The 57,671-nt window shown below is 65.4% G+C and carries 51 protein-coding genes (2 of these 51 cut by a window edge); 27 read left to right on the top strand and 24 right to left on the bottom strand.

Going from position 1 to position 57,671, the window contains the following annotated elements; translation table 11 throughout:
- Both MRY80_RS08560 and MRY80_RS08555 read left to right on the top strand, forming a co-directional pair.
- On the top strand, window positions 1-548 hold the 3' portion of the coding sequence (locus MRY80_RS08560; RefSeq protein ID WP_293290024.1) for a trimethylamine methyltransferase family protein. It extends 1,009 nt beyond the left edge of the window; only the last 548 of its 1,557 coding nucleotides appear in the window; its start codon lies off the left edge, out of view; its stop codon occupies window positions 546-548.
- Window positions 549-556: 8 nt separating this feature from the next.
- On the top strand, window positions 557-1,903 hold the full coding sequence (locus tag MRY80_RS08555; protein WP_293290022.1) for an FAD-binding oxidoreductase: 1,347 nt from the start codon (window positions 557-559) through the stop codon (window positions 1,901-1,903).
- Between the two features lie 277 nt (window positions 1,904-2,180).
- Here MRY80_RS08555 and MRY80_RS08550 read toward each other — a convergent pair whose 3' ends face one another.
- From MRY80_RS08550 to MRY80_RS08480, 15 genes are all read right to left on the bottom strand, one after another.
- Window positions 2,181-3,689, bottom strand: a complete 1,509-nt coding sequence (locus MRY80_RS08550; RefSeq protein ID WP_293290020.1) for a tripartite tricarboxylate transporter permease — start codon at window positions 3,687-3,689, stop codon at window positions 2,181-2,183.
- A 3-nt stretch (window positions 3,690-3,692) separates the two neighbouring features.
- Window positions 3,693-4,133 carry a tripartite tricarboxylate transporter TctB family protein gene (locus tag MRY80_RS08545; protein WP_293290018.1) on the bottom strand — a complete coding sequence of 147 codons (441 nt, stop codon included), beginning with the start codon at window positions 4,131-4,133 and terminating at the stop codon, window positions 3,693-3,695.
- 80 nt (window positions 4,134-4,213) lie between these two features.
- Complete coding sequence (locus MRY80_RS08540; protein WP_293290016.1) at window positions 4,214-5,197, bottom strand: tripartite tricarboxylate transporter substrate-binding protein; 984 nt, start codon at window positions 5,195-5,197, stop codon at window positions 4,214-4,216.
- Between the two features lie 26 nt (window positions 5,198-5,223).
- Window positions 5,224-6,189 (bottom strand): D-2-hydroxyacid dehydrogenase, encoded by a 966-nt coding sequence (locus MRY80_RS08535; protein WP_293290014.1) that lies wholly within the window; start codon window positions 6,187-6,189, stop codon window positions 5,224-5,226.
- 11 nt (window positions 6,190-6,200) lie between these two features.
- A complete protein-coding gene (locus MRY80_RS08530; RefSeq protein WP_293290012.1) occupies window positions 6,201-7,394 on the bottom strand; it encodes a mandelate racemase/muconate lactonizing enzyme family protein in 1,194 nt (397 codons plus the stop codon).
- On the bottom strand, window positions 7,391-7,999 hold the full coding sequence (locus MRY80_RS08525) for a MarR family winged helix-turn-helix transcriptional regulator (protein WP_293290010.1): 609 nt from the start codon (window positions 7,997-7,999) through the stop codon (window positions 7,391-7,393). Before MRY80_RS08525 ends, MRY80_RS08530 begins: the two co-directional genes overlap by 4 nt.
- A gap of 322 nt (window positions 8,000-8,321) precedes the next feature.
- Complete coding sequence (locus MRY80_RS08520) at window positions 8,322-9,206, bottom strand: intradiol ring-cleavage dioxygenase (RefSeq protein ID WP_293290008.1); 885 nt, start codon at window positions 9,204-9,206, stop codon at window positions 8,322-8,324.
- A 10-nt stretch (window positions 9,207-9,216) separates the two neighbouring features.
- Window positions 9,217-10,971, bottom strand: coding sequence for an FAD-dependent monooxygenase (locus MRY80_RS08515; RefSeq protein WP_293290007.1), 1,755 nt, complete (start codon window positions 10,969-10,971; stop codon window positions 9,217-9,219).
- Window positions 10,964-12,049: a branched-chain amino acid ABC transporter permease gene (locus MRY80_RS08510; protein ID WP_293290005.1), complete on the bottom strand. Its 1,086-nt coding sequence runs from the start codon at window positions 12,047-12,049 to the stop codon at window positions 10,964-10,966. Before MRY80_RS08510 ends, MRY80_RS08515 begins: the two co-directional genes overlap by 8 nt.
- 5 nt (window positions 12,050-12,054) lie before the next feature.
- Entirely contained in the window at window positions 12,055-12,915 is an 861-nt protein-coding gene (locus tag MRY80_RS08505; protein ID WP_293290003.1) for a branched-chain amino acid ABC transporter permease, read from the bottom strand.
- Window position 12,916: 1 nt separating this feature from the next.
- Window positions 12,917-13,621 (bottom strand): ABC transporter ATP-binding protein, encoded by a 705-nt coding sequence (locus tag MRY80_RS08500; RefSeq protein WP_293290001.1) that lies wholly within the window; start codon window positions 13,619-13,621, stop codon window positions 12,917-12,919.
- Entirely contained in the window at window positions 13,621-14,340 is a 720-nt protein-coding gene (locus MRY80_RS08495; protein WP_293289999.1) for an ABC transporter ATP-binding protein, read from the bottom strand. Before MRY80_RS08495 ends, MRY80_RS08500 begins: the two co-directional genes overlap by 1 nt.
- Window positions 14,341-14,397: 57 nt before the next feature.
- Window positions 14,398-15,678 carry an ABC transporter substrate-binding protein gene (locus MRY80_RS08490; RefSeq protein ID WP_293289997.1) on the bottom strand — a complete coding sequence of 427 codons (1,281 nt, stop codon included), beginning with the start codon at window positions 15,676-15,678 and terminating at the stop codon, window positions 14,398-14,400.
- A 30-nt stretch (window positions 15,679-15,708) separates the two neighbouring features.
- Window positions 15,709-16,776: a maleylacetate reductase gene (locus tag MRY80_RS08485; RefSeq protein WP_293289995.1), complete on the bottom strand. Its 1,068-nt coding sequence runs from the start codon at window positions 16,774-16,776 to the stop codon at window positions 15,709-15,711.
- Entirely contained in the window at window positions 16,773-17,651 is an 879-nt protein-coding gene (locus MRY80_RS08480; RefSeq protein WP_293289993.1) for a dioxygenase, read from the bottom strand. The genes MRY80_RS08485 and MRY80_RS08480 overlap by 4 nt, the downstream gene beginning before the upstream one ends.
- A 99-nt stretch (window positions 17,652-17,750) precedes the next feature.
- On the opposite strand from MRY80_RS08480, the gene MRY80_RS08475 reads away from it, so the two are divergent.
- A complete protein-coding gene (locus MRY80_RS08475) occupies window positions 17,751-18,701 on the top strand; it encodes a LysR family transcriptional regulator (protein WP_293289991.1) in 951 nt (316 codons plus the stop codon).
- 9 nt (window positions 18,702-18,710) lie between these two features.
- Here MRY80_RS08475 and MRY80_RS08470 read toward each other — a convergent pair whose 3' ends face one another.
- The 7 genes from MRY80_RS08470 to MRY80_RS08440 form a co-directional block, all read right to left on the bottom strand.
- Entirely contained in the window at window positions 18,711-19,634 is a 924-nt protein-coding gene (locus MRY80_RS08470; RefSeq protein ID WP_293289989.1) for an ABC transporter permease, read from the bottom strand.
- Complete coding sequence (locus tag MRY80_RS08465) at window positions 19,624-20,658, bottom strand: ABC transporter permease (protein WP_293289988.1); 1,035 nt, start codon at window positions 20,656-20,658, stop codon at window positions 19,624-19,626. The genes MRY80_RS08470 and MRY80_RS08465 overlap by 11 nt, the downstream gene beginning before the upstream one ends.
- Window positions 20,655-22,151 (bottom strand): ATP-binding cassette domain-containing protein, encoded by a 1,497-nt coding sequence (locus tag MRY80_RS08460; RefSeq protein ID WP_293289986.1) that lies wholly within the window; start codon window positions 22,149-22,151, stop codon window positions 20,655-20,657. The genes MRY80_RS08465 and MRY80_RS08460 overlap by 4 nt, the downstream gene beginning before the upstream one ends.
- A gap of 2 nt (window positions 22,152-22,153) precedes the next feature.
- A complete protein-coding gene (locus MRY80_RS08455; RefSeq protein ID WP_293289984.1) occupies window positions 22,154-22,639 on the bottom strand; it encodes a RidA family protein in 486 nt (161 codons plus the stop codon).
- Window positions 22,636-23,448 carry an isochorismatase family cysteine hydrolase gene (locus MRY80_RS08450; protein WP_293289982.1) on the bottom strand — a complete coding sequence of 271 codons (813 nt, stop codon included), beginning with the start codon at window positions 23,446-23,448 and terminating at the stop codon, window positions 22,636-22,638. Before MRY80_RS08450 ends, MRY80_RS08455 begins: the two co-directional genes overlap by 4 nt.
- Window positions 23,449-23,503: 55 nt before the next feature.
- Window positions 23,504-24,577, bottom strand: a complete 1,074-nt coding sequence (locus tag MRY80_RS08445) for a BMP family ABC transporter substrate-binding protein (protein ID WP_293289981.1) — start codon at window positions 24,575-24,577, stop codon at window positions 23,504-23,506.
- A 242-nt stretch (window positions 24,578-24,819) separates the two neighbouring features.
- Window positions 24,820-25,488, bottom strand: coding sequence for a TetR family transcriptional regulator (locus MRY80_RS08440; protein WP_293289979.1), 669 nt, complete (start codon window positions 25,486-25,488; stop codon window positions 24,820-24,822).
- 375 nt (window positions 25,489-25,863) lie between these two features.
- Here MRY80_RS08440 and MRY80_RS08435 point away from each other — a divergent pair, with 375 nt between their 5' ends.
- The 21 genes from MRY80_RS08435 (at window position 25,864) to MRY80_RS08335 (ending at window position 53,140) form a co-directional block, all read left to right on the top strand.
- Window positions 25,864-26,871: an HEXXH motif-containing putative peptide modification protein gene (locus MRY80_RS08435; RefSeq protein WP_293289977.1), complete on the top strand. Its 1,008-nt coding sequence runs from the start codon at window positions 25,864-25,866 to the stop codon at window positions 26,869-26,871.
- A gap of 59 nt (window positions 26,872-26,930) precedes the next feature.
- Entirely contained in the window at window positions 26,931-27,854 is a 924-nt protein-coding gene (locus MRY80_RS08430; protein ID WP_293289975.1) for an ATP-grasp fold amidoligase family protein, read from the top strand.
- An 88-nt stretch (window positions 27,855-27,942) separates the two neighbouring features.
- Window positions 27,943-28,611, top strand: coding sequence for a trimeric intracellular cation channel family protein (locus MRY80_RS08425; protein WP_293289973.1), 669 nt, complete (start codon window positions 27,943-27,945; stop codon window positions 28,609-28,611).
- Between the two features lie 136 nt (window positions 28,612-28,747).
- Window positions 28,748-29,191 (top strand): DMT family transporter, encoded by a 444-nt coding sequence (locus MRY80_RS08420; RefSeq protein ID WP_293289971.1) that lies wholly within the window; start codon window positions 28,748-28,750, stop codon window positions 29,189-29,191.
- A gap of 98 nt (window positions 29,192-29,289) precedes the next feature.
- Entirely contained in the window at window positions 29,290-30,312 is a 1,023-nt protein-coding gene (locus MRY80_RS08415) for a BMP family protein (protein ID WP_293289969.1), read from the top strand.
- A complete protein-coding gene (locus tag MRY80_RS08410) occupies window positions 30,312-31,865 on the top strand; it encodes an ABC transporter ATP-binding protein (RefSeq protein ID WP_293289967.1) in 1,554 nt (517 codons plus the stop codon). Before MRY80_RS08415 ends, MRY80_RS08410 begins: the two co-directional genes overlap by 1 nt.
- Window positions 31,855-32,904, top strand: coding sequence for an ABC transporter permease (locus MRY80_RS08405; RefSeq protein ID WP_293289965.1), 1,050 nt, complete (start codon window positions 31,855-31,857; stop codon window positions 32,902-32,904). Before MRY80_RS08410 ends, MRY80_RS08405 begins: the two co-directional genes overlap by 11 nt.
- 2 nt (window positions 32,905-32,906) lie before the next feature.
- Window positions 32,907-33,848, top strand: a complete 942-nt coding sequence (locus MRY80_RS08400; protein WP_293289963.1) for an ABC transporter permease — start codon at window positions 32,907-32,909, stop codon at window positions 33,846-33,848.
- Window positions 33,845-35,137 (top strand): amidohydrolase family protein, encoded by a 1,293-nt coding sequence (locus tag MRY80_RS08395; protein ID WP_293289961.1) that lies wholly within the window; start codon window positions 33,845-33,847, stop codon window positions 35,135-35,137. Before MRY80_RS08400 ends, MRY80_RS08395 begins: the two co-directional genes overlap by 4 nt.
- Window positions 35,138-35,260: 123 nt before the next feature.
- Window positions 35,261-36,655, top strand: coding sequence for an SWIM zinc finger family protein (locus MRY80_RS08390; RefSeq protein WP_293289959.1), 1,395 nt, complete (start codon window positions 35,261-35,263; stop codon window positions 36,653-36,655).
- Entirely contained in the window at window positions 36,648-38,081 is a 1,434-nt protein-coding gene (locus tag MRY80_RS08385) for a DUF5691 domain-containing protein (protein WP_293289957.1), read from the top strand. Before MRY80_RS08390 ends, MRY80_RS08385 begins: the two co-directional genes overlap by 8 nt.
- Entirely contained in the window at window positions 38,078-39,157 is a 1,080-nt protein-coding gene (locus MRY80_RS08380; protein WP_293289956.1) for an AAA family ATPase, read from the top strand. Before MRY80_RS08385 ends, MRY80_RS08380 begins: the two co-directional genes overlap by 4 nt.
- Before the next feature lie 7 nt (window positions 39,158-39,164).
- Complete coding sequence (locus MRY80_RS08375) at window positions 39,165-41,438, top strand: DUF5682 family protein (protein WP_293289954.1); 2,274 nt, start codon at window positions 39,165-39,167, stop codon at window positions 41,436-41,438.
- Window positions 41,435-42,622, top strand: coding sequence for a VWA domain-containing protein (locus tag MRY80_RS08370; protein ID WP_293289953.1), 1,188 nt, complete (start codon window positions 41,435-41,437; stop codon window positions 42,620-42,622). The genes MRY80_RS08375 and MRY80_RS08370 overlap by 4 nt, the downstream gene beginning before the upstream one ends.
- Before the next feature lie 132 nt (window positions 42,623-42,754).
- A complete protein-coding gene (locus MRY80_RS08365; RefSeq protein WP_293289951.1) occupies window positions 42,755-43,477 on the top strand; it encodes a response regulator in 723 nt (240 codons plus the stop codon).
- Complete coding sequence (locus MRY80_RS08360; RefSeq protein ID WP_293289949.1) at window positions 43,474-44,775, top strand: ATP-binding protein; 1,302 nt, start codon at window positions 43,474-43,476, stop codon at window positions 44,773-44,775. Before MRY80_RS08365 ends, MRY80_RS08360 begins: the two co-directional genes overlap by 4 nt.
- Window positions 44,772-45,914: an efflux RND transporter periplasmic adaptor subunit gene (locus MRY80_RS08355; RefSeq protein WP_293289947.1), complete on the top strand. Its 1,143-nt coding sequence runs from the start codon at window positions 44,772-44,774 to the stop codon at window positions 45,912-45,914. The genes MRY80_RS08360 and MRY80_RS08355 overlap by 4 nt, the downstream gene beginning before the upstream one ends.
- Before the next feature lie 4 nt (window positions 45,915-45,918).
- Entirely contained in the window at window positions 45,919-49,050 is a 3,132-nt protein-coding gene (locus MRY80_RS08350; RefSeq protein ID WP_293289945.1) for an efflux RND transporter permease subunit, read from the top strand.
- 4 nt (window positions 49,051-49,054) lie between these two features.
- Window positions 49,055-50,434, top strand: coding sequence for an efflux transporter outer membrane subunit (locus tag MRY80_RS08345; RefSeq protein ID WP_293289943.1), 1,380 nt, complete (start codon window positions 49,055-49,057; stop codon window positions 50,432-50,434).
- A gap of 513 nt (window positions 50,435-50,947) precedes the next feature.
- A complete protein-coding gene (locus MRY80_RS08340; protein ID WP_293289941.1) occupies window positions 50,948-51,274 on the top strand; it encodes a hypothetical protein in 327 nt (108 codons plus the stop codon).
- Between the two features lie 282 nt (window positions 51,275-51,556).
- Window positions 51,557-53,140, top strand: coding sequence for an outer membrane beta-barrel protein (locus MRY80_RS08335; RefSeq protein WP_293289939.1), 1,584 nt, complete (start codon window positions 51,557-51,559; stop codon window positions 53,138-53,140).
- A 209-nt stretch (window positions 53,141-53,349) separates the two neighbouring features.
- Here MRY80_RS08335 and MRY80_RS08330 read toward each other — a convergent pair whose 3' ends face one another.
- Window positions 53,350-54,108, bottom strand: a complete 759-nt coding sequence (locus MRY80_RS08330) for a GGDEF domain-containing protein (protein WP_293289937.1) — start codon at window positions 54,106-54,108, stop codon at window positions 53,350-53,352.
- Window positions 54,109-54,374: 266 nt separating this feature from the next.
- On the opposite strand from MRY80_RS08330, the gene MRY80_RS08325 reads away from it, so the two are divergent.
- Window positions 54,375-54,668, top strand: coding sequence for a hypothetical protein (locus MRY80_RS08325; protein ID WP_293289935.1), 294 nt, complete (start codon window positions 54,375-54,377; stop codon window positions 54,666-54,668).
- A 77-nt stretch (window positions 54,669-54,745) separates the two neighbouring features.
- Window positions 54,746-55,963, top strand: coding sequence for an MFS transporter (locus tag MRY80_RS08320; protein WP_293289933.1), 1,218 nt, complete (start codon window positions 54,746-54,748; stop codon window positions 55,961-55,963).
- A 22-nt stretch (window positions 55,964-55,985) separates the two neighbouring features.
- Here MRY80_RS08320 and hppD read toward each other — a convergent pair whose 3' ends face one another.
- Entirely contained in the window at window positions 55,986-57,098 is a 1,113-nt protein-coding gene (gene hppD / locus MRY80_RS08315) for a 4-hydroxyphenylpyruvate dioxygenase (RefSeq protein WP_293289931.1), read from the bottom strand.
- A 118-nt stretch (window positions 57,099-57,216) separates the two neighbouring features.
- Between hppD and MRY80_RS08310 the strand changes: the two genes are divergently transcribed.
- Window positions 57,217-57,671, top strand: partial view of an Lrp/AsnC family transcriptional regulator gene (locus MRY80_RS08310; RefSeq protein WP_293289929.1) — the 5' portion only. 13 nt of this gene lie beyond the right edge of the window; 455 of the gene's 468 nt are visible here — the first part of the coding sequence; it begins with the start codon at window positions 57,217-57,219; the stop codon falls past the right edge of the window.

The following is a 57,671-nucleotide window of genomic DNA, read 5'->3' as shown; positions in this document are numbered from 1 at the left end:
ACTATCGCGTGCCTTGGCGCACCTCCAACACGCTCGGCGGCGCCAAGACGTTCGACGCGCAGGCCGGCTATGAAAGCGCATCGACCATGATGGCGGTGCTGATGGCCGGCGCCAACTACATCTGGCATTCGGCCGGCTGGAACGAGGCGGGCATGCACTGTTCCATGGCCAAGTTCGTGGTCGATGCCGAGCAATGCGCCATGGGCTATCGCATGGCCGAAGGCATCCACTGGGACGACTTTGACGAAGCACTCGCCGCCGTGCGCGATGTCGGGCCCGGCGGACACTATCTCGGCCACCCTCACACGCAAGCCCGGTTCCAAGAGGCATTCTTCATGCCCGACCGATTCGACAACAATTCGGTCGAGCAATGGATCGCGGAAGGGTCCCAGGAGATAACGGAGCGCGCGCTCAAACATGCCCGGCGGCTGCTTGAAGTCTATGAGGAGCCGAAGCTCGACGATGCGGTCGACGAAGCGCTCCGCGACTACATCGCCCGGCGCGAGCGCGAGATTCCAGCCGTCGATGCGCTGAACACGGAACATTAGGCCGGGCTATGCGGGCCATCACCGTCAGCCGCCTCCCGCGCGATCCCGGCCCTGCGGCGTGGAATGCAATTCTAACTGCGCGCGCGCCGCATCCTCCGCTCGATGGCGCGATCAAGGCCGATTGGCTGGTAATCGGTGCCGGCTTCGCCGGTCTTGCCGCAGCCCGGCGGCTGGCGCAACTGCATCCCGCAGATACGATCGTTGTTCTGGAGGCCCGCGCGGTCGCCGAAGGACCCGCCGGGCGCAATTCCGGCTTCATGATCGATCTTCCGCACGACCTGACATCACAGGATTACGGCGGCGATGTCAGCCGCGACCGAGAGCGGACCGCGCTGAACCGACTTGCCATCGCGTTTTCTGCCGATGCCGCTCGTGAATATGGCCTGACAGCCGAGGCGTTTATAAAGAGCGGCAAGATCAACGCAGCGGCGACCGACAAGGGCATGGCTCACAACGCCAGCTACGCTGCACATCTGTTGGCGATGGGCGAGCCGCATGAAATGCTGGATGCGACCCAGATGCGGGCGCTCACCGGCACCGACTATTATGCCGGCGGCCTGTTCACGCCCGGAGCGGCGATGATCCAGCCGGCGATGTTCGTGCGCGGCGTCGCAGACGGGCTGGCGCGCGGCAACAGAATACTGCTTTTCGAGAACGCGCCGGTGACAAACCTGCAGCGCGAAGGCACGGCGTGGCAGGCGAAAACGCCGTCAGGGTCGGTATCGGCCTCGAAAGTGATCCTCGCGGTCAACGGCCATGCGGAAAGCTTCGGCTTCTTCAAGCGCCGGCTGATGCATGTCTTCACCTATGCCTCGATGACGCGCGCCCTGACAGCGGATGAGACCCGGCGTCTCGGCGGCGAGCCGAATTGGGGGTTCACGCCTGCGGATCCGATGGGAACGACAGTCAGACGAATATCGGGAACCGGCGGTGACCGCATCATCATCAGAAACCGCTTCACCTACGACCCGTCGATGGAAGTGAGCGACGCGCGCATCGCAAGGGTTGGAGACGATCACGACAGCGCTTTCCGGGCGCGTTTTCCGATGTTGAACGGCGTCAACATGGAATACCGCTGGGGCGGCCGCCTCTGCCTCAGCCGCAACGACGTGCCCGCCTTCGGCGAAGTCGATGACGGGCTCTACGCCGCCTGCTGCCAGAACGGGCTTGGGACGGCCAAAGGCACACTTGCGGGAATGCTGGCAGCCGAACTGGCCTCGGGCGTCATCTCCGACGCGTTGAACGAGATGCTGCGCGAGGCCGCACCCGCCAAACTCCCGCCCGAGCCTTTGGCGTTTATCGGCGCCAACGCCATTATGCGCTGGGGCGAGTTCAAGGCCGGACGAGAATTCTAGCCGACACGTCTCGTCAGGTGCCGCACACTCCTGCTGAAACAGTTCTTCCCTGGCGCACCAATGCGACCCGCTCGCCATCTGTCACGAACCCCTGGCCGCTTCTCCGTGCCATTTCCGCGCAGAGCAGTTCAGGTTTTTCTGAACCACTCTAGTGAACATGCGGTGTGTTGACCTGGATGATCTCGGCAGTTGTCCTGCCGGTGATGCGATAGCTGTTGGGTAGATAGGCATTGAACAAGAAGGAATCGCCAGCCTTCATCCGGACCTCGCCCGGCTTTCAGCTTTCGGCTCTCGATCTCCGCGACAGCGCGCGCATGACGGCCGGTTTGACCGTGAAGGCGAACACAAGCAGCGTCGCGACGAGGAAGACCGCGCTGATCGGTCGGTCCACGAAGACCAGGAAGTCTCCCCGCGAGATCTGCAGCGCCCGCTTCAGGTGTTCCTCCATCAGCGGCCCGAGAATGAAGCCGAGCAACAGCGGCGCGGCCGGATACTGGAACCGCAGCATGAAATACCCGATCCCGCCGAACAGCATCGTCAGATAGACGTCGAAGGGATTGTTGCGCATGGCGTAGACACCGACGCAGACGAAGAACAGCATCGCCGGATAGAGCAGCCTGTAGGGGATCGTCAGGATGCGCACCCAGATCCCGATCATCGGGATGTTGAGGATCAGCAGCAGCACGTTGCCGATCCAGAAGCTGGCGATCAGGCCCCAGAACGTGTCCGGATGGCTGGTGATGAATTGCGGGCCGGGAACGATGCCGTGGATCAGCATCGCGCCCATCAGGATCGCGATCACCGCGTCACCCGGGATGCCGAGGCTCAGGGTCGGGATGAAGGCGGCCTGGACCGCGGCGTTGTTGGCGGCCTCCGGGCTGGCGATACCCTCGATCGCGCCATGACCGAAACGCGATGGATCCTTTGCGACGCGCTTTTCGACCGCATAGGCCATGAACGCGGCGATGCCGGGCCCGGTGCCGGGAAGCGTGCCGACGCCTGAACCGATGGCCGCGCCGCGCACGGTCGGCATGACGCTCGCCTTCCAGTCTTCTCTCGACGGCAGCAGCGACCGCAAGGTGACCGACCCTGCCTTGAGCTGCTGCGTCGGCTTGCCGAGATTGTTGAGGATTTCGGCCACCCCGAACAGGCCCATGCCGAGCGCCAGCAGGTTGACGCCGTCCATCAGGCGGATGACGCCGAACGTGTAGCGCGGATGACCGCTCGTCACGTCGATGCCCACGAGGCCAAGCGCGATGCCCATGACGACCATAGCGAGCCCCTTCAGCGGCGAGCCGACGGAAAGGGTCGATGCCGCGACGAGGCCGAGCAGCATGATCGAGAAATATTCAGCCGAGGAGAAGCTGAGGGCGAAGCGGGACAACGCCGGCGCGAAGCCGATCATCAGGACAATGCCGATGCATCCGCCGACGAAGGAGGTGATGGTCGTCATGAACAGCGCCACGCCCGCCCTGCCCTGTTTCGACATCGGATATCCGTCGAGGCAGGTGACCGCATTGGTGGCGGTTCCCGGCAGGTTGAGCAGGATCGCGGCGGTGGAGCCGCCATATTGCGCGCCGTAGAAAATGCCCGCGAGCATGATCAGCGCGGCGGTCGTGTCCATGTGATAGGTGATCGGCAGCGCGATCGAGATCGCGGCCATGGCGCCGATGCCCGGCAGCACGCCGACCAGCGTTCCGACGGTCACGCCGATCAGGCAGATCGCCAGCATGTAGGGGTCGAGCGCAACCTGGAACCCGGAGGCGAGATTTGACAGGGTTTCCATGCGTCACCAGGTGAAGGACTTGAGCGGAAGGCCAAGCGCGTAGACGAAGATGAGGACGCCCATCGCAGAGACGGCGAGGGCGAGAAGCAGGGTCCGCAACGGCCTGAAAGGCGTTTCGGCGAGCGCGCTCAAGACGACCAGACAGATGGTCGCCGGGACGAGGCCGATCCGCTCCATGAAGACCGCGAAAGAAGCCAGCGCCGCCATGACCAAGAGAAACGGACGCGCCTGGAATTCGATTGACCGGCGTTCGGCGCGCAGCGCCTCGAAGACAAGCCCGACGGACAACATGAGAAGCAGAGCCCCGATGGCCAGCGGGAAGAAACCCGGCCCGATCCGTCGGGGCGTTCCGACCGCGTAGTCGCTTCCGATCCAGACGATCGCCAACCCGATCGCCCCGACGACCAGGGCGGCAACGCATTCACCGCGGTTGATCGCGTTCACGCGCATCGCGCATCCTTCTCAAAACGGGTTGCCGACGAGACTTGCGGGAGCCCGGAGGCTCCCGCGATCGATCCAGGCCGCTATTGGACTTCGATGTTGTTGTCCTCGATGATCTTGCCGTATTTCGCGTAGCTTTCCGGAAGCACCTTGGCGAAATCGGCAACGGAGGTCGGCTGGGCTTCCATGCCCAATTCGCCCATCCGGTCGATGACGTCCTGCGTTTCGACGACAGAGGAAATCGCCGCATTGGCGCGCTCCACCACCTCGGCCGGCGTTCCGGCCGGCATCAGGAAGCCCGACCAGTCCTGCACGACGATGTCGTAGCCGAGTTCGGTGAAGGTCGGGATGTCCGGCGCCAGCTTCGAGCGCTCTTTCGAGGTCGCGGCGAGAATGCGAAGCGTCCCCTCTGCCGCATGCGGAAGGACTTCCGCCATCGGCGTGATCACGGCCGGAATATGCCCGCCGAGCGCGTCGGTGACCGAAGGCGCGCCGCCCGGATAGCCGATCAGCTCAAGATCGACGCCGGACGCGTTCGACAGCAGAATGCCGGTGAAGTGCTGCGATCCGCCGACAGGGCCGCCGAAGCTCGCCTGGTCCGGGTTCTCTTTCGCCCAGTTCAGGAAATCTTCCAGCGTCTTGATGCTTTCCGGCGCTCCCGGCCCCACAGACAGCGCTAGCACGCCGAAATGGGTCGTGGCGACGGGCACGAAGTCGTTGAGCGTGTCGAACGGCATGTCCGCATAGAGATGCGGATGGATGATCAGCGGAAAGGCCGGCGTGAACAACATGCAGCTGCCGTCGGTCGGACAATCCTTGACATATGCGGCAGCGATGCGCCCGCCTGCGCCCGGACGGTTTTCAACGATCACCGAGTCGGCATAGGTGCCGCTCAGCTTCTCCGCGACGATGCGTGCGGTGGTGTCGGTGCCGCCTCCGGGCGGGAAGCCGACGACGATCGTCGCAAGATCGAGCTTGTCCTGTGCGATTGCGGATCCGGCTCCTCCCACCAGCGACAGCGTCGCGGCCAGGACCATTCCTGTGAGCATTCCCCTGCGTGTTCCCATGGTTTCCTCCTTGTCCCAGTGAGAATTCAGTTCACTTGATGCAGCAGCGCGTCTCCCGCCATCAGGCGCTTGAGGTTATCCGCCGCGCCGCTTGCCAGACGCTTCTGGCTGGCGATGCTTGCGCCGCCCGCGAAATGCGGCGACACGATCAGGTTGGGCGCCTCCCAGAGCGGGTCGTCCGCGGGCAGCGGCTCGGGATCGACGACATCCAGTCCGGCGCCGAAGATCTGCCCCGAGACGAGGGCCTCGGCGAGCGCGACCTGATCGACGAGCCCGCCGCGCGCCACGTTCACGAGGATGAAGCCCGGCTTCGCCGCCGCGATCGTGTCGGCATTGATCAGGTGTCGGGTCTCGTCGGTCAGGGCGATCGCGATCATGACGATGTCGACACGGCCGAGGACCGGCTTCAGATCGTCGAGCCCGTGGCTTTCATCGAGAAACTCGTCGGCGCGAGCCGTGCGCGAGAGACCGATCGTGTGAACGCCGAATCCCTTGGCACGCCGCGCGATCTCGCGGCCGATCTGCCCGTATCCCACGATGGCCATGGTCATGCCCTCGATCGAGCGGGCATTGGCGGACACCGTCTCGCGCGACCAGTTGCGCTTCGCCTGTTCAGCCAGCATCGCCGGCACGCGCCGCGTCACCGCCAGCAACAGCGTCATGGCATGTTCGGCGACCGCGGGCGCAACGCCGCCGGCGGGGTACGTCACCGCTACGCCGTCCGGCAGGCCGACGGCTTCGAAACCTTCGCGGCCCGCGGTGAGGAAGTGCATCCACTTTACGGTGTTCTCCGGCGACGACAGCGCATCTTTCACCTTGCGCGCCATGTCCGGCGGCGCGTCCGCCAGCAACAGAGCGCCCGCACCGGGCAGCTCAGGCATCAATTCGTCGATCGTCTCGACAACGGTCAGTTGAGCGCCCGGCACGGCTTCGATCGCCGCGATGATCCGTTCCTTCGCCAACCGCATCCGCGCCCAATACACAACCCGCATCTCGCAGCCCCCTAGCGTGACGCGCGCGGCGGGTGCGCCGCCAGCGCGTCTTCGTTGATGTCGGATCCCCATCCCGGCCGCGTCGGAACGACGATCTCGCCATTCTCGATCGTGGACGGATGGGTGAGAAAATCCCGCGTCCACGGCGCCTCGTCGGCGCGCAGCTCCATGATCCTGAAGTTCGGGATCGAAGCGCAGAAATGCGCGCTGATCAGGTTGCCGAGGTCGCCCACCGGATTGTGAGGCGCGATATGCGTCTCGAACGCGTCGGCAAGCGTCGCGACGCGGACCGATTGCCAGACCCCGTTCCAAAGCGGATCGACGATCGCCGTGTCGACGGCGCGCTCCACGAGATAGGGGCGGTATTCATGAATGCCGTGCAGCGATTCCAGCGAGGCGACGGGCGTTCCGGTCGAACGGCGGATCATCGCCACTCCTTCCGGGTCCCGCATATCGAGTTCGAGCCAATAGAGGCCGAGTTCCTCCAGCCTGCGCGCGAGCCGCAGATAGCCTTCCGTCCGCTGGCTGAAACTGACGTCGAGCATGATGCCCATGTCCGGGCCCGCGCCGTCGCGAAGCGCCTGCAACTGCTCGATGATCCCGCCGATCCTGGCGTCCCCGATGCTGCGGTCGAGGAAGCCCGGCGCGATCCGGAACCCGCCATTGAACATGTAGGGCCGGTCCGCGTCGAAGAAGACGGGGTTGGTCTTCAGCGCGGTGAAGCCCTGTTCGGCCGCTTCCCGTCCGAGCCGGGCGAAATCGTCCAGCGTGCGCACCGGTTCGCAGCCGAGCTCCTTTTCATAGAAATCGGCGTGGCGAACCCGGTAGCTGCCGCAATGGGTCCAATAGACGGGCACGCGCTCGCGGAAAGCGCCGCCGAACAAGGCGTGAACGGGCACGCCTTGCGCCTTGCCCTGGATGTCGAGGCAAGCGTTCTCGATCGCGGCGACGCCCTGATGCGTCAGCCCGCCTTGCGAGAGGCGCGTGGAGGCGAGCAGGGATTCGCTGATCCGCCCGACCTGTCGCGGATCCATGCCGACCGCCACCTTTGCGAAGTCGCGGATCACGTTCGTCACCGAAGCACCGGTCAGGCCCTCGTAATATTCCGACCAGCCGACAAGCCCCTCGTCGGTGGACATCTTGACGTAGCAACACGTCCGGTATCCGCCATCGGCATGAAGCGTTTCGATGCCGGTGATCTTCATGGGAGTTCTTCCTTGTAGCTGGCCGCGGGCCCGGGAATGGACAGGCCGTAGAGAGCCAGCAATTTGCGAAGCACCTTGAAGGTGGTTCGCCGCTCCTCGGGAGTGAGCGTCCGCAGAAGTTTCAGTTGTTCGGCAAGCGCCTCGGGGAAGATGCGTTCGGCGATGTCGCGTCCCTCATCCGTGATGTCGATGATCTGGCGGTTGCGATGCGAAGCGTCGATATGGACATCGACGAGACCGCGTTCCTGCAAGGTCTGGATGACGCGGCTGGCCTGTGCCTTGTCGATATTGGAGAGCCTGCACAAGGTGGCGCGGCGGATGGGCGCTGACACGCAAAGCCGGCCGAGAATGCGCCACTCGGGTACCGACAGGTCGTGTTCGCGGGCATAGACGGCGGTTGTCTGCTGATGGATGACCGTCGCGACACGCATGAGAAGCGCGCCCGGATACTCCGCGAGATCGAGCTTGCGGTTTTCATCGACCGCCTGGTTCCACGGGTCCGGTTGAGACCCCTCGGCACTCGCGGCGAGCGGTTTGTCCTGCTCGTCACCGCACGTCTCCGCGGGGCGATCCTTGGATCGCTCTGTATCGGCCGTTCCAGCCACGTCGTGCTCCTCCCATCGCCAGCGTCACTGGCGATCAATGTAGACTTATCTACGTTGATTTATCAACATTGATTTGTCTACGTTGATTTGTCAACCACGAAACGAACCATGACAACGCGCTGCAATCGGACGGCGCAAGCCTCACGGTTTCGATGGGTTGGATGGTTTCGGGGGGTGTATGGCCGGCGCCAAGAGGCCGATCGGAGCGGAAAGCACTGGAACGCCACGGCCCGATCATCACGACCGGGCCGGGCCAAGGCATGGATGCCAGCATGTGAGGAGACGTCGGACCGTCTCCCAGACGGGATTTGGAGGTTCCGGCCTACGCCTCGCGCGCCAGCACGAAATCGTGCTCGACTTCCCAGAACCACGCCTGCTTGAAGTCGTACTCCTTCGCCCTTGCGGCGTCCTCGGTCCGCCGGAATTCAGCGAGCAGGCTTTCCTTCACGCCGAACACCGCGTCGGAATCGATATAGGGGTCGTCGGGGTCGAAGATATGCGTGGTCAGCGTCTCGAAACCGTCGGCCTTGATGATGTAGTGAAGATGCGCCGGTCGATGCGGGTGGCGGCCAAGCGCCGACAGCATCTTGCCGACCGGCCCGTCATCGGGGATCGGGTAATATTTCGGCTTCACCGCGCGGAACCAGTAGCGTCCGTCGCGTCCGGTGCGAAAGACGCCACGCAGGTTGAAGTCCGGCTGGATGCCCTTCTGCTGCACGTCGTAGAAGCCTTCGTCATTGGCCTGCCAGACATCGATGACCGCCTCGTCGATCGGATTGCCTTCGGTGTCGAGAATGCGGCCCGAGACCACCATGTCCTCTCCCTTGTGGTCGAGGCAGATGTTGTCGCCCATGTGGCGCACCGGTGCGTCGGCCACGTGGAACGGCCCGAGGACGGTCGATTCCGAGGCCCCCGAGGGTTTGCGGTTGTTGATCGCATCGACCAGCATCGAGACGCCCAGCACATCGGAAAGAAGGATGAATTCCTGTCGCCATTCATTGCACATGTGCCCGGTGTCGGTCAGGAACATGATGGCGTCGAACCACTCCTTCTCGGACGGCTCGATCTCCTTGACCGCCTCGTGCAGCTTGCGCGTCACCACCTCCATGATGGATTTCAGCCGCTCGTCCCTGGCCTTCGCGTTGCGGCCGGTGACCACCTCGATTGAATTTTCCTCGGTGAAATAGCCCTTCTCATGCGCTTCCATCAGGTCCTCCCTAACGGCTCAGGATCTGCTTCATGACACGGCGCAACTCCGCCGCGGGTTCGTCGGCGACCGTCTCGCGGCGCCAGCAGACGTGATGGTCGGGCCGCACCAGGACGACGCCGCTGTCGCGCACCTCGCGGGCCCGCGCCCAGTCGCCGGAATAGTCCTGCCACTGCTGGCGCGGACCGATGACGTGGCTCGCGATTTCGATGCCGAGTTCCTTGCCGACGATCGTGGCCGCATCGACCCAGCCTTCGCCGCCGATCCCGGTCAGAAGCGTGAACCGCCCATGACCGGTGATGTCGAGGGTGGACGCCTTGCCGCCGCGCTCGTCATGAACCCAGACATGCGGCACGCGCGCGCCCGGCCACGTGGTCGCGGCATAATGAAGGTCCCTGTCGCGTTCGAAGGCGGGTTCCGGCTGACCGTCGGTGACGATTGCCTCGGACGCGTAACGCTGGTTCATCTCCACGCCATGCGCGTCGAACTCGTACTCCTTGAAGGCGATCGCCTTGCGGATCGCGTCGCGCTGCCGCTCCGCGTCCGGCGTATTGTCGCAGCGCGCATCCATGTTGGCCTGCATCTTGACCGGATCAACTGATTCCAGAAGTCCGAGCGACTCGAAGATCGGTCCGAATTCCTCGATCGACTGGTTGGCGCGTGTGACGATCTGCTTGGCGACCGGCGCGCGCTCAGCGCTGTAGCTTTCCAGAAGGTCCGGCCCAGCCTCGCCCCTGACGACCATCGCGAGCTTCCAGGCAAGGTTGAACCCGTCCTGGATCGACGTGTTCGAGCCGAGCCCGTTGGACGGCGGATGCCGGTGAATGGCGTCACCCATGCAGAAGACGCGTCCTTTCTGCAGATGGGTCGCATAGCAATTGTTGACCGTCCAGACGGACGCGTCCTGGAACTCGATCTCGATGTCGGGATCGCCGATCAGGTCGCGCGCCACTTTCACGGCGAAAGCTTCATCGACCTTGGGCGGCGGCTGGTTGATGTCGTATCCCCAGTTGATCAGCCATTCGTTCCAGGGCCGGATCATGCGCACCAGCCCCATGCCAATGCCGCCGACCTCGGCGCCGGGCTGCAGCACCCAGTAGAGCACCGACGGGCGGTGGGCGACATATTTGGACAGATCCGCCTTGAAGAGGATGTTCATCGAACCCGCGACGCCCATCTGGCCCGCAAACGGAAGGCCGGCATGCTCGGCCACCTTGGAGTTGCCGCCATCCGCGCCGACGAGGAATTTCGAGCGTATCGTGAACTCCTTGCCGGTCAGCCGGTCGAGGCAGGTCGTGGTCACGCCGTCCTCGTCCTGCACATGGGAGAGATACTCCGTCGACATGCGCGACTGGGTGCCTCGCGCGCAGGCCGTCTTGAACAGGATCGGCTCCATGAACGTCTGCGGGCAGTCGTTCATCTGCGAGGGCGACGCCAGAATGTGCTCGGCGCGCGACAGCGGGTGTTTGCCCCAGCTCTTCATGCGGCCGATCTCCTCGCCGGCGATCGAGGTGCAGAACACGTTCTCGCCCATCAGGTCCTGGTCCGTGCCGTAGAAATAGACCTCGTCCTCGACGTCGGTGCCGAGGTCGCGGATCACCTCCATCGCCCGCTGGTTGGTGATGTGGGCGCGCGGCGTGTTTGCCAGCCAGCGATAGCGGTTGATGGCCATGTTCTCCACGCCGTAGCTCGACAGCAAAGCGGCGGTGGTGGAGCCGGCCGGGCCCGTTCCGATGATCAGAACGTCGGTATCGATGTCAGCCATGAGTGTCCTCCCGTGATGATGTGGTGAGTTGTCCGCCGATCAGCCGGCGGCGAATTGGAAAGAGCTGGATCCCGGTCTTGCCGGTGAACAGGCCCCACAAGCCGCGGGGCGCGAACAACATGACGACGATGCCGATGAGACCGAGGATGAGCAGGTACCAGGAGCCGTAATCAGCAAACAGGTTCTGCAGGATGAAGAAGACGAGGATGCCGATGAACGGACCTTCGAGCGTTCCGATACCGCCGATGACCACGATGAAGATGACATAGGCCGTCCAGTCGGTAACCGAAAACGCGGCGTCGGGCGAAATGCGCGCCGTCTGGACATAGACCAGTGCGCCGAGCATGCCGGTGCCGAAGGCGGTCGCGACATAGACGATCATCTTGAGCCGGGACGCGTCCACCCCGACCGAGCGCGCCGCCTGGAGATTGTCGCGCACCGAAGCGAGGCCGATGCCCCGCTTGGAACGCAGGAGCCAGTAGATGAAGCCGACCGTCGCCAATGCGAGACCGAGAGCCAGCCAGTAGGTGACGATGTCGGCAGCGGCCGACGACTTGACGTCGAACAACTCCTTGACGAGGGGCACGCCGACCATCTCGTGGGTGGTGCCGCGCGGCAGGGACGTGCCGGTTCCGCCGCCCAGCACCTTCCACTGCGCAAAAACCAGCCGGAAGACTTCCGCGATCACCCACGTGCCGATGGCGAAATAGGCGCCGTCGAGACGGAACACGAAGAAGGCCGTCGGAACGGCAAGCAGGGCGGCGAAGATCCCGGCGACGGGCAGCGCCATGATCGGATCGAACCCGGCGAGGATCACGAGCGCGAACATCGCATAGGCGCCCGCGCCGACGAAGGCCTGCTGTCCGACCGACACCAGACCCGCGAAGCCGGCGAGCAGGTTCCAGTTCTGCGCCAGCACGAGCATGGTCAGGATGAAGAACAGGTCCTGGATCACGCTACGCGAGACGAAAAACGGCGCAGCGAACGCCGCGACGACGGCCAGGACCGCGATCACGGCGAAGACGGTCGAAGCCGTCGTCCGGGTCTGGACCGCCCATTTCTGCGCAGGCTTGCTCATGGCCCTCAGCCTCCCTTCGCAAAGAGACCGCGCGGGCGAAACGCAAGCACGACAAGGAACGCGACGTGGCCCGCCAGGATCTGCCATTCGGGATTGATGGCGGCACCGAGGGTTTGCGCGACACCGATGATCACGCCGCCGGCCAGCGTCCCCCACAGCGAGCCGAGCCCGCCGATGATCACCGCTTCGAACGCGTAGATCAGCCGGGCCGGCCCGATGGTGGGATCGAAATTCGCGCGGGTGCCAAGATAGAGCGCGGCGATCGTCACGACGACGAAGGCGATGCCCGTGGCCATGGCGAAGATGCGGTTGGGCTCGATCCCCATCAGCCCGGCGGTCACCGGGTCGTCGGATGTCGCGCGGAAGGCGCGGCCGAGCGCGGTGCGGTAGAAAAGCTGGTTGAGGCCGACAATCACCGCGACCGCAGACAGGAAGGTCAGCAGCGGCATCACGCCGACGGAGATTGGCCCGAGCGCGATCGAAGCGGTTTCGAGCGCGCCCGCCGAAATGCGCTGGCTGTCGGCCGAAAACCCCTGCAGCAGGCCGTTCTGGATCACGATCGACAGGCCGAATGTGACAAGAAGCGGCGGCAGGATGTCGTCGCCCAGCGTCCGGTTGAGGACCACCAGTTGCAGGCCCCAGCCGAGCACGAACATCAGCGGGATAGCCACCAGCGCGGCAAGGAGCGGATTGAGCCCGAGCGCGGTGACCAGCGTCAGGATCAGGAAGGCGCCGAGGACGATGAGGTCGCCATGGGCGAGATTGACAAGACGCATGATGCCGAAGACGAGGCTGAGACCGGCCGCGAAAAGCGCGTAGAGCCCGCCAAGCAATATGCCCTGCACGATGGTGTCGACCCAGATCATCTCATGCGGTCCCGAAATAGGCGTTGTGGATGGCCTCGCGCGACAGGTCGGCGGGCGTTCCGGAAAGCGTGACCCGGCCTTCCATCATGCAATAGACGCGATTGGCCACCTTCAGGGCCTGTCCGATGTCCTGCTCCACGACGACGATGGAGGCGCCGGACTGCTGGATGCGCGGGAAGGCCGCATAGATGTCGCGAATGACGACCGGCGCGAGGCCGAGGCTGATCTCGTCGCACAGAAGCACGCGCGGGTTGGACATCAGCGCCCGCCCGATCGCGACCATCTGCTGCTGGCCGCCCGACAAGGCGGTCGCCGGGCTGTGGCGCCTTTCCTTGAGGACGGGAAACAGGGCGTAGATGCTGTCGAGGGACCAGATGCCGGCAACCTTGCGGCCGTAATTGCCGATCAGCAGGTTCTCCTCGACTGTGAGCGACGGAAACAGCCTGCGCCCCTCCGGAACCATCGCGATGCCGTGGGCCAGGATGTCGGGCGGCCTCGCGGCGCCGATCGCGGCGCCCTCGAACACGACCTGACCCGGTTCATTTGTCAGGATGCCGGTGATCGAGCGGAGCAGCGTGGTCTTGCCTGCGCCGTTGGCGCCGATGATGGCGATCGTCTCTCCCGCCTCTAGCGCGATATCGACGCCGAACAGCGCCTGGAAGTCGCCGTAAAACGCGGTCAGGGCGCGGGTCTCCAGGAACGCCATCAGATCTCGATCCCCAGATAGATTTCCCGGACTTCGCGCGACGCAATGATCGCTTCGGGATCGCCGAGCCCGATCACCTTGCCGAAATCGAGGACCAGCAGCCGGGACACGACGGAATTGAGCGCGTGGAGCACATGCTCGATCCAGATGATCGAGACGCCGCGCGCATGGATGGCGCGAATGGTCTCGACCAGCGATTGGCACTCGGCCTCGGTCAGGCCGCCGGCGATCTCATCGAGCAGCAGAACCTTCGGATTGGTGGCAAGCGCCCGCGCCAGTTCCAGCCGCTTGCGCTGCAGGAGCGTCAGGCTGCCGGCCAGGTCGTTGGCGCGATGGATCAGCCCCGTATCGACCAGGATCTCGGCGCAGGCTTCCGTGACATGATCCTCGGCGACCCGCGAGCCGAACGCGCCTGCCACGACGAGATTCTCGAAGACGGTGAGCTTCTCGAAGGGTTGCGGGATCTGGAACGAACGACCCAGCCCCATGAGGCAGCGCTTTTCGGCCGACATCCGCGTGATGTCGCGGCCTTCCAGGTCGATCCGCCCCGAATCGACCGCGATATTGCCGGTAATCAGGTTGAACAGCGTCGACTTGCCGGCGCCGTTCGGGCCGATGATGCCCAGCGCCTCGCCTTGCTCAAGGTCGAACGAAATCGCCTGCGCGACCTTGAGCGCACCGAAGGATTTCGTGACGTTTGAAAGCGAGAGGATCGGCATGATGTCCCGTGAAGCAAGGATGGGAAGAGGCCGCGACCAGCCCCTCCCCGGTTCGTGTCAGGCGATCGGTTCCATCACGCCGCCGGTCGGAATTTCCGGTTGCGTGGTGTTTTCCACGATGACCAGGTCGTAACCGCCACCGTCCTTCAGCCGCCACTGGCCGCCGACGAGCGGCGTCTTGGCGATGTTCTTCGAGGCGAAGGGCGGCAGTGCGTCCGTCCCCCATTCCAGCGGCCCGACAAGCGTGTCGAGTTTGGTCGCACCGATGGCCTCCGCTACGGCGTCGGCGTCGGCGGCGTCCGGGACCCGTTTCATAACGTCGACAGCGACCTCGAACAGCGCGTGCACGAAACCGATCGGCTGCGTCCAGGGACGGCCGGTCTTCGCGGTGAAGTCGTCGGCGAATTCCTGCGCGCTCGCGCCGGTGAGCGACGATTTGAACGGGTGGCTGGGCGACCACCAGACTTCCGACGACAGGTTGTGGCCCTTGTCGCCGACGGACTCGACGGCGGAGGGAAACAGCAGCGCCTTGCCGATCGAGGCGATCTTCGGCGTGAAGCCCTGCTGCTTGGCCTGGGTCCAGAAGGTGGTGAAGTCCGGCGGGATCATGACGCCGGTGACGATCTCGGCATTGGCCGCCTTGAAGGCGTTGATCTGCGCGGAGAAGTCGTCGGTCAGGTTCTGGTAGCGGCCCGGATCGGTGAGCCCGTAGCCGAGTTGGTCGAGCACGGGCGGGAAGCCGACATTGGCGTCGCCCCAAGCATTGCCGTCGCCGTCATTGGGAAACAGCCCGCCGACCTGCTTGTTTGTGTCCAGCTGGCCCCACATGTTGGTGAAGACGGCGATGACGTCCTCCAGGCCCCAGAAGAAATGATAGGCGTAGTCGAAGGGCTGCCAGCTTCCCGGGTCGCCGGGGTTGCCCTGCTGGCCGATGAACCAGGGCTGCCAAGGCGCGACGGTTGACAGGCAGGGGACTTCCTCGGCCTCGCAGGTCGTGGCGACCGGATTGGTCGTCTCCGGCGTCGAGGCGACCATGACGAGATTGACCTCGTCATCGACGATCAGTTCGCTCGCCACTTCGGCCGCACGGTTGGGGTTGGACTGGCTGTCCTTGACGATCACCTCGAAATCGAGACCCAGCGCCTTGGTCGTCTCCAGGAAACCCGAAACGATGTAATTGTCGGCCTCCGCGAAACCGGCAAGCGGGCCTGTCTGCGGGCTGACATAGCCCAGCTTGATTTTGGCGTTCTGGGCGATCGCCGGCATCGCGAGCCCCGGAGCGCTGGCGACCACGCCGGTCGCAGCGGCGTTCTTCAGAAGTCTGCGTCGTGTAATCATCGTTGGTTCCTCCCTTACGATGCGGTGAAATCAGACCTGCGGCGACCGTCCCTCGAAGGCGTCCTGCAGCAGGGAACGGATCGCGTCCCGTTCGACGGGGCGCGGATTGGCGTATGGGTGCTCGGCCGCCATGCCGGCGGCCTTGTCGAGATCGTCTTCGGTCAGCCCGAGATCGCGCAGCCGCATGGGCGCGCCGACCGCCTCGGCGAAGGCGAACAGGCCCCGGCCCGGCGTGGCGCCGAAGATCTCGCCGAGCGGCGCCAGCAGGTCCGGCACGGCCTGCGCATTGTAGCCAATCGTGTGCGGCAGCATGATCGAATGGGTGTCGGCATGCGGCGTGTTGAACGCGCCGCCGAGCGTGTGGCAGATCTTGTGATGCAGTGCCATCGAGACGCCGCCGAGCGCGACGCCGCCCAGCCATGCGCCATAGGCCGCCAGCTTGCGCGCATCGCGGTCTTGCGGATCACACACCAGCACCGGCAGCGCGTCCTTGAAGGCGCGCACCGCCTCCATCGACACCAGGCTCATGACCGGATTGCGGTCCGTCGCATAAAGCGCTTCGGCCGCATGAGCGACGGAGTTGAGCGCGGACGTGACCGTCATCGCCTTGGGCAGCGACAGGGTGAGATCGACGTCGTAGATCACCGTTTCGGGCAGGATCGACGGGTCTCGCCGCGTGACCTTCCGCCCCTGCGCGGTCTCTCCCAGAATGTCGGTCATCTCCGACCCGGCATAGGTGGTCGGTATCACGACCTGGTCGGCGCCAGTGCGCGTCGCGATCGCCTTGCCGAGCCCGGTCGTGGAGCCGCCCCCCAGCGAGACGACGCAATCGGCCCGGGCGTCCGCAAACGCCTGCAGGGCCTTTTCGGTCACGTCAGTCGGCGTGTGCATCGCCGCTCCAGCGAACACCCCGGCACTTGCCCCGCCGAGATCGTCGGAGAGCGCGCGCGCCTGGGCCTCCTGCTGCGGCGTCGACAAAACGAGCGCGCGGCTGCGGCCCAGCCGCTCGACTTCAACCCCTGTCTGCGCCATCGTGCCAAAGCCGAAGACGACACGCGCCGGGATGCCCGGGAACACAAAGGAATCGGCGAGCTTCATGACCGCACCTCGCGACGCGCCCGCGCCATGACGAAGGTGAAATCGAGCGCCCACTGGCGACCGCCCTCCTGTCCCTCCGCTTCGCGGAAATTCCCGATGAGATCCGGGCGCACCCCCAGGATCGCGTCCTCCCCGAGCAGCGGATCGTCCCCGTCGAAGACCTGCGTGGTGATGGTCTGGAACCCGGGCGCCGAGATCTGGAAATGCAGATGCGCCGGCCGCCCCAGCGGGTAGCCGAGCTGCGTGAGCAATTCGCCGACAGGCCCGTCGCACGGCACGCCGTAGCCGCTCGGCTTCACGCTGCCATACCAGAATTCGCCATCGTCGTCGGTGGTGAACACGCCGCGCAGATTGAACTCCGGCTGCAGGTCGGGCTGCTGGTTTTCAAACAGCCCCTGCGCATTGGCCTGCCACGTCTCGACCGTCGCCCGGGCGACCGGCGTGCCGTCGAGATCGACCACCCTGCCCTTTACGGTCAGCGGCTCGCCCCTGCCGTCCAGCGAGATCGACGCGCCGAGCGGCAGCCGGGGCGCGTCCGACCGGTAGAACGGACCACGCACGGTGTTGCGCGTCGCCCGGTCCGGCCGGACCGTGTTGATTTCTTCCACGAGAGCGGAGACGCCGAGAAGGTCGAACAGGAGAACCCATTCCTGCCGATGGTCGTCGCAGGCATGTCCGACATCCGTGAGGAAGGAGACGACCGCCCGCAGCTCGTCGCGGCTCGGGCGCAGTTCGGCGACGACGGCGTGGAGGTGCCTGACGATCCCGGTCATCGCTTCCGACAACCGGGCGTCGCGCGCCGCCTTCAGGCGCCCGGCGACAATCGCCGGCGCTGTCGCCTCGTTGAAATCAACGCCCTCCGGCACCGATGACATGCTGCCTCCCGATCGTCACCGTTCCTCCAATGCGATCGAGAGTAATATGCCGCGCTGTGCCAGATATGATTTCTCCACGATTTAATATATCATTTTGTTATGAAGCTCGATGAAAGGCATCTCGTTCAACTCGCGGCGGTCGTGCAGGCCGGCGGCGTCACCGAGGCCGCCGCCATGCTCGGCGTGTCCCAGCCCGCCGTGTCGCGCACCTTGAGCCTGATGGAGAAGCGCCTCGGCGAACCGCTCTTCGTGCGCGGCAAGCGCCCCCTCGTGCCGACGCCGCTCGGCCGGACGCTGGCGGAACACGGCCAGATCATCCTGTCGGCCTCGCGCGCGGCATCCGAGGCGATCGACAATTTCCGGGGCGGCACGAGCGGCCTCGTGCGGCTCGGCGGCGTGCCCTTCTTCATGGACGCGCTCATCTCGCCGATGATCGCCAGCTTTCAAAACGCGTTTCCCGACATCCGCTTCCAGCAATCCTACGGCTATCTGCCCGACCTGCGCGCGGCGCTGGAGGCGGATCGCATCGACCTCGCCGTCTGCCCGATCGACATCCTGGACGAAGGCTCGGGCCTGCAGTTCGAGGAAATCCTGCCCGGGCGCAACGTGGTGGCCTGCCGCGCCACGCACCCGCTCCTCTTGAAGCGGAAGCTCAAGACGACCGATCTTCTGGAATACCCCTGGATCGCGCCGCCGCCGGGCAGTCCGCTGCACGCCGATCTTCGCTCGATCCTGCATTCGCTGGGCGCTACCGAGGTGAAAATTCGCTTTTCGGGCGGCTCGCTCGCGAGCGTCCTCAACTACATGGCGGCGACCGACGCGCTGACCGTGCTGCCCCACGGCGTGGTGTTCGCCTTCCGCAAGGACCGCCACATCACCGCGCTACCGATCAAGGTTCCCCATCCCGACCGGGCGCTCGGCCTGCTGCGGCTTTCGGCGGCGCCCCGCTTGCCCGCGGTGGATAAGTTCGCCGGCCATATCGTGCGTTCCTTCGCCGATCTCAGCCACCTGATCAAACGCCATGAACGCGCCGTCGTCTGGGGGGCGTGACCGGCCCGGTCACGCGAACACCGCCTTGAGATCGGCCGGCATGGCAGAAGCGCGGCGGGCGAAGACGTGGCTCGACACGAGCACGACAAGCACGACGAGATAGGGAAACGTGCCGAGCAGATGCGGCGAGAAGGCGTAGCCGGCCGACTGGATGCGAAGGACGGAGACCTCGGCCAGACCGAACAGCAGGCAGACCGGCAAGACGAGCGCCGGCTTCCAGCGCGCGACGATGACGAGGCCGACGGCCACCAGCCCGCGTCCCTTGGTCATCTCCTGCGCCCAGGTCTGCGTGTAATCCACGGACAACACCGCGCCGCCGAAACCGGCAAGCAGGCCCCCAACGACGATCGCCGTGACCCGCACGCGTGTCGCCCGAATGCCGTTCTCCCCTGCAATCCGCGCCGATTCGCCGACGGCCTTCCATTTGAGACCCGGACGGGTCTGCGCCAGCCACCATGCCGCGAAACACGTCGCGAGAATCGCGAGCGGGACGGCCATCGTCGCCTGCGCCATGACCGTGCCGATGAAAGGGATACCGTCGGTCAGCGGCGAACCGAGGTCCGCAAGCGGCGTCACCTGCTTGCCGACCAGCGCGCGGCCGAAAAAGGACGTGCCGCCGAGCGCGATCATCCAGACCGCGAGGCCCGATCCGATCTGGTTGGCGCCCGCGCCGAGGACAAGTCCGGCATGGAGGAGCGACAGGGCGCCGCCGGCAAGCGCGCCGGCGAGAAGCCCGAGCCACGGATTGCCGGTGGCGACGCCGACGGTGAAGCCCACACAGGCGCCGGTCAGCATCTCGCCCTCGATCCCGAGATTGATGACGCCGACCCGTTGCGTGAGCGTTTCTCCCAGTGTGGCGAAGATCAGCGGGGTGGCGCTGCGCAATGTGGCGATGCACCAGGTCGCGAGCAGCGCGACGAAATCAGCGGTCACGATAGGTCCTCCAACGTGCCAGCAGTCCGGGTACGGCAAGCGCCGTGGCAAACAGGAGGCCTTGCATGATTACGGCGCTGGCCGCCGGAACCTTGGCGAAGAGCTGCAGGGCGTCGCTGCCGGCGACCAGCGCGCCGACGAAAAGCGAAATCGGCAGGATGACGAGTGGCTGGTGCCGCGCGAGCCACGCGACGAGGAAACCCGTCAGCCCGTAGCCGAGTGAAATCGTCGGCTGCAACCGCCCCTGGATCGCGGACACTTCGGCGATGCCGGCGATCCCCGCGATCGCGCCACCGACGCTCATCAGGGCAACGACCCAGAAGGCGTAGCTCAGACCGAACATCTCGCCGACCTTCCGATTGCCGGCGAGGATGCGGATCTTCTGGGCCCATTTCCCGTGGTTGAAGAAGAGATGCAGCCCCACCGCCAACAGGACGCCGACAAGCAGTCCGAGATGAATGCGCGTGTCCGGCACAGCCGGCAGCACGGCGCCTTGCGGAAACTTCATCGTCGCGGGCCAGCCCTGGCTCGCCGGATCGCGCCACGGACCGAAGACGAGCGCGCTCACCAGCAACACGCTCACATAGTTCATGAGCAGCGTGACGATGGTCTCGTTCACGTCGAGGCGCGCCCGCAGCATGCCCGGCACCCAGCCATAGAGCCCGCCGCCGATCGCAGCCGCGATCAGCATCAGCGGAATGAGCACGACGCCCGGAAGCTCGGGCGCAAGCAGGACGAGGCCGGTGCCGAGGATCGCCCCGGCATGCAATTGGCCTTCGGCGCCGACCGAGATCAATCCCAGCCGCCCCGGCACAGCGACCGCGAGCGCGCACAGCAGGATCGGGGTCATCTTAGCGAAGGTCTGCGAAATCGAATAGGCGTCGCCGAGTGCATAGACCACGAGGCTGGAAAGCATCTCGAAGGGCGGCTTGCCAAGCGCCGCGAAGAAGGCTGCGGCGAGAGCAAGGAAACAGGCCGCCGTCAGAACTGACGCCAGCAGCGGAAACCGCATGACGGTGCTCATGCCGCCTCGCTCACGGATGCCATGCCCGCCATCAGCGCGCCGATACGGTCGCGCGTCAGCGTGCCGTCATTCGTTTCCAGCGCCACGATCGCGCCCTCGCGGATCACCGCGATGCGGTGCGCGGCGGCCAGCAGATCGTCGAGATCCTCGGAGATCCACAGCACGGCGGCACCGGCCGCGGCCTGCGCGAACATGTGCTCGTAGACCAGTTCGATGGCCGCGAGATCCAGCCCCATGGTCGGATAGCAGGCGAGGATCGCGGGCCGCGGCGTTCCCAGTTCACGGGCCGACACCAGCTTCTGCAGATTGCCTCCAGACAGCGTCCCGGCGCGCTTGTCGGGAACAGGCGGATTGACGTTGAACCGACACAGCAGGTCACTGGTCGAGCCGTCGGTCCGATTCCCTTCCGCGAGATCGCGCAGCGCGAGATTGTCGGCCAGAGACAATTGCTCGACCGTCGCGTTCTCGCGGGGCTGCTCGGGAATATAGCCGAGCGGCGTCGAGAGCGTCTCGCCGGGCCGGCGTCGTCCGATACGCTCGCCGTCGAGCAGGACTTCGCCATACGTGACCGGCTGGATTCCGGCGACGACTTCGGCAAGCAGGGTCTGGCCGTTGCCGGCGACACCGGCGACACCGACCACTTCGCCGCGACCCACCGCAAGTGAGATGTCCCGCAACCGCATTCCCGCCGCCTGCGCCGAGACGTACTGCAGGACGAGGCGGTCCACCGGATTGGTCGCCGGCTGCGGCGACGGCAGTTTCCGATCGACGGTCTTGCCCATCATCAACGTCACGATCTCCTGCATGGAGCGTTCGCCGCGATAGGAGACATCGACGATGGCGCCACGCCTCATGACGGCGATACGGTCGGCGCAGGCCTCCACGTCGCGCAGCTTGTGGGTGATCAGGACGACCGCGACGCCGTCGGCCGCCAACTGGCAGATGAAGCCGTGCAGCCGGTCGGTCTCGGCCGGCGTCAGCACCGATGTCGGCTCGTCCAAGATGACGATCCGCGCCTGGATGTTCAGCACCTTGACCAGTTCCACGATCTGCTGCTCGCCGACCGACAGATCGTGGACCGGCGTGTCCGGATCGATTGCCGGCGCCATGTCGCGCAGTTTCGACAGGACGTCGCCGGTCGCGCGGTTGCGCCGGCTTTTCCAGAACGGCGTCTTCGGCCAGGCGAGGAGAAGGTTGTCGCGCACCGACAGCGCCGGCAGTTGGGAGAAATGCTGGAAGACCATGCCGATCCCCTGGCGCAACGCCTCGGCCGGTCCGGATATGCCGTCCGGACAGCCCTCCACGACGATCGTTCCGTCCGTTGGCGGAAAAACGCCGTAGAGCAGCTTCATCAGGGTCGACTTGCCGGCGCCATTTTCGCCGAGCACCGCCAGAACCTCGCCGGAACGGATCTCCAGCGAGGCCTTGTCGACGGCGACGAGATCTCCGAATTGCATCGTCACCGCGTCGAAGCGGGCAAGCACCTCGCCCATCGTCATGCCACCGCGAAGATGGCGTCGACTTCGACCGCCGCGCCTTGCGGCAATTGCGCGACCCCGACCGCGGTGCGCGCATGCGCCCCGACATCCGGGCCGAAGACCGAATGGAACAGGTCGGACGCGCCGTTGATCACATGCGGCACCTGCAGGAAGTCCGGCGCGCAATGCACGAAGCCGCCGACGCGAACGCAGGATTTGACCCGGTTGAGGTCACCGTCGAGCGCCTCGCGCAAGGCGGCGATCAGGTTCAATCCGCAGATGCGCGCCGCCTTCTGCGCCGTTTCCAGATCGACCGCCTGGCCGACCTTGCCTTTGTAGACCATCGTGCCGTTCCATTCGCAGGTCTGGCCGGCGAGATAGATGACGTCGCCCAGCCTCTGCCACGGCACGAAATTGGCGATCGGCCGCGGAACCTGCGGCAACTCGATGCCGAGCCGGACAAGCTGCTCTTCCGGCGTCGGGCTCACTTCAGACAGCGTCATTTGCCACCGCCCTTCTCGGCGTCGAGCGCGTCGTGGACCGCACCCGATCGGGCGACGAAACCGAACAGGAGCTTGACGTTGTAGAGCACCGCCTGAACGCAATAGTCCGGCGAGGTCGTGGCCGTGCAGTCTTCCAGCAGGATCGTGTCGTATCCGAGGAACGTGGCATCCTCCAGCGTGGTCATGACGCACTGGTCCATGTTGACGCCCGCGACGAGCAGCGTCTTGACGCCAAGGTTGCGAAGCACGGCGTCGGTCTCGCAATCCCAGAACGCGCTGAAGCGGTGCTTGACGATCTGGTGATCGCCGTCGCCTGGATGGATCTCGTCGACGACCTCCGCGCCCCAACTGCCCCTGGCGATCACTTCGGAGCGCGTTCCCGGCACTGGCTGGGCGAGGTTGGTTTCGTGGCCGTGCGGATTGTGCGCGTGCTGCAACGACGGCGCGATGTTCAGCAGGTCCTTGCGAACGCCCCAATTGACCCACACGACCGGGATATCGGATTCTCGGCAGCGTCCGATCAGGCTCTTCAAAGGCGCGATCGGCTCGCGGTTGGGGCTGATGTCGATCCCGCGCGAATGCAGCCATCCACCCTCGGTGCAGAAGTCGTTCTGCATGTCGACGATCAGCAGTGCGGTCTTGTTGGCGTCGATGGTGACGGATTGCGGCTCGGCGGTCATGTGAAGCGGCCGCAGCGGCTTGGCCGGCCGGCTCATGTCGACGTGGTCCTCGGTGACGAGCCAGCCCTGGCTCGCATCCTGTCCCATCAAGACGGCCTCTTCGGGCATTGTTTTGGGCATGGTGCTCATGGCGTTTCCTCCAGGAAGAGACGCGGCGGCGCGCAGATGCGCCGCCGGGACAGGATCAGTTGGTCGAGCCGACGACGCCCTTGACGAGGAAGTCCATCGTTTCCACGGCTTCCATGCCCATGGCCTCGCCGTCTGCGACGATTGCGCTTCCATCCTGTGCAATGATCGGGCCAGACCAGATGTCGAAGGAGCCCGACGTGATCGCGTCCTTCTTCGCCAGCACGTCAGCGCGAACGTCTTCGGGAACAGTGTCGCCGAACGGGTCGAGCACCGCCGCGCCGCCGGCGAGGTCGCTGCGCACATGCGACGGCTCCCAGGTTCCGGCGTGGATCTCCTCGACAAGCTCCTTCATCATCGGACCCCAGTTCCAGGAAACACCCGTCAGCCAGGCTTCCGGCGCTCGGTCCATGACGTTGACGTCCTTGCCGATCATGAAGACGCCGCGCTTGGCCGCCGTCTGGGCAATGGTGATCGGGCTGTCGACCTGTTCGGCGATCACGTCGATGCCTTCATCCGCAAAGGCGTTGACCGCCTCGGCCTCCTTCTGCGGCTCCCACCAGCCGCCGGTCCACACCACCGTGACCGTCGCCTCCGGATTGACCGACTGCGCGCCGAGCGTGAAGGCGTTGATGGAGCGGAAGAGCTGCGGGATCTGGAAGGCACCGACGAAGCCCAGCTTGCCGGTCTCCGACTTCGCCCCGGCGACCATGCCGGCCAGATACATGCCGTCATCGCTGTCGGCCCAGTAAGTGCCCACATTCGCTGACGTTTTGAGACCGCCTGCGTGGAGGAACTTCACGTCCGGATATTTCTCACCGAGCGAGATGGCATAGTCGAGATAGCCGTAGCTGGTCGCGAAGATGATGCCGTGGCCGGAATTGATCAGGCGCTCCATGACCTGCTCGACTTCTGCGGACTCCGGGATGTTCTCGAACGCGGTCGTCTCGATGCCGTCCATGGTCTCTTCCAGGTACAGCCGGCCGAGATCCATCGAGGTGTTGTAGCCGTAATCGGCCGCCGGCCCGACATAGACGAAGCCGATCTTGTTCAGGTCCGGTTCCGCCAGGGCCTGTGACGAGAAGGCGATGGCCGCTGCGAACGCGGCCGGGAGGAGGTGCTTCAGGGTCATTGCGATGTCCTCGGGGTTGGAAATAGTAATCACACGTTTACTAAAGCAACCACCGTGCCAGTTCGCGTGGCGCGCCCGGCGTTTGGGTCGGAAAATAGTAAAAATCCATATACTAAAAAGACTTGGCGATCTGACACCCACGGCCGGCCGCTCTGTCAGGCTCGTCGAGCGCGACGGCGCGCGCAGAAGTGTGCACAGCGAATGACCACCCGCTGCACAAGCATTCGGCGATTTCGCAGAAGTCAGACCGGCGCTTCGGGCTGAAGAAACGCCTCGAGCATCTGGCGGGCGAGGTCGTAATGCTCGCTCTGCCAGCCCTTCGACGTCAGATCCGCGTTCCAGATGACGGAGAGCGTATAGGCGTTGGACTTGTGGAAATAGGAGAGCGCCACCATCACCACGTAGAGATGCAGCGCGTCGATACCGGACCGGACGCAGCCGGCCTGCTCGCCGCGCCGCAGAAGCGCGTCGATATGCTCCACCACCGGCGACGCCACCTTGGGCGTCGCGACCGAGTTCTTCAGGAACTCGCCCTCCATCAGGTTTTCCGCCGACAGCAGCCGGATCAGTTCCGGATGGTTGGCGAAATGGCCGAAGATGAAATCGAACATCGTCAGGAGGCCGGCCCGGGCGTCCGCCGTCGAGACGTCGAGCTTCAATTCCTCGGTGCGCAGTTCTCCGAGCACCTGCTCCAGAACCGCGACATAGAGCCCCGCCTTGTCATTGTAGTAATGATAGACCATGCGCGGCGTCACGCCGGCCGCGGCGCAGATCGTGTCGATGCGCGCGCCTGCGAAACCGTGCTGTGCGAACTGGGCGATCGCGGCGCGAAGGATCCGCTCCCGCGTCTCCGCGATATTCGCCGCACGCGGGCCGGAGGGCGCGCCCATCCGTTTCTTTCGTGCCTGCACGGTCCTCTCCATCGTCGCCCGAAGCTGGTAGCCAGTTGAGGCGCATGGCGCAAGACGGCGCGCCATCAGGGCCGCGCAAGAGAGCGGCAGATCACAATCGAAACTTCCTCTTCGGAATGTTCGGCCTCCATGGACAGTTTTTCGATCCGATGTTAGCGTGACGACCTGCAACACGAAGCGACGACTTGAAATGTCGCTGATCAAGCTTGATTCCAAAAAGCTCGTCGGATTCTCCTCCGAGGGCCGCAAGACCAATACCGAAAAGGGCGGCATGCCAAAGAAGACGAAGTAACAGTTCCGATCTGTTGATCATCTGTGGGCGGCGCCATCACGCCGCCCTTATTCGCCAACGTCCAACCGCGCGGCGTGCTCGCCTTGAACCATTCCCAGGCAATCCTGTTCGGGTCTTCGCCGGCGACCGCGAGGGCGTTGCGTTCGGGCATCAATGCAAGCTTCGCCGACAGCCTGTCCGAAGTGTTCCGGGCCTGTGCCGGGCATGTCGAGATTCCCGAGGCCCGGGCCGAGCGGCTGATCGGCCGGCTCAACGCCGGTCGGCGCGAAACGCCCTATCTCTATTCGCTGTTCTTCGCGATCCTCTCGGCGATCGAGCGCGACGACCTCGCTTCCCTCCAGACGCTGATCGACAGGCTGCTCGCCGCCGAACCGGCAAAGCCGGGCGTGCTGATCACGAGCCTGATCCCGGATCAGTTTCCGTGGGACGCGGAAATGGTTTCGGGATTCTTCGCCGCCGAGGCCGATTCGGTCTTTCGCTATGTCGCGCCGCCGCACGAACTCGTCGCTGGGCGCACCGGCCAGATCCGCGAAGCGCTGAACCTGATGTCCGCCTGCGCACCGGACCTGATGGCCGAGACCGAGGAACTGGTGACGACCATCATTCTCGCACGCGCCGTCGAGGACACGGGCTCGGGAGACATCGCTGCGTTCCAGGGCTCCTCGGCGCTGCGGGCCTTCGGCGGCATCATATTCGACATCGAGCCCGATCCCACCGTTGTCGATACGATCGCGCTCTTCGTCCACGAAGCCGCACACAACATGCTGTTCGCCCTCTCGCCGAAGGAAGGCGTCGTCCGCAACGGGGACGACGAGCGCTTTTCGTCCCCGCTGCGCGACGACCTCCGGCCGCTGGAGGGCATTTTTCACGCCGTCTTCGTGCTGGCGCGCATGGCCTATGCGCTGGAGCTGCTTCGCTCCTCGGGTCGGCTGACCGAGGATCAGGCGGCGAGAGCCACCGAGATGCTGAGCGGCAGCACCCGCCTCTTCGATGACGGCCTTCGCACGCTGCAGCGCCATGCCGACCTCACGCCGGAGGGCGAATTCGCCTTGAAATCCGCCGAACGATACATGGCCGGGGTGGCGGCCTGAATCCGCCAAAGACCAGGGCCCGCTCCGGCGCCTTCTCTCGAAATTGGGGCGCCCTGGCATTGAACGCCGAAATCTGGCTCCGACATCCGAAGCTCACGCTCCGGCATCTGCGCAAACGCGGGAAGCTTCCCGATCTCGCTCATCCACACACGCTCACCGAGAAATATGTCTGGCGGCTGATCTTCGACAGAAACCCGCTCTTCACGGTGTTTTGCGACAAGCTGGCGACCAAGCGCTGGATCGCCGCACAAGTCCCGAGTGTTCGATATGCGGACGTGCTGTGGACCGGCGACAGCATCCGCGAGGCCCCGAAACCGCTCCTGCGCGCGGCGGCCTATCTCAAGTCCAACAATTCCACCAACACCAACCTGAAGCTCTCAACGAACACGCTGGATGAGGCAGGGCTGCATCGACTGACGCGGAAATGGCTCGAAAAGGACCTGTATCGCCTGCGTGGAGAGTGGGGTTACGCCGACATCACGCCTGTCCTCTTCATCGAGGAGGACCTCGCCACCGACGCGGATGCGGAAACAGTCGAATACTCGGTCTACGTCTTCTGTGGAGAGATTTCGCATGTCAGCGTCATGACCGACCACAAGTCGCGGGACGTGCGTTTCGCGCGGTTTCGCGAAGACGGGGAACGCATGGAGATCCGCCGGGTGCTCCGCAAGGAATACAAGCTGCTTGCGGAAGACTTCCGGTCGCCGGTCGCTTTCGACGCGCTGTCACGAACGGCGAAGGCGATCTGCGAGGGGATCGACCATCTCCGCGTGGATTTCCTCTGGAACGGAGAGGACATCTTTCTCACGGAGATCGTGACCTATCCCGTGGCCGGTTTCGTTCGTTACGACGACGAAGCCCTGATGAAAGAGATGAGTGGCCGTTGGGACTTGCACGAATCCCATTTCTTCAAGGTCGAGCAGACCGGATGGCGAAAACGCGCGCGCGACTGGTTCGAGGAGAACTGGCGCGAGGATCGGTGATATCTGCCTTTCACCGCCCTCGCCACCTTGAGCCATCGCGAGCGGGCAAGGCATAAGCGTCGTTGCGGACAGTTGAGGAGGCGACCCGATGATGGAACTGGAAAGGCTCGCGCCCTTGCTGACGGTGGTCGACCTCGCCGCCGCGACCGTCTTCGCGGTCACGGGCGCGCTGGTGGCCTCACGCAAGCAGATGGACATCATCGGCTTCATGTGGCTCGCGGTCGTCACCGGCGTCGGCGGCGGCACGGTGCGCGACCTGCTGCTCGGCGTGCCAGTCTTCTGGGTGGTCAACCCGTCTCCGGTCGTCACTTGCCTGATCGCGGCCGTGGTTGTGCACTTTACCTCGCACCTGATCCAGTCCCGCTACATCCTGCTCCTGTGGCTGGACGCTTTCGGCATGGCGCTGGTCACGGTGGCGGGCACGGCAAAGGGCCTCGATAACGGGACCGGCGCCGTGGTGGCGGTCGTCATGGGCGTCATCACGGCCTCCGTCGGCGGCATGATTCGCGACATTCTCGGCCAGGAACCGTCGATCATTCTGCGGCGCGAAATCTATGTCACCGCCTCCGTTCTGGGCGCCTGCACTTATGTGCTGGCGGTCAGCCTCGGCGCGGACCGCACCCTCGCAGCGCTTGCGGGTATCGCCGTGGCTTCCACCGCCCGGGTGCTGGCCATCGCGCTGGGCTGGTCGATGCCGGTATTCCGGTCCCGACCGGGACGAAGCCTCGAACAGATCAGGAAAGACAACGAAGGCTGAACGGCGGCAGCGTGCCGTTTGATCCGGGCTTCACCCGACGGGCGATCCGGACGGCACCGTCGAGATCGGGCCTTGCCCCGTGCCGCGTGCAGTCGCAACCTGCGGACCCAACCCGAAAAGAGATCGCGGAGGCGACATGAATTCCTTCTGGATAGCCCTGCTGGTGGTCGTGGCCGGCGGCATGGCCCTCGGATTGCAGGCGCCCGTGAACTCGGCGCTGTCGCGCGCCATCGGCGACGGCGTGACCGCGGCGATGGTCTCGTTTGGCGTCGGCTTCGTCGCATTGGCGGCCGTGGTGGCGGTTCGTGGCTCCTGGCCCGGGTTCGCGGCGCTGCGACTGGCCCCGCCATGGCTCTTCGCCGGAGGCCTGCTCGGCGGCTTCTATGTCTGGTCGGCATTGTCCGGCGTGTCACGACTGGGCGTCGTGACCATGACGGCGGCGCTGATCCTCGGCCAGATGCTGGTCGCCATGCTCCTCGACAGGTTCGGCGCGTTCGGCGTCCCGGCCAGCGCGATCAACTGGCAGCGCCTAGTCGCGGTCGCGCTGGTCGGCGCAGGCCTCGTGATGTCGCGCCTGTGAGGAATTCCGCTGACCCCTTGCCGTTTTTTTGATCCCGATTTACCATCTGATCAAAATTTTGGCGGGTCACCGGATTTCCACGCAGACAGGAGTGCGCAATGTCCAACAAATCCTTCAACACAACCCGCCGCAGGCTGCTTCAAGCCGGCGCCGCGGGCGCATCGGTTCTGGCCATGCCGGGCCTCATTGGCCGGGCCGGCGCCCAGGAAAAGCTCAAGGTCGCGGCGATTTACACCGTACCGGTCGAGCAGCAATGGGTCAGCCGCATCCACATCGCCGCAAACGCGGCGGTTGAGCGCGGCGAGATCGAATATGTCTTCTCCGAAAACACCTCGAACAGCGACTATGAGCGCGTCATGCGCGAATATTCGGAAGCCGGCCACGACCTGATCGTCGGCGAGATCTTCGCCGTCGAGGACGCTGCCCGCCAGGTGGCGCGCGACTATCCCGACAAGGCCTATCTGATGGGGTCGTCCTTCCTTCCGCAGGATGACACGCCGAACCTCGCCGTGTTCGACAACTACATCCAGGACGCATCCTATCTCTCCGGCATCATCGCCGGCGCGATGACGAAGTCGAAGAACATCGGCATGGTCGGCGGCTTCCCGATCCCCGAGGTCAACCGCCTGATGCACGCCTTCATGGCGGGCGTGAAGGAAACCGCCCCCGACACGTCTTTCCAGGTCGCCTTCATCGGTTCATGGTTCGACCCGCCGAAGGCCAAAGAGACGGCCTTCGCCCAGATCGATGCCGGCGCCGACATCATGTATGCCGAGCGCTTCGGCGTTTCCGACGCGGCCAAGGAAAAAGGCATCCTGGCGATCGGCAACGTGATCGACACGCAGCCCGACTATCCGGACACCGTCGTCGCCTCGGCGCTCTGGCACTTCGAGCCGACGCTCGACGCGGCCATCGCCAAGGTCAAGGCCGGCGAGTTCAAGGCCGACAATTACGGCACCTACTCCTTCATGAAGGAAGGCGGCTGCTCGCTGGCGCCGCTCGGCACCTTCGAGGGCAAGGTGCCGCAGGAGGCGCTCGATCTCGTCGCCGCGAAGGAGGCCGCCATCAAGGCCGGCGAGTTCACGGTCGAGATCAACGACGAAGAGCCGAAATCGAGCTGATGGGCGCCGGAGGGGGCGCGGAGGCGGAGACTGTTCTCCGCCTCTCAAACATCACCAAGCGTTTCGGGCCCCTGACGGCCAATGATTCCGTGTCCTTCGAGTTGAAGCGGGGCGAAGTGATCGCCCTGCTCGGCGAGAACGGAGCGGGCAAGACGACCCTGATGAACATCCTCTTCGGCCATTACGTGGCCGACGAGGGAACCGTCGAGGCGCTGGGCAAGGCCCTGCCGCCCGGCGATCCGCGCGCGGCGCTTGATGCCGGCATCGGCATGGTCCACCAGCACTTCACGCTGGCCGACCAGATGACGGTCCTGGAAAACATCGCGCTGGGCACGCAGAAGCTGTTCGCACCGCGTTTCGACCGCGCCAAGGCGCTGGCGCGCATCGAGGAACTGTCCCGCGATTTCGGCCTCGAAGTGCGCGCCAACGCGCAGGTTTCCGACCTGTCGGTCGGCGAACGCCAGCGCGTCGAGATCCTCAAGGCGCTCTACCGCGACGCTCGCGTGCTCATTCTCGACGAGCCGACCGCCGTCCTGACCCCGATCGAGACCGAAGCGCTGTTCACCACGCTGAAGAAACTCGTCGCGACCGGACTGTCGGTCATCTTCATCTCGCACAAACTGAACGAGGTGATGGCGGTCAGCGATCGTCTCCTGGTCCTGCGTTCAGGCAAGATTTCCGGCGAACGTCGAACGGCCGACACCAATCGAGGCGAACTGGCTGCGCTGATGGTCGGCGAAACGATCAAGGAACCCGAAGTCGTCGAGCACTCCCCGGGCGACACCGTAATCGCGCTTGCCGGCGTCTCGACGGCCGGCCGTGCCGGCGGCGCGCCGCTCGACGCGATCGACCTCGTCTTGCGCGAAGGCGAGATCACCGGGCTCGCCGGCGTTTCCGGCAACGGCCAGGCGGCGCTGGCCGCGCTGATCGCCGGAACGATGAAGCCCGAAACCGGCACGATCACGATCCGCGGCGAGACGGTCGCCGACTGGTCGGCGCGCGCCGCGCTGGCGCACCGCATCGGCCGCATTCCCGAAGACCGGCACGCGACCGGCATGATCGGCGACATGAGCGTGACCGAAAACGTGATCTCGGAAGCCTATCGCTCGCCCCGTTTCAGCCGCATGGGCCTTCTTGACTGGAAGGCGGCTGAGGATTTCGCGCAAGCGATCATCCGCGACTATGACGTGAAATGCCCCTCGCCCAATGCGCGGGTGCGGCTCCTGTCCGGCGGCAACATGCAAAAGCTGATCCTCGGCCGCGCCTTCGACGGCGAACCGCAGGTGATCCTCGCCAACCAGCCGACCCGCGGCCTCGATGTCGGCGCGGTCGCCTATGTTCACACCAAGCTCCTGGAAGCCAGGGCGCGCGGTGCCGCGATCCTGCTGATCTCCGAGGACCTCGACGAGGTCCTGGCGCTGGCCGACCGGGTCATCGTCATTTCCAAGGGCAAGCTGTCGCCGCCGTCGAAACGCGGCGAGCTGTCGGTCCGCGAAATCGGCGAGCGCATGGCCGGGCATGGCTTCACCGAAGAGGTGTCCGATGCGGCTTGAACCGAAACCGCAGCCCGGCATCGTCGTCACCCTCCTCTATCCCGTCGGCGCGGTCCTGGCGACGATCCTCGTCGCATCGCTGCTCGTGCTGATCGCGGGAGCCTCGCCCTTCAACGTCTTCTGGCTGGTCGTCAAGGGCGCCGTCGGTTCGCAGTTCGCGCTCTTGGAAACGCTGACCCGGGCGACGCCGCTGATCTTCACCGGCCTTGCCGTCGCAGTCGCCTTCAGGGCGAAGCTCTGGAATATCGGCGCCGAGGCGCAGCTCTATATCGGCGCGGTGGTGACCGTGGTACTCGGCACCGGCGCGGTCGCCATGCCGGCGCCGGCCCTGATCCCGCTGATCATGATCTGCGCCATGCTGGCCGGCGCGCTGCTGCTGCTCGGCCCGGCTGTGCTGAAGGTTCGCTTCGGCGTCGACGAGGTCGTGACGACTCTGCTCCTGAACTTCATCGTCATCCTGTTCGTGTCGATGCTGCTGGAAGGCGCGTTGAAGGACCCGATGGGTCTCGGATGGCCGCAATCCAAGCGCGTGATCGCGGACGCGCAACTGCCGCGGCTGATCACCGGCAAGCGGCTGCATTTCGGCTTCGTCATCGCCGTGGCAAGCGCGGTCATCGTGTGGGTGGTCATGAAGAAGACCACGCTCGGCTACGAGATGCGCGCCGTCGGCAACAATGCCGAAGCCGCCCGCTTCGCCGGCATTCCGGTCAACCGGGTGCTGATGAAGACCGCGCTTCTGTCGGGCGGTCTGGCCGCGCTCGCTGGCTTTTCCGAGGTTGCCGGGCTGAAGGGGAACCTGACGCTCGATCTGTCGCCGGGCTTCGGCTACACCGGCATCGTCGTCGCGATGCTGGCCATGCTCAACCCTCTCGGCGTCGTCGCCTCGGCGATATTCGTCGCCATCATCTTCGTCGGCGCCGACGCCATGAGCCGCTCCGCCGGCGTCCCGAGCTACATCGCCCAGGTGATGGTCGCCACCGCGCTTCTGACGATGGTGACCGCGATCATGCTGACGCGCTACCGGATCAAATGGAGGTGATGATGGAAGCCTTCGACATCCTGCTGACGACGAGTTTCTGGGTGGCGGCGATCCGCATCGCCTCGCCGCTGATCTTCGCCACCATGGGCGAACTCATCTGCGAACGCGCCGGCGTCCTCAATCTCGGCATCGAGGGGATCATGACGGCCGGCGCCTTTGCCGGTTGGATCACCGTCTATGCCGGCGGCGATCTCTGGCTGGGCGTCGCGGTGGCGGCGCTGACCGGCGTCGCTTTCGGCCTGCTGCACGGCTTCCTGACGGTGCCGCTCGGCTTGTCGCAGCACGTCACTGGCATCGGCATCACGCTGCTGGCGACGAGCCTGACCTATTTCACCTATCGGGTCTCGCTGCCCGAAGTGACGTCACCGCCGAAGATCGAGCCCTTCCAGCCCTTCGCGATCCCCGGCCTGTCGGAGATACCGCTGATCGGGCACGCATTGTTCAACCAAACGCCGCTCACCTATCTCGCCTATGTCACCGTCGCGCTGGTCGCATGGGTCCTCTACCGCACGCCGGTCGGCATCGCGGTCCGCGCCGTTGGAGAAAACCCGGCAGCCGTCGAGGCGCAGGGCATCAGCGTCACCGCAATGCGCATGGGCGCGGTCGCGGTCGGTTCGGCGCTGATGGCCGTGGGCGGCGCCTTCCTGACGATGAGCGCCTTCAATTCCTTCTTCTTCGAGATGATCAACGGGCGCGGCTGGATCTGCATCGCGCTGGTCGTCTTCGGCTCCTGGCGGCCGGGCAAGGCGCTGATCGGCGCGATCCTGTTCGCCGCCTTCGACGCCTATCAGGTCCGCCTCCAGCAGGTCACGGGCGGGGTGATCCCCTACCAGATCTTCCTGATGCTGCCCTATGTGCTGTCGATCCTGGCGCTGATCGTCGTAGCCCGGCGCGCGACCTATCCCAAGGCGCTGATGGTGCCCTATCAGAAAGGCGAGAGATGAGCATCGACCTGCTCCTGAAAGGCGGCGTCCTGCCCGACGGCGCGACCGCTGATATCGCAATCTCGGGCGATACGATCGCCGCGATCGAGCCGGAGATCGCGGCCGAAGCTGGCGAAACGATCGACATTTCGGGCAATCTCGTCTCGCCGCCCTTCATCGACCCGCATTTCCATATGGATGCGACGCTGTCCTACGGGCTGCCGCGCATCAATGCGAGCGGTACGCTGCTGGAGGGCATCGCGCTCTGGGGCGAATTGAAGCCGCTGCTGACGGAAGAGTCGGTGATCGAACGGGCACTTGCCTATTGCGACTGGGCAGTCTCGATGGGGCTGCTCGCCGTGCGCAGCCATGTCGACACCTCCGACGATCATGCGATGACCGGGGTGCGCGGCCTGCTCGCCGTGCGCGACATCGTCAAACCCTATCTCGACCTGCAGATCGTCGCCTTTCCGCAGGACGGGTTCTACCGCGCGCCGAAGGCCCGCGAACTGACGCTGCAGGCGCTCGACATGGGTGTCGACGTCGTCGGCGGCATTCCGCATTTCGAGCGCACCATGGAGGACGGACGGCGGTCGGTGACCGAACTCTGCGAGATCGCGGCGGAGCGCGGATTGCGCGTCGATCTGCATTGCGACGAGACCGACGATCCGATGTCGCGCCACGTCGAGCAGCTTGCCTACGAGACGCAGCGCCTCGGCCTGCAGGGCCGCGTCAACGGCTCGCATCTGACCTCGATGCACTCGATGGACAATTACTATGTCTCGAAGCTCTTGCCGCTGATGGCGGAGGCGCAGGTCTCGGCCGTGCCGAACCCGCTGATCAACATCACCATCCAGGGCCGCCACGACACCTATCCGAAGCGGCGCGGGCTGACCCGCGTTCCCGAGATGCTGAAATACGGCATCACGGTCGCATGGGGGCAGGATTGCGTGCTCGATCCCTGGTATCCGCTCGGCACCGCCGACATGCTCGACGTCGCCTTCATGGGGCTGCATGTGGCGCAGATGACCAGCCCCGCCGACATGCGCCGCTGCTTCGACATGGTGACGACGGAAACAGCGAAGATCATGGGCTTTGACGACTACGGCCTCGAAAAGGGCAAGCGCGCGAGCCTCGTCGTGCTCGACGCCGGCGACCCGATCGAGGCGATCCGCCTGCGACCGGAACGGCTGCTGGTCGTCTCGAAAGGCAAGGTCGTCGCCCGCCGCGATCGGCAGGACACGGCGCTGGCGCTCCCGGGAAGACCGGCAAGCGTGAACCGGCGCTTCAAGCGCCAGCAGTTGCGCTGAGATTGATCATCAGCCCCGAATGTCGGCCGGCCGAGTTGTTTGGCATGCCGGCAATATTGATTACGTAATTCTTCACGTATAAGGCTTTCAACTGCCAGTTCGATTGTGAAAAACCAGGCACCGATGAGCTTTTCGCTTGCCGACATCGAGAAACTCGCCCCCGATCAGGCGTCGCTCAATGCAGCGTCGAAGCTGACGAAACCGTCGAAATGGCCGCGGCTGGAATTCGACGACAAGGCAGGGCTCTACTGGGGCGAATGCCAGGGTTCGGGTTCAAATCCCTATCGCGTCGTCATCGACGCGGGCGATCACGGCTACAAATGCACCTGTCCCTCCCGCAAGTTTCCGTGCAAGCACGCCATCGCGCTGATGTGGATGGTCGCCGGCGACGCGAGCGCGTTCCATCCGGCGGAGACGCCCGGCTGGGTGTCTGAATGGCTCGGGCGCCGCCGAAAGACCGCGCCCACGGAAGGCCCGTCGCAGGCCGGCGCGCCCAAGAGCATCGCCACCGCCGGCCGGCCCGAAAAGCCGGAGCCGGCGGCCCCGGAGGCGATCCGGCAACGCGAGGTGGCGGCGGCGAAACGGCGCGAGAAGACACAGGCCGCCATCGCGGAGGCGATGGGCGAGCTCGACCAGTGGGTCGGAGACCAGCTTCGAACCGGCCTCAACGCGTTCGTTGCCGATGCCACGGAACGCTGCCGAAGGATCGCCGCCCGCATGGTCGACCTGAAAGCCGGCGCGCTCGGCGGGCGGATCGACGAGGTCCCCTCCCGCATCCTGACGCTCGACGCCGACGAGAAGCCGACCGCCGCCATGATCGAACTCGGCAAGCTCGTCATCATCGCAAAAGCGTGGCGGCGCGACCCGGACGATGCCGAGATGCGGCGGATCGTATCGACCAGTGAGACCCGCGACCAACTCCTGTCCGATCCCGCCGCATTCCGGGTGACAAGCACGTGGGAAGTCGTCGGCGAGCAGATCCGCACCCGCCCCGACGGGCTCGTCAGCCACTCCACCTGGCTTCTCGACCTCCTGTCTCCGACACCGCGTTTCGCCCTGCTTCTGGATTTCCATCCCGCATCGACCGGGCGCCGCGAGTCCGCATTCGCCGATGGCGAGCGCTTCGACGCGGATATCGTCTACTATCCGGCCCGATCTCCCATGCGAGCGGTGATCGGCTCTCGCCAGGCCCTTTCCGGCAATGGCGAAAACCCTTGGCCGAAACCCGCCACCGACCATCGAAGCGATCAGTTGCGCGACTACGCACAGACCCAGGCGACCTCGCCCTGGCTCGCCAGCGCACCCGTGCTGCTGGAGGCCGGTTCGCTGGCGCTCGGCCCACGCAACCGGGTCTGGTGGCAGACCAGGAACAATGACATGGCCCTGCCGCTCGCCAATGCGGTCCCGGAACCGGCGCTCGGCCTTGATCTGGAACGGTCCGTCGGCATCTGGAACGGCTTGCGGCTGGAACTCCTCAGCGCCGAAACGCGGGTCGGGCGGGTATCCTTCGATGACTGACGATCACGCAGCATCGCTGGCGGCGATCGAGAGCCGCTGGATGACCGGCGGCAGCGCTGTCGACGTGGCGCCGCCGGCGTGGGCCGACGCCGCCGGCCCTGATCCGGCCGAACGGGAACTGCGCCTTCTGGCGCTTGCAGGCCAGTCGGCACAGGTCATGTTCCGCCCGAAGGCGCCGGACGCGACGACCAGCCGTCCACCCCTGCCCATGCCCGGACTGCCCATCCTTCCCGACCGGGCGAGGATCGCCTTCAAGACCGCCATGAAACAGGCGGGTTCGCACATGGACGAAGGCCACGTCCTGGCGCTCCTGGAAGCGCGGGGCTATGCGGCCCACCCCTTCGATTGGATGCCCAATCCGCGAAACGCCCATCTTCCCGATGCCTATCTCCCGCTCGCGCAATGGGTGGCCAAGGGCGAGGCCGTGACCGACGCCGACGCGGCGCTGACGGCAGACAGCTGGGACGAGTTCTTCCCTGCCGCCCGCCAGTCCGCGCTTTCGGCGATGCGGCTTTCGGAGCCGGAGACGGTGCTGAGCCTGCTTGAACAGAAGTTCGGCGGCGAGACGGCGGAAATCCGCACCTCCTTGATGGCGGTCTTCGCCATCAACCCGTCACCGGTGGACATTCCGTTTCTTCAAACGCTTGCATCCGACCGCTCGGGCAAGGTGCAGGCGGCGGCCCGGCGCTTCCTGGCCCGGCTGGGCGGCCATTCTATCGCTCCGTCCACCACCGATCTCGCACACTATGTCGAGGCGAAGACGAGCGGCATCCTCAAGCGCTCCCGCTCAATCGCGCCGGTGAAACTGAAGACGGCGGCTCAGATCGAAAGCCGGCGTGCATTCTTCGCGGACATGACGCTTGAGGCGCTCGCCGCCGCCCTGGAGTATGACGAACGCTCTTTCCTGGACGCGTGGCAATGGCAAAAGGACGCCGACTGCGACGCGCTCATCGTCGAGCTTGCCGCCCACACCGCCGGCGATCGGGTGATCGATGCGCTCGTGACCCGCCTGTTCGGCCAAAAGACCACCGACCCCGTGCTGGTCGCCCTGCTCGCCGACCGGATGAAGGACGACGACATCCGCCAATGGCACCGCCTCCTGATACAGGCCGAGCCGCTGCAGACCCGCACTGCGCTCGACCAGGGTTTGCGCCTCTATGGCTGGATGCCGGCCGATCTCTTGCTGCGCAGCAGGCTTCTTGGAGATACGCGAAGTGCACTCGCTGCAGACAACACACGCAGCCAGACATGGATTGCCTCGTCCCTCGACCTTCTCGGCCTCCTTGCCGATCGACACGCGGCGACCGCCCTTCTGGAGGCGTTGCGACAGGACGGGCTCGGCATCGGCGCCCGCGAAACCGCGCTTCTTCGCCTCAACAGCCTTCTCGAACCCAATCCCGATTCACCGCCGGAAACCGATCCATGACCGACACTCTGCGACTGCCAGCCGAAGCCGCCTTCGCGGCCGAACTCGAAGCCCTGAAGACGGGCGACGACAGCCAGAAACCGAACGGATGGGTCCTGTCGCCGAAGGCGGTACTCACCTATCTCGTCGGCGGCAAGGCGGCGGACGGGACACAGATCACCCCGAAATACATCGGCAACCGCAGGCTCATGGAGACGGCCGTCGCGACCTTGGCGACCGACCGGGCGCTGCTGCTGCTCGGCGTGCCGGGAACCGCCAAATCCTGGGTCTCCGAACATCTCGCGGCGGCGATCGCGGGCGATTCCACCAAGATCATCCAGTGCACGGCCGGCACCGACGAGAACCAGGTGCGCTATGGCTGGAACTACGCCCAGTTGCTCGCCAAGGGCCCGAGCGCCGAAGCGCTTGTCCCGACGCCGCTCTACCGGGCGATGGAGACCGGCTCGCTGTGCCGGCTGGAAGAGCTGACGCGCATGGGCTCCGACGTCCAGGACACGCTGATCACTGTTCTGTCCGAGAAGATGATGCCCATCCCTGAACTCAACAGCGCCGTCTATGCCAGCCGCGGCTTCAACGTGATCGCCACGGCCAACAACCGCGACAAGGGCGTCAACGAATTGTCCTCGGCTCTGAAGCGCCGCTTCAACGTCGTCGTCCTGCCCCTGCCGGACAGCATGGATCAGGAAATCGAGATCGTCTCCCGGCGCGTCGACGAGATGGCGGTTTCGCTCGACCTGCCCGTGCCCAAAAACGTGTCGGAAGAGATCGCGCGCGTGCTCACCATCTTCCGCGAGTTGCGCGGCGGCACAACGGGCGACGGCAAGGTCACGCTGAAGACGCCCAGCGGCTCCCTGTCGACCGCGGAAGCGATCGCCACCGTGATCGGCGGTCTCAGCCAGGCCGCATGGTTCGACGGCGGGAAACTCACGCCGGAAAGCCTCTCCCCGAACATGATCGGCGCGATCGTGAAGGATCCCGTCCAGGACAAGGTCGTGCTCGAGGAATATCTGGAGATCGTGCTCAAGAAGCGAGGCGACTACGCCGCCTATTACGCCGCCCTGACCGAGCACCTCTGAGCAGGCGATGTCTTCTCCCAGGAAGGACAGCCGCGTCACCTATTTCGGGGTCCGCCACCACGGGCCGGGTTCGGCGCGCCAACTCCTCGACGCCTTGGAGTCGTTGCAGCCCGAAGCCGTCCTGATCGAAGGCCCGAGCGACGCGAGCCCGTTGATCGACTATCTCGCCGACGACGCGATGAAGCCGCCGGTCGCACTGCTGTGCTATCCGAAAGACACCCCGTCCGACGCCGCCTTCTGGCCGTTCGCCGTCTTCTCGCCCGAATACCAGGCCGCGCGCTGGGCGCTGGCAAACGGCAGGCCGGTGCGCTTCATCGACCTGCCCTTCGCAGCCCGTTTTCCCGACGATCCGACGTCCGAGGATGGGTCGAACGACACCGAGGATCCATCTTCGCCCGAAGGAACCGGCGAAGAGAACGTGCCGCTGATCCGCGATCCGATCGGCGCGCTCGCCGACGCCGCCGGATACGAGGACGGCGAAAGCTGGTGGTCCGACATCATCGAGGAAAACCCGAGCCCTGGACCGGTCTTCGAGGCGATCGGCGACGCCATGACCGCGCTGCGCGAAGGCGAGGCGGAAATCCCGAAACGCGAAATGCGCCGCGAAGCGCATATGCGCCTTGAGATCGCCGCGGCACTGAAGGAATTCGAGGGCGCCATCGCGGTCGTTTGCGGCGCCTGGCACGTGCCCGCGCTGCGGGCGGCCGGCAGCCGCGCCAATGATCGCCAGATCCTGAAGGGCATGAAGAAGCAGAAACTGGCCGCGACCTGGGCGCCGTGGACGTCTGCACGGCTCGCCTTCTCGCGCGGATACGGGGCCGGCGTCGCCGCGCCCGGCTGGTGCCTGCATATCTGGCAGTGCCACGATCACGGCCAAGTCGCCACGCGCTGGCTCGCGCGCATCGCCGCGACACTGCGCGCTCGCGGCCACATCGCCCCGACGGCGTCGCTGATCGAGGCCGAGAGGCTGGCGATCACGCTTGCCGCCATCCGCGAACGGCCGAACCCGGGTTTCGAGGAACTGCGCGACGCCGCCGTCGCCTGCCTTTTCCACGGCGAGGCATCGCTCTGGAACCTCATCTCCGACGAACTGCTGATTGGCTGGCAAATCGGCGAAATCCCGAACGACATGCCGCTCGCGCCGCTTCTCGAGGATTTGCAACGCCAGCAGAAGGCGACCCGCCTGAAGCCCGAGGAACTCGAACGCGAACTCTCCGTCGACCTGCGTTCCGAAAGCGGGCTCGCCCGATCGACGCTCCTGCACCGCCTGAACATCCTCGACGTGCCATGGGGCACCCTGGCGGACGCCGGACGCAGCCGCGGCACGTTCCGCGAGAAATGGGCGCTCGAATGGAACCCGGAATATTCCGTGCGCCTGGTCGAGAACCTCGTCTACGGTCCGACGATCGAAAAGGCGGCGGCCAGTCGCCTGGCCGATCGGTTGAAGAAGGCGGAGACGCTGTCTGCGGCCGCCACCGGCGTCTATGACGCAATCACCGCCAATCTCGACGAAGCCGTCGCGACGGGCCTTGAGGTTCTGGAAGAGAAATCGGCGCTCGCGTCCGATTGCCTCGACATCTTGCGCACCCTACCCCCGCTCGGCGACACGATCCGCTACGGCCACGCCCGCTCGACCGCGCTTGGATCGCTGCCCGGGCTGATGGCGCGGCTCGTCACAAGCTGCGCCGTCGAACTGGATTATGCCGGCCGCGACCTCGACGCGGACGCGTCCGGCGCGTTTGCCGGCGCGCTGCGTGGCGCCGATGCGGCCGTGCGGCTGGTCCAGTTCGGCGACGCAATCGAGGAACACTGGCGACAGGGTCTGGAACGCCTGGTCGACGGCCGGCAGACCAGCCCGATGGTGCGCGGCAAGGCGACGCAACTGCTCTACGAGGCAGGCGACATCTCGGGCGAGGACATCGCATCGCTGCTTGCCCGGCACCTGTCGCCGGGCACCGCGGTGGCCGACGCGGCGGCGTTCTTCGAGGGCTTCTTCGACGGCATCGCGCCGCGCCTGATCCACGACGCGCCGCTGCGCGAAAGCGTCGACGAATGGATCTGCGGGCTCGATGATGAAGCGTTCACGGCCAGCCTGCCGCTTCTGCGCCGCGTCTTCTCCAATCTCGACCGGATGGAACGACGGCGCATGCTCGATGCGATGATCGGCCGACGCGGCGATGGCCCGTCGGGGCTCGTTCCCGTGCCGGGCCGCGCTGACGTATGGGAACTACAGATGGCCACGCTGAACGACCTGTTCGAGAACGGCGGGAGGCGGCCATGACATCGGGCGGCGACGCGAAAGAGCGGGAGCGGCGCTGGCGCCTGGCGACCGGCGCGGAACCCGAGCCAGGCGAAGCCGCCGCGATGAGCGAGGCCGATACCCGGCTCAACCGCGCGCTTTCGGCCCTCTACGACAATGACGACCCGGCCGGCGGCAAGCGGCGCGGCGGCATGGGACGGTCCGCGCCGAAGGTCGCGGCCTGGATGGACGACATCCGGTCCTGCTTCCCCTCCTCGGTGGTGCAGATCGTCCAGAAAGACGCCTTCGAGCGGCTGGACCTGAAGCAGATGCTGATGGAGCCCGAATTCCTGCAGGCCGTGGAAGCCGATGTCGATCTCGTCGCCGACCTGATCTCGCTGCGTTCGATCATGCCGGAAAAGACCAAGACGATGGCGCGCGAGATCATCGCGCGCATCGTGGCGCAGCTCATGGAGCGGCTGGAGCGCCGCACCGCCGAGGCGATCCGCGGCGCGCGAGATCGAGGCAGGCGGACCCGCCGCCCGCGCTTCGCCGACATCGACTGGCCGCGCACCATTTCCGCGAACCTTCGACACTACCAGCCGGAGCACAAGACCATCGTGCCGGAGAAACTGGTCGGTTTCGCCCGCCGGCAGCGCCGCATGGCCGATCTCGACGAGGTTGTGCTGTGCGTCGATCAGTCCGGTTCGATGGCCAGCTCGGTCATCTACGCCTCGATCTTCGCGGCCGTCATGGCGTCGCTTCCCGTGATCCGCACCAAGCTCGTCTGCTTCGACACGGCGATCCTCGACCTCACCGACGATCTCGCCGATCCGGTGGAGGTGCTTTTCGGCGTCCAGCTCGGCGGCGGTACCGACATCAACCAGGCCGTCGCCTATTGCGCCGACCGCATCGGGCAACCTTTGAAGTCGCATCTCGTCCTGATCACCGACCTCTACGAGGGCGGCAACGCGACGGAACTGCTCCAGCGCATGGCCGCGCTTGTGCGCGCCGGGGTCAATGTCATCGTGCTGCTTGCCTTGTCGGACGACGGAAAGCCGGCCTTCGACCACCAGATGGCGGCGAAGGTCGCGCTGCTCGGCATCCCCGTTTTCGCCTGCACGCCGGACCAGTTTCCCGACATGATGGCCACCGCTCTCAAGCGGGGCGACATCGGCGACTGGGCCGCCGCCAACGACATCAAGCTGATCGCTGGCGACGCGTAGAGACCGCCTGCCTCTCCGCACGCACTCGAAATTTGTAACCGAATGTTTCCGGCCAAGGCCATGAAACATTCGGTTGCAAAACGACGCTACGTAATCTGGACTTCAGGCCGTATAGGGTTGGCAGGAACCAATATGACACCGGACCACCACATCTTTGTCGTCGACGACGACCAGGAAATCCGATCCCTTCTCGGCAGATATCTCAAGGACCAGGGGTATCGTGTAACGACGGCCGAGAGTCGGCGATCCCTCGAAAAGGGGATCGCCGATTGCCGTCCGGATCTGATCGTCCTCGACATCATGCTGCCGGACGGCTCCGGCCTCGACATCTGCCGCGACCTGCGGGCGGCGAAGAACAAGACGCCGATCATCCTCCTCACCGCCCTGAAGGAAGACGTGGACCGCATCGTCGGGCTGGAAATCGGCGCCGACGACTATCTCGGCAAACCCTTCAATCCGCGCGAACTCGTCGCCCGCATCAAGGCCGTCCTGCGGCGCGCCGGCAGCGAAGCGCCGGGATCGGCCGGGACATACCAGTTCGCCGACTTCACCGCCGACGCCGCAACGCGATCTGTTACCAGCGGAGCGGGCGAGGCGATCCAGCTGACCGGCGCCGAATTCGATCTTCTCGTGGCATTTCTCGACCGGCCCGGTCGCGTCCTCTCGCGCGACCGCCTGCTCGACCTGACCCAGGGCCGTGACCGCGGCCCGTTCGATCGCTCGATCGACGTCCTCGTCAGCCGCCTGCGGCGCAAGCTCGACGACGGGTCCGGCGCCGATCTGATCAAGACAGTGCGCAATGGCGGCTACCAGCTCTCCGTGCCCGTGGAAACACTCGGGGAGGACCTGCCGTGACGACGCTGCGCGCCCGCATTGCCGTCCTACTCGTGGTCGCGATCGCCTGCGTGGTCGCCCTTGCGACGCTCACCGTCATCCTGATCCTGCGCGGGCCGCGCCCGGAGGACACGATCCAGCCCGTCGCGCGCATGATCCAGGTGATCGCCGCCGAGGTCGAGACCAACGGCATCGACAGCGCCGATTCCGGCCTGTTCCTCGACGCGGTGCCGGATGGCTCGACGGTCGAAGAGGGCTACACGGCCGCCCTGACACGCGCGCTGGCCGAAACAGGCCCGCGACGCGACGCCGTCATCACGGAATCCGGTGATGAGCGGCAGTTTGTGGCTGCGGTGGCGTTGTCGAATGGCGAACAATTGCTGTTCCGCATGCCGCGCTTCAAACCGCCCTCCGGCCAGTGGCGGATCCTGGCCATGTGGATCCTGCTCATCCTCGCCGGCAGCACCGTCGTCGCGCTCTACGCCACGTCGATGATCACCCGGCCGCTTCGCCTTGTCGAAAGGGCCGCCAATTCCATCGGTTCGGACGCCGTCATCGGGCAGATCCCGGATGACGGACCGGCGGAAGTGCGCGCCACGGCGCAGGCCCTGAACCGGCTCACGGAGCGCCTGAAATTCGCGATGGAAAGCCGCATGCGGCTCGTCGCCGCCGCCGGCCACGATCTGCGCACGCCGATGACCCGCATGCGGCTGCGCGCCGAGTTCATCGCCGACGACGAGGAGCGCAGCAAATGGCTCGCCGACCTCGCGGAGCTCGACATGATCGCCGACAGCGCCATCCAGCTGGTGCGCGAGGAAGTGGGATCGTCCGGCGCCGAGACCGCCCGGCTCGACAAACTGCTGCACGACATCGCCGAGGAGATGGACCAGCTGCACATGTCCGCGACGATCGGCAAACTGCCCGCAATCGAGATCAAGGCTGGACCGGCCGCGCTGAAGCGTGCGCTGCGAAACCTTGTCGTCAACGCGGCCACCCATGGCGGCGGCGCAAAGGTCGGCCTGGCGCAGGCGAAGGAAAAGGCCGTGCTCACGATCGACGACAACGGCCCCGGCATTCCGGCCGACCAGATCGACCGGGTCTTCGAACCGTTCTTCCGGGTGGACATCTCACGCCGCAAGACCGTGCCCGGCGCCGGACTTGGCATGGCGATCGCCCGCGAGATCATCCAGCGCTACGGTGGAACGATCGCGGTGCAGAACCGGCCCGAAGGCGGCCTTCGACAGACAATCACCTTTCCGACAGGCCAGGCGAAGCAGACGACCGCTGCCGCGCCCAAAGACAAGAAGCAGATCCCATGAGACACGCCTCCCTCCTCCTCGCGCTGGCGCTTTGCCTGCCGTCCGCTGCAGCCTTCGCCCAGATGCCGCCGGGCGGCGCGGCCGGCCCCACCGAGGTCGGAACGATCGAGATGACCCGCCAGGACGTCCCCTATTCCGTCACCCTTCCGGGCCGCGCGGTCGCCTATGAGCAGACCGACATCCGGCCCCAGGTCGGCGGCGCCATCGACGAAATCCTCTACAAGCCCGGCACGCAGGTCAAAACCGGCGACCCGCTGTTCCGCATTTCCGCCGACAGCTACGAAGCGACCGTCGCCCAGGCGGAGGCCGAACTCGCACGGGCGGAGGTCGCCGTGCCGCAGGCCCAAACGACATTCGACAGGTATGAGTCGCTTCTGGGGTCGAGCGTCACCGAAATCGAACTGGAATCGGCGCGCGTCACGCTCAAACAGGCCGAAGCGGATGTCAGGGCGGCCGAGGCGAGCCTGCGAACGGCGCGCGTCAATCTCGCCCACACCACGGTGACGAGCCCCATCAACGGCAATGTCGGCGTACCGCAAGTCTCGGTCGGCGCGGTCGTGACCGCCAGCCAGTCCGATGCGCTGGCGACCGTGACCCGGCTCGATCCGATCTATGTCGACATGATGGAATCGAGCGCCCGGATCCTGCGCATGCGCCAGCAGATCAGCGAAGGCGCGGTCTCGCCGGGCGAAAAGCTCGACGTGACGCTGACGCTGGAGAACGGCGCTGTCTACGACAGGACCGGCGAGATGGTCAGCCCCGACTTCGTGGTGTCATCGACGACGGGATCGATCGGACTGCGCATCCAGTTCGACAACCCGGATCATCTCATCCTGCCCGGCATGTTCGTTCGGGCTAAGGTGACGGTCGGCACCCGCAACGCCTTTCTCGTTCCGCAGCGGGCGACGACCCGCGGCGCCGACGGCGCGCTGAACCTGTGGGTCGCCGAGGACGGCGTGGCCCGGCAACGCACGCTGACGACGATCGGCTCCTACGAGAGCAGCTGGGTGGTGACCGAAGGCCTCGAGGAGGGCGACCTCGCCATCGTCGACGGGCTCTCCAACCTGACCGACGGCGCCGAGGTCTCGGGCATTGCGGTTAAGATCGACGAAAACGGCGTCGTCCGGGAAGCCGAGTGATCCGATGGCCCGCTTCTTCATCAACCGCCCCGTCTTCGCCTGGGTTCTCGCCATCGTGACAATGCTGGCCGGCGCGCTGGCCGTGACCACGCTCCCCGTCTCCCAGTATCCGGACATCGCCCCGACCACGGTCCGGATTTCGGCGAACTACAATGGCGCGTCCGCCCAGGCCGTACGCAATTCGGTGACCACCGTCATCGAGAGCGGCATGACCGGCATCGACGGCCTCCTCTACATGGTGTCGTCGTCCTCTGAGGGCTCCGCCAGCATCACGCTGACCTTCTCCGACGAGGTCGATCCGAACGACGCGCAGGTCGATGTCCAGAACAAGCTGGAACGGGTCACCTCGCAACTGCCCGAAGCGGTTCAGCAATCCGGCCTTTCGGTCAGCCGGTCGTCCTCGTCCATCCTGATGGTCGGCGCGCTGGTCTCGACCGACGGCCGATATGACACGATCCGGCTCGGCAACCTTCTCGAGCAGGTCGTCACCGATCCGGTCAAGCGCACCGAAGGCGTCGGCGGGATCAATTCCTTCGGCTCGGGATACGCGATGCGCATCTGGCTCGATCCGCTCAGCCTCTACGAGTTCCAGCTGACGCCGGCCGACATCGTTTCGGCGGTCGAAGCCCAGAACACGACGGTCACCGTCGGTTCGCTCGGCTCCCAGCCGACGGTCCAGGGCCAGCAGCTCACAGCGACCATCACCGCCCAGAGCCAGCTCACCTCGGTGGAGGAATTCGAGAAGATCCTGCTGAAGACCACCGAAGACGGCGCTTCGGTCTATCTGGGCGACGTCGCCCGGGTTGAGATCGGTCAGGAAAGCTATGGCGGGGATTCGCGCTTCGACGGCCTCCCGGCCGCCGGCTTCGGCGTCAACCTGGCCACCGGCGCCAATGCCGTCGACACGGCGGCCGCCGTCCGCGAGACGCTCGCCGGCCTGCAGTCCAGCCTGCCGGACGGCGTCGAGATCTTCTACGCCTACGACACCGCGCCCTTTGTCGAACTGTCGATCGAAAAGGTCTACGAGACGCTGCTGGAGGCTGTCGCCCTGGTCTTCCTGGTGATGTTCGTCTTCCTGCAGAACTGGCGCGCGACCCTCATCCCGACGATCGCCGTGCCGGTCGTCCTGCTCGGCACCTTCGCCGTCCTGTCGGTGCTCGGCTATTCGATCAACACGCTGACCATGTTCGCCATGGTTCTGGCGATCGGCCTGCTGGTCGACGACGCGATCGTCGTCGTCGAGAATGTCGAGCGCATCATGGCCGAGGAGAAGCTTTCGCCGCGCGAGGCGACGGTCAAGAGCATGGGCCAGATCACCGGGGCGCTGATCGGCATCGCGCTGGTTCTCTCCGCCGTCTTCCTGCCCATGGCCTTCTTCGGCGGATCGACGGGCGTCATCTATCGCCAGTTCTCCGTCACGATCATCTCGGCCATGGTGCTGTCGGCGGCCGTGGCGCTGATCCTCACGCCAGCGCTCTGTGCCTCGCTCCTCAAGGCACCGCATGGCGAACAGCGCTTCGCGCCGGCGCGCTGGTTCAACACCGCCTTCGACCGCACCAATGACCGCTACCGCGGCGGGGTCCGCGCGCTCGCCTCGCGCCCCTTGCGCATGTTCGTCGTGCTGCTCGCGATCGGCGGACTGACCACGCTGTTCTACATGCGCCTGCCCAGTTCGTTCCTGCCGCAGGAAGACCAGGGCGTGCTGATGGCCATGGTCGAACTGACGGAAGGCTCCACGACCCAGCAGACGCTCTCCATCGTGGAGGAGATCGAGACCTACCTTCTGGAAGACGAGAAGGAGGGCGTCGAATCGGTCTTCACCGCCATGGGCTTCGGCTTCGGCGGCAGCGGCCAGAACACGGCGATGATCTTCACCAAGCTGCGCGATTTCGACGAGCGCGAGGACGCGAACCTGTCGGCCTCGTCGATCGCGGCACGCGCCAACATGCATTTTGCCGGAAACCGCGCCGGGCGGATCATCGTCATGCAGCCCCCGGCCATCATGGGGCTCGGCAATTCCTCCGGCTTCTCGATGTATCTGATCGACCAGGCGGGCAACGGCACCGACGCGCTGGTCGAGGCGGCCAAGTCCCTGGCCCTGACGGCAAATGCCGACGCACGTGTCAGCAATGTCCGGGCCAGCGGCACCGACGAGAAGAGCGCCTTGCGCATCGACATCGACCAGCAGAAGGCCGAAGCGCTCGGCCTGTCGCTGAGCGGGGTCAACGCGATGCTCTCGGTGATCTTCTCCGGCAGCGAGGTGAACGACTTCGAGCTCGGCGCCGACCTCCGCCCCGTGATCGTCCAGGCCGACGCCGAATGGCGCATGCAGCCCGAGGACATCGAGGCCTGGTATGCCCGCAATGACGGCAACGAGATGGTGCCCTTCCCGGCCTTCATGACCACGTCCTGGGTCTCGGTGCCGCCGAACCTTTCGGCCTATGGCGGCACGTCGGCGCTGGAGATTTCAGGCGAACCGGGATCGGGTTCCAGCACCGGCGAGGCGATGGACGCGATGGAAGAACTCGTGGCGGACCTGCCCGGCGGCTACGGCGCGGCCTGGACCGGCATTTCCTACCAGGAACGCCAGTCCGGCACCCAGGCGCCCTATCTCTACGCGCTGTCGGTTCTCGTCGTCTTCCTGTGCCTCGCCGCGCTCTATGAAAGCTGGACGATCCCGATGAGCGTGATGCTCGCCGTGCCCGTCGGCGTGATGGGCGCTCTGGCCGCCGCGTTGCTCTTTTCCCAGTCCAACGACGTCTATTTCAAGGTCGGCCTGCTGACGACGATCGGCCTGGCCGCCAAGAACGCCATTCTCATCGTCGAATTCGCCCGGAACCTGGAAACGGAAGGCAAGGGCCTGATCGAGGCGACCGTGACGGCGGCCCACCAGCGCCTGCGGCCGATCCTGATGACCTCCTTCGCCTTCCTGCTCGGCGTACTGCCTTTGGCCATGGCGACCGGGGCCGGCGCCAACGCCCAGAACGCGATCGGCATCGGCGTGTTCGGCGGCATGCTGGCCGCCACCTTCATCGGCATCTTCATGGTGCCATCCTTCTACGTGCTGATCCGGCGCTTTGTCGGTCGCGGAAAGCCCTTGCCGGCAAGCGTGTCGGCGAACATCCCGGGGGAATAGACCAATGACCCACTCCATCAGAACTACAGTCGCGGGCAGGACCATCCTTCTCCTGTCCACCGCAGCCCTCCTGTCCGGCTGCGTGGTCGGTCCGGATTTCCTCGGCCCGCAGATGGCGATGCCGGAAAAATACGCCGAGGCGAGCGCCTATGCGCCGCAGGTCAAGGCCGACGTCGATTGGTGGCGGGACCTCAAGGACACGACGCTGAACGGCCTCGTCGCGCGCGGGCTCGATCAGAACCTCGACATCGAGACCGCAAACGAGCGCATCACCGCGGCCCGCGAGAGCGCAGGCGCGACGGGGCTGGCCTCCCAGCTCAGCGGCAATGCGAGCGCCGCGACGACGGTCTCGGGATCGGATTCCAGCAGCACGACCACGCACAGCGCCGGCCTCGACGCCGCTTTCGTCTTCGACCTGTTCGGCGGCAAGCGCCGCAACCGCGAACGCGCCCTCGCCCAGCTCGACGCCGCGCGTTACGACGCGGCCACCACGCGGCTCGCCTTCCTCGCCGACCTGATGGGCAGCTATGTCAACGCGCGCTACTATCAGGAAGCGCTGGAACTGACCCGCCAGTCCATCGCCTCTCGCCGCGAAACGTTGCGCCTGGCGCGCGAACGCCGCGACATCGGCGCCGGCAGCGAACTCGACGTGGCGCAGACCGAGGCGGATGTCGCCACGGCGGAGGCCGGGCTGCCCTCGCTCGAAAGCAGCTTCCACGCCAATGTCTACCACATCGCCACCCTGCTCGACGAACCGGCCGATCCGCTGATCCGCGCGCTCCAGCGCGGCGCGCCGCAACCCTATTCGCCGTCGAAAGCCAATGCCGGCATTCCCGCCGATCTCCTGCGCAACCGGCCGGACGTGATGTCGGCCGAACGCTCGCTCGCGGCCGCGACCGCGGCGATCGGCGTCGCCGAGGCCGAACTCTATCCGAGCCTCACCCTGTCCGGCTCGGTCAATGTGACGCCGGATCTGAACAGCTGGTCCTTCGGGCCCGCGCTGAAGCTTCCCGTCCTCAATCGCGAAACGCTGAAGGCCGAACGCAACGTCGCCGTTTCCGAGGCGCGACAGGCCGAACTGGCCTGGCGCAGCGCCGTTCGCCAGGCGGTGGAGGAGGTGCAGACCGCGCAGACCGCCTATCTGCGCGCGCGCCGCACCGTCACCGCCGCGCGTGCCAGCGTCGAGGCCTACGCCAAGGCCCGCGACCTCGCCCAGGCCGCCTATCAGGGCGGCACCTCGACGATCCTCGACTTGCTGGAGGCCCAGAGGTCGGTGGCAAGCGCCCGCCTGACGCTGGCCTCCGCCATCCAGAACATGACCGCGCAGTGGATCACCATGCAGATCGCCGCCGGCCGCGGCTGGAGCCCCGCGACGGCGCAGTAACGAAACCGTCCGCCGCGCCGATCGGATGGCCGCTCCTATCCTTTCGGATAGGTCCGCATCCATTCGCGCCACGGCCTACCCGTTCGGCCGACTGCCGCGAGCCCGTTTTGCCTGTCACAACGCGTGCATCGGCGGCGACTTCCAACCAAGGGTTGTCACCGCCAAGCCGGTCCTCCCCGCTCGGGCATCCGCTCCTGCCAGCCCGTGCCGACCGGCCACAGCACTCGGGAACCGCAAGGTTCCCCAAGCCGCCTGTCAAAAGGCGGCAAACGGGCCCCGGCGCCCCCATCACCGGGGCCCGACACAACGAGAAGACAACCCGGACCAGCACTTGATGCGAGATACCCTGTTGCCTTCGCGGGCACGGGGTGTCCCGCCCTTGTGCCACGGCGCCTTGTCCAGAGCTTTCCCCGACAAAGCCCGCGCCGGTTGTCGAACCGGCATGGACAGGTTCCACCGATTGCACTATCCGGGTCGCGGCCAATCAATCGACCACGGGAGACAGGCAGGCACATGCTCAATCGGCTGGTTCTCGGGGCAGTCATCGCAGGCGTGGCCTGGTCCGCTCAGGCAGGAGAGAACGAAGCCGTGCGCTTCGCCATCTTCCGCGGCTACACCTCGGCGATCGAGGAGGCCTGCCCGGCCTATTTCGCCTATCCGAACGCCACGCAGGGCAGCCACCTGAGCCCCGGCGACCGCGCCGCCGCCATGGCCGTCGTGCCGCAATGGCGCGACGAGATGCGGCGCAGCGTCCGAACGCTCGGCTGCGACGGCGCCGCCCGCGACGCCATGGCGTTCACCGACCTCAGCTTCCAGCAGGTCTGGGAATACAAGCAGTAGCGGGCCGAAGAGCGGCATCACGCCGTTTCACCGCTGCCGACCGTGTTGCCCGGCACGCCCTCCGGCATTGTCGCGCCGCGAGGGCCGCATGCGACAAGTCATCGCGCTTTCGCCGAGAGTCGAGCCAAAAACAGCTGCGATGTATACTCGCAACGCTCCATGTTACCGCAAAGACACAGACTCCGACTTTTTCACCGCCGGCAAGTTCTTGAGGTTGATACATGCACCCCGGACTCGATAACTTGACCTCACTTAGGGTTATGATTCGGAGGGGAGTTCTCCATGCGCGGAACGAAATTTGCAGTTATCTCGGCCTTGTTGCTGTCCAGCACCGCCGCCTACGCGGCGGATGACCTGGCCCCGCCGCCGAGCGCTTATGACTGGACGGGCTTCCATCTCGGCGCCGGTGCCGGCCTCGGCGGCGTGGCGCACAATGCGGGCGCCGAGATCTACGACTACGAGACGGGCGGCCTGATCCAGGTCGGACCGGTCGATATCTTCTCCATCGGCGCCATGATCGACGCCGGAGGCGACGGCTACCTCGGCACGATCGAAGGCGGCTACGATGTCCAGGTCGGCAATTTCGTTCTCGGTATCCAGGGCGACTACACCTGGTCGGACATCGACGCGACCGCCGGCATCAACGGCGAGGTCTGCTACGAAGATCCGAACGGCCCTGACAGCTGCGACACCGCGACGGTCGATGACGATCCGAGCATCGATTACTCCCTGTCGGCCAAGAGCAGCTGGAGCGTCCTCGGCCGCGTCGGCATGGTCGCCAACGAAGGCGCGCTGGCCTACGCCCTGGGCGGTTACACCCGCACCCATCTGGAAGGCGCTCTGACGCTGACCTCCCTGCCCACCGGAACCGTGCCGCTCGTGTCCTACGACTACGATCGTGACGGCTGGACCGTCGGCGGCGGCATCGAAGCGCTGATCAGCGGCTCGACGTCGATGAAGATGGAATATCGCCGTACGCGGTGGGACAACAGCGACACCTACCCGCTCGGCCCGGAAGCAGGCATCAGCACCTGGGATGACGCAACTGTCCACACGATCCGCGGCGTGTTGTCGTACCGCTTCGGCGGCGGCAGCGCCGAGCAGCAGGCAGCTGTCGATGCAATCCCGACCGTTGACTGGACCGGCTTCTCGGTCGGTGCGTCCGGCGGCTTCTCGACGGTTCGCCACAATGCCGGCATCGAACTCCACGACTACACGCTCGGCGGCCTGATCCAGGTCGGCCCGGTCGACATCTTCTCCGTTGGCGGCGACATCGACTTCGGCGGCGAAGGTCTCGTCGGTCGTCTCGAGGCTGGCTACGACATGCAGCTCGGCAACCGTTTCGTTGCCGGTGTGCTCGCCGACTACACCTTCTCCAACGCTGAGTCGCAGGTCGGTCTGTTCGGCGACTACTGCCTGGAAGGCTACAAGTCCGGCGGCAATTCCGGCCCTGGCGCGGATGACTGCGATGACGGCTACGTGACCGGCTCGGGCGACCTCACCTACACGCTGAAGACCGGCGACAGCTGGTCCGTCGGTGGTCGCGCCGGTGTGCTGCTCAATCCGAAGACCCTGTTCTACGGCCTCGGCGCTTACACCCGTACCAGCATGGATGCGGACCTGACCCTCGGCACCGGCGCGTTCGGTTCCGAAGAGCTGCTGTCCTACTCCTATGACCGTGACGGTTGGACCTACGGTATCGGCATGGAGACCATGCTCACCGACAATCTCTCCACCAAGCTGGAATACCGCAACACGAAGTGGACGGACGAGGAACTCTACGGCGACGCCCTGCAGGGCTTCACCCGGACCGAGGACTCCAACGTGCAGTCCTTCACGGCAGGCCTGACCTGGCGCATCAACTGATCCTGACGGATCACGAACGAGAATACGAAACGCCCGCAGCAATGCGGGCGTTTTTGCTTGCGTGGAAGAATGTGGACCCGCCGTTTGTATACACCACACCACGCTCGGTGAGCCCGGGTGCGACGACGGACGGTAGGCGTCGCCCCTCGGGCGACCTGATCTTGCGGGTAGCTGAGAAAGAAGGCGGGAGCCTTGAGCCGTCGCTCAAATCATGCCGCCGACGACAATATCCTGTTGGCGGCGATCCGGTTGCGGCCTTCGTTCTTGGCGACATAGAGAGAGCGGTCCGCCTCGCGCAGAACGCTTTCCAGATCCTCGCCCGGCTCGTGAATGGCAATCCCGATGGAGACGCTCACCGCATCTGACGACAGGCCAAGCCGCGTGCCGATGCCATACACCTTCGTGCGGATGCGCTCCGCCACCCGATGGGCCTGGATGTTGTCGGCATCGATCAGGAAGGCCGCGAATTCCTCGCCGCCGATCCGCGCGGCGATGTCCTGGCGCCGAATGCAGTCGCCGATCTGCTCCGCGAGCGCGACGAGCACCTTGTCGCCCACCGCATGGCCATATGTGTCGTTGATATGCTTGAACCGGTCCGCGTCGATGAACAGCAGCGCGCCCGCGCTGCCCGCGTCGGGGACCTCCAGCAGCGCCGGCCCCACCGTGCTCATGAATTCGCGGCGGTTGGCGATGCGGGTCAGATGATCAGTCCGGCTGGCATGCCGCAGTTCCGACACCAGCGCTTCAAGCTTGGTGAGTTGGTCGAGAAACACGAGGCTCATCGGCGTCGCGACCGCGATCGTGATGATCGCGGTGAGGACCAGGTCGAGCAAGAGCCGGTCCTGGAAAAAGAACCAGTAGAAGGCAAAAGTCAGCGCATCCGCGCCGACGATGGCCAACACCGTGACCAGAATGGATTGGAACCAGACCGGTAGCCGCCTCAGCCGTTTGAACAAGCGTTGTGTCACCGCATCTCTCTTTGCCCGTCGCCGATGCGTCCGGGTCCGCGTGTCATAACAACCACACGCCCGGTGAAATTCGCTCTTATCGGGACGATAAAATTCTAGGAAAACCGCCACCAACGGTTCCGGGGCGATCGATAGGCGGCGTGTCTTAACAAATTGCGGCATGCGAGCCGACAAATCAGCGCGGCCGGGAAACCGGACATTCACACGGCCATGCCATTCTCACGTGACGGCAACTATACCGGAAAGCGAACTGGAGGCGTTTCGGCATGATTTATGGAACCGATACGACGATGTTCCTGTTCCTCCTCTTCATCGGGGTGGCGGGCGCCTATTTCGTCGGCGTCGCAATGGACGGCGTGCTGCGCGAAGACGGTTTCGGCGTCCTGTTGAACGCGGTGATCCTGATCGCGGGCGGCTTTCTCGGGCTGTATGTCTCGGAGTCGCTTCGCCTGCCGTTTGGGGACGGCACATCGCAGGCTGTCCTGATCGTCAGCGGCGCATTTCTGAGCCTCGCCTTTCTGGCCGCGCTCAAAGCGGTGGGAAGCCGGATGGGCTTCTGAAGGCCCGCCCCGACGCACCTGTCCGAGCCCCCGAAAAGCCATTAGACAAATGCACCGCGCGGCAATAGCGTCGCGCCATGCAATCAACGCCCGCCCCCGACAGCGCCTATGCCTGGAAGCGCCTGGCACTCACCTTGCTGATCGCCACGATCGGCAATGTCGGCATGTGGTCGATCGTCGTCGTCATGCCCGACGTCCAGGCCGAATTCGACATCGCGCGCGCCGCCGCCTCGGTCCCCTACACCGTGACCATGATCGGCTTCGCCATCGGCAATCTCGTTCTCGGGCGCGTGGTCGACCGCTACGGCATCACCATCGCGCTGACCGGCTCGGCACTGACGCTGGGCGCGGGCTACGGCCTCGCCGCGATCAGCCCCTCCGTTCACCTCCTGTCGGCGGCGCAGCTTCTGATCGGCCTTGGCACGGCGGCCGGGTTCGGCCCGCTCATTGCCGACATCTCGCACTGGTTCCACCGTCGGCGCGGTATTGCCGTCGCCATCGCGGCGAGCGGCAACTACCTGTCCGGCGTCGTCTGGCCGGTTCTCCTGAACTCGCTGCAGCACGACGCCGGCTGGCGCGCGTCCTACTCCGTTCTTGCGATCGTCATCGTGGCGAGCATCATTCCGCTGTCGCTTTTGCTGCGCCGCCGGCCGCCGGTCGCCGCGATCCATGGAGCGACGGGTGATAGCGTGGTCGAGGAAATGCCGGCCACAGGCTTTTCACCGAGGACGCTGCAATGGATGCTCGGCCTCGCCGGCGTCGGCTGCTGCGTGGCCATGTCGATGCCGCAGGTGCATCTGGTGTCGCTCTGCGTCGATCTCGGCTACGGCCCGGTCGCGGGCGCGGAAATGCTGTCCCTGATGCTGATGGGGGGCGTGGTGTCGCGGCTCGTCTCGGGCCTGATCGCCGACAAGCTCGGCGGCGTGCGCACATTGCTGATCGGCTCGACCCTGCAATGCATCGCGCTCTTCCTCTACCTGCCCTATGACGGGCTGGTCTCGCTCTACATGGTCAGCCTTGTCTTCGGCCTGTCGCAGGGCGGCATCGTGCCGAGCTATGCGCTCATCGTGCGCGAATACCTGCCAGCGAAGGAAGCCGGCGCCCGCGTCGGCTTCGTCATCATGGCGACCATCGCCGGTATGGCGCTCGGCGGCTGGATGTCCGGCTGGATCTACGACCTCACCGGCTCCTACGAGATGGCCTTCCTGAACGGCATCGCCTGGAACATCCTGAACATCGCGATCATCGCCACGATCTTCCTGCGCTCCCGCCACAACCGGATGATTGCGGCCTGACGACCGGATCGGCGGCGTGCGCCTATTCGGCGGCCTCGACCGCCAGTTCGCCCGATTCGATCTGCTCGCGCTCGATCGATTCGAACAGGGCGCGGAAGTTGCCCTCGCCGAACCCGTTGTCGCCCTTGCGCTGGATGAACTCGAAGAAGATCGGCCCGATGACGGTCTTGGAGAAGATCTGCAGCAGGATCTTCGTCTCCCCGCCGCCGACGACGCCTTCGCCGTCGATCAGGATGCCGTAGGTCTTCATGCGATCGACCGGCTCGTCATGGCCGTGCACGCGGTCGAAGCTCATCGCGTAATAGGCGTCCGGCGGTCCGGGCATGAATTGCAGGCCGTTGGCGGCGAGCGCGTCGGTAGCGTCGTAGATCTGTTCCGTGCCAACCGCGATGTGCTGGATGCCCTCGCCCTTGTATTTCTTCAGATAGCTCTCGATCTGCGACTTGTCGTCGGTCGATTCGTTCAGCGGAATGCGGATCTTGCCGCAAGGCGAGGTGATCGCGCGGCTGACCAGCCCCGTCAGCTTGCCCTCGATGTCGAAGAAGTGGATCTGGGTGAAGCCGAACAGCTCGCGATAGAAGTCCCACCACGTGTCCATGTTGCCGCGATAGACGTTGTGGGTCAGGTGATCGAGGTAATAGAAGCCGACGCCCTCGGGCTTCGGATCGCGCTCGCCCAGCCACTCGAACGCCGCATCATAGGCCGAGCCCTTCTCGCCATAGGCGTCGATGAAATAGAGGAGCGAACCGCCGATGCCGACGATGGCCGGCGCGTCCAGCGTCTTGTCCTCGCCTTGATAGGGCGTCGCGCCCTTGGCGACGGCGTGATCGAAGGCGTGCTGCGCATCGACCACGCGCCACGCCATCGACGGCGCGCAAGGGCCGTGCTCCCCGACGAAGCGCATCGCATGCGAGCCCGGCTCGGCATTGACGATGTAGTTGATGTCGCCCTGGCGCCAGACGGTGATCTTCTTCGTCTTGTGACGCGCTACCGGCACATAGCCCATGCGCGCAAACAGCGTTTCCAGTTCGCTCGGGTCCGGATGGGCGAACTCGACGAATTCGAACCCGTCCGTGCCGGCCGGATTGTCGGCCGAAATCTCGGCTTGCGGTGCGTGATGCGGAAACGGTCCCATGGCTGCTCTCCATCGCTTGCTTGCGACAGAATAGCGCGGACAGGCCGCAAGGTGTTTGCATTTTGATGCACGTTGGATCACGATCATGCAAACATCGTGCATCCATGGAGGATTTCTCGTGTCGGAGATTGGGCTGGATACGACGGATCGCAAAATCCTTGCGCTTCTGCAGGCGGACGCGCGGCTGACCAACAACGACATCGCCGAGCGCATCCACCTGTCGCCCTCGCAATGCTCGCGTCGCCGATCGCGGCTGGAACGCGACGGGCTGATCGCCGGCTACCATGCGCGCGTCGACGGCGAGAAGGCGGGCTTCGGCCTGGTGAATTTCATTTCGGTGACGCTGGCGACCCACAATCGCAACAATTCGGCGCGATTCGCGGATCTGATGGCGCGCTTGCCCGAGGTGCAGGAAGCCCACTCCCTGACCGGCGAGATGGACTACATCCTGAAGGTCGTCACACGCGACCTGCGCGGTCTCTCGGACTTCGTCAACGAGACGCTGCTGCCGCACGAGGCGGTGCAGAACGTGAAGACGTCGATCGTGCTGCAGACCCTAAAGGATACAAGCGC

Origin of the sequence: Oricola sp., assembly GCF_022763245.1 — a bacterium.
Taxonomy (GTDB): Bacteria; Pseudomonadota; Alphaproteobacteria; order Rhizobiales; family Rhizobiaceae; genus Oricola.
Note: the sequence above shows the minus strand (reverse complement) of the source record. Positions and strands in the feature narration are given on the sequence as shown.

What these genes read in the sequence shown, in the direction of transcription:
- MRY80_RS08325 (WP_293289935.1), top strand. Translation starts at nt 54,375, where the DNA reads ATGATTTATGGAACCGATACGACGATGTTCCTGTTCCTCCTCTTCATC.
- MRY80_RS08415 (WP_293289969.1), top strand. Translation starts at nt 29,290, where the DNA reads ATGTCCAACAAATCCTTCAACACAACCCGCCGCAGGCTGCTTCAAGCC.
- MRY80_RS08530 (WP_293290012.1), bottom strand. Translation starts at nt 7,394, where the DNA reads ATGAAGATCACCGGCATCGAAACGCTTCATGCCGATGGCGGATACCGG.
- MRY80_RS08390 (WP_293289959.1), top strand. Translation starts at nt 35,261, where the DNA reads ATGAGCTTTTCGCTTGCCGACATCGAGAAACTCGCCCCCGATCAGGCG.
- MRY80_RS08375 (WP_293289954.1), top strand. Translation starts at nt 39,165, where the DNA reads ATGTCTTCTCCCAGGAAGGACAGCCGCGTCACCTATTTCGGGGTCCGC.
- MRY80_RS08520 (WP_293290008.1), bottom strand. Translation starts at nt 9,206, where the DNA reads ATGGAAGCGCATGAGAAGGGCTATTTCACCGAGGAAAATTCAATCGAG.
- MRY80_RS08550 (WP_293290020.1), bottom strand. Translation starts at nt 3,689, where the DNA reads ATGGAAACCCTGTCAAATCTCGCCTCCGGGTTCCAGGTTGCGCTCGAC.
- MRY80_RS08555 (WP_293290022.1), top strand. Translation starts at nt 557, where the DNA reads ATGCGGGCCATCACCGTCAGCCGCCTCCCGCGCGATCCCGGCCCTGCG.
- MRY80_RS08540 (WP_293290016.1), bottom strand. Translation starts at nt 5,197, where the DNA reads ATGGGAACACGCAGGGGAATGCTCACAGGAATGGTCCTGGCCGCGACG.
- MRY80_RS08535 (WP_293290014.1), bottom strand. Translation starts at nt 6,189, where the DNA reads ATGCGGGTTGTGTATTGGGCGCGGATGCGGTTGGCGAAGGAACGGATC.
- MRY80_RS08500 (WP_293290001.1), bottom strand. Translation starts at nt 13,621, where the DNA reads ATGGCGTTCCTGGAGACCCGCGCCCTGACCGCGTTTTACGGCGACTTC.
- MRY80_RS08465 (WP_293289988.1), bottom strand. Translation starts at nt 20,658, where the DNA reads ATGAGCACCGTCATGCGGTTTCCGCTGCTGGCGTCAGTTCTGACGGCG.
- MRY80_RS08445 (WP_293289981.1), bottom strand. Translation starts at nt 24,577, where the DNA reads ATGACCCTGAAGCACCTCCTCCCGGCCGCGTTCGCAGCGGCCATCGCC.
- MRY80_RS08385 (WP_293289957.1), top strand. Translation starts at nt 36,648, where the DNA reads ATGACTGACGATCACGCAGCATCGCTGGCGGCGATCGAGAGCCGCTGG.
- MRY80_RS08405 (WP_293289965.1), top strand. Translation starts at nt 31,855, where the DNA reads ATGCGGCTTGAACCGAAACCGCAGCCCGGCATCGTCGTCACCCTCCTC.
- MRY80_RS08480 (WP_293289993.1), bottom strand. Translation starts at nt 17,651, where the DNA reads ATGTCATCGGTGCCGGAGGGCGTTGATTTCAACGAGGCGACAGCGCCG.
- MRY80_RS08460 (WP_293289986.1), bottom strand. Translation starts at nt 22,151, where the DNA reads ATGGGCGAGGTGCTTGCCCGCTTCGACGCGGTGACGATGCAATTCGGA.
- MRY80_RS08510 (WP_293290005.1), bottom strand. Translation starts at nt 12,049, where the DNA reads ATGAGCAAGCCTGCGCAGAAATGGGCGGTCCAGACCCGGACGACGGCT.
- MRY80_RS08395 (WP_293289961.1), top strand. Translation starts at nt 33,845, where the DNA reads ATGAGCATCGACCTGCTCCTGAAAGGCGGCGTCCTGCCCGACGGCGCG.
- MRY80_RS08425 (WP_293289973.1), top strand. Translation starts at nt 27,943, where the DNA reads ATGATGGAACTGGAAAGGCTCGCGCCCTTGCTGACGGTGGTCGACCTC.
- MRY80_RS08380 (WP_293289956.1), top strand. Translation starts at nt 38,078, where the DNA reads ATGACCGACACTCTGCGACTGCCAGCCGAAGCCGCCTTCGCGGCCGAA.
- MRY80_RS08350 (WP_293289945.1), top strand. Translation starts at nt 45,919, where the DNA reads ATGGCCCGCTTCTTCATCAACCGCCCCGTCTTCGCCTGGGTTCTCGCC.
- MRY80_RS08505 (WP_293290003.1), bottom strand. Translation starts at nt 12,915, where the DNA reads ATGATCTGGGTCGACACCATCGTGCAGGGCATATTGCTTGGCGGGCTC.
- hppD (WP_293289931.1), bottom strand. Translation starts at nt 57,098, where the DNA reads ATGGGACCGTTTCCGCATCACGCACCGCAAGCCGAGATTTCGGCCGAC.
- MRY80_RS08485 (WP_293289995.1), bottom strand. Translation starts at nt 16,776, where the DNA reads ATGAAGCTCGCCGATTCCTTTGTGTTCCCGGGCATCCCGGCGCGTGTC.
- MRY80_RS08335 (WP_293289939.1), top strand. Translation starts at nt 51,557, where the DNA reads ATGCGCGGAACGAAATTTGCAGTTATCTCGGCCTTGTTGCTGTCCAGC.
- MRY80_RS08490 (WP_293289997.1), bottom strand. Translation starts at nt 15,678, where the DNA reads ATGATTACACGACGCAGACTTCTGAAGAACGCCGCTGCGACCGGCGTG.
- MRY80_RS08410 (WP_293289967.1), top strand. Translation starts at nt 30,312, where the DNA reads ATGGGCGCCGGAGGGGGCGCGGAGGCGGAGACTGTTCTCCGCCTCTCA.
- MRY80_RS08320 (WP_293289933.1), top strand. Translation starts at nt 54,746, where the DNA reads ATGCAATCAACGCCCGCCCCCGACAGCGCCTATGCCTGGAAGCGCCTG.
- MRY80_RS08515 (WP_293290007.1), bottom strand. Translation starts at nt 10,971, where the DNA reads ATGGCTGACATCGATACCGACGTTCTGATCATCGGAACGGGCCCGGCC.
- MRY80_RS08400 (WP_293289963.1), top strand. Translation starts at nt 32,907, where the DNA reads ATGGAAGCCTTCGACATCCTGCTGACGACGAGTTTCTGGGTGGCGGCG.
- MRY80_RS08475 (WP_293289991.1), top strand. Translation starts at nt 17,751, where the DNA reads ATGAAGCTCGATGAAAGGCATCTCGTTCAACTCGCGGCGGTCGTGCAG.
- MRY80_RS08355 (WP_293289947.1), top strand. Translation starts at nt 44,772, where the DNA reads ATGAGACACGCCTCCCTCCTCCTCGCGCTGGCGCTTTGCCTGCCGTCC.
- MRY80_RS08340 (WP_293289941.1), top strand. Translation starts at nt 50,948, where the DNA reads ATGCTCAATCGGCTGGTTCTCGGGGCAGTCATCGCAGGCGTGGCCTGG.
- MRY80_RS08345 (WP_293289943.1), top strand. Translation starts at nt 49,055, where the DNA reads ATGACCCACTCCATCAGAACTACAGTCGCGGGCAGGACCATCCTTCTC.
- MRY80_RS08365 (WP_293289951.1), top strand. Translation starts at nt 42,755, where the DNA reads ATGACACCGGACCACCACATCTTTGTCGTCGACGACGACCAGGAAATC.
- MRY80_RS08370 (WP_293289953.1), top strand. Translation starts at nt 41,435, where the DNA reads ATGACATCGGGCGGCGACGCGAAAGAGCGGGAGCGGCGCTGGCGCCTG.
- MRY80_RS08495 (WP_293289999.1), bottom strand. Translation starts at nt 14,340, where the DNA reads ATGCCGATCCTCTCGCTTTCAAACGTCACGAAATCCTTCGGTGCGCTC.
- MRY80_RS08455 (WP_293289984.1), bottom strand. Translation starts at nt 22,639, where the DNA reads ATGACGCTGTCTGAAGTGAGCCCGACGCCGGAAGAGCAGCTTGTCCGG.
- MRY80_RS08450 (WP_293289982.1), bottom strand. Translation starts at nt 23,448, where the DNA reads ATGAGCACCATGCCCAAAACAATGCCCGAAGAGGCCGTCTTGATGGGA.
- MRY80_RS08420 (WP_293289971.1), top strand. Translation starts at nt 28,748, where the DNA reads ATGAATTCCTTCTGGATAGCCCTGCTGGTGGTCGTGGCCGGCGGCATG.